We start from the raw sequence: 54,691 nt of genomic DNA on the forward strand, positions 1-54,691 counted from the left end.
CTCGGCTCCCAGCGCCATCAAGCGGGTCAGCATGGCCTTGGCCTGATCCAGTTTGAGATCGTGATCGAACGACGCTTCGCTCAGACCAATGTAATCAAAGCCGCAGGTATCGAGGATCTCGCGCACCCGCGGGTAGCCCAGCAGGGTCGGGTTCAGTTTGACGAAGGTGTTGAGCCCCTTCTCTTCCAGCATGTAGCGGCAGATGGCCTCGATTTCGTTGGGCGGGCAGCCGTGCATGGTAGAGAGGGTGACGCCGTGCACCAGATTGGCCGGAATGCGCTCCACCAGCTGTTGCAGGCGAGCGCGGCGCGCCGCCAGCCCCAGCTCGGCGATAAACTGCTCGTCGGCCACGAGGTCTCGCACCACCTGCTGGTACTCGGCAAATTTCGGATTGCTGCCGGCATCCATCAGGCTGTGGATGAACTGCTGCATCGGTGGCTGTTTGATGCCGTCTAGGTTGTAACCCACGCTCATGTTGAAGATGAAGGACTTGGCCTCCCCGTCGAGGCGCGGGTCGAACACCTCCTCCAGCAGGTAGAGGGCAAACCAGGCCTTAAGGTACTCGTCAAACGCCTTGGGCAGGGTGAACTCGGTGGACCACTCGGTGTTGAAACACTCGTCTTCGGCATCGATGCAGGGCTTTTCCAGTTCGAGACGGTCCAGGATCTGCACCGTCTTGAGCTCGATAAAGCGCCCGCCGGTCAACCAGGAGGTGACGATGTTCTGGGCCAGCTGGGTATGGGGGCCGGCTGCCGGGCCTATGGGAGTCTCGCAGGTTTCACCGAACACCTTGATCTTGCGCTCGTCCTGCTTGCGATAGAATTGCGCGGCGGGAATGCCGAAGATGGATTGACTCGCTTTATATTCCGAGAAGATACGGACCAGAAGGTTCTTGAAGGGAACGGGTCGCATAATATCGCCCATGTTGATCTCCTTGCAGCGGCACTGCTCATTGACAGGGTGAATAAATGGGGCCCATCCATAACCACGCATAAAAAGCCCCTTGAAACTGACAAGAGCAACAATCAGGCCAGCGCCGGATCTTTTTATTTTTCAGCCATAAAAACGTGAGGCACCTCCAATTAATAAAACATCGAAAGCCGATACCAGTTTCGACAATGAGAGTGGCTATCAACACCGAATTTAAATAATAGAAACGCCGCCCTCACCACTGAAAATGATCTCACTTTGGCGCGGCGCGCTATCAGTTTGATAAAGAGCGAGGCCAGCGCCATTATCAGGCCGGCCAGGATGATAACGGCCGCTGTCGGCCCCCGATAACGGGTTAGACAAGGGGATAAATATGCAAAGCAAGGCCGGGAAAGGTCCCTGCCAGCCGACCCGTTCAGCGTTCGAATGCTTCGTCTGCCAGCAGCGCCTGATAACGCTCCGGGGTGTCCACATCCTGCAGGATGGCGGCGCTCTGCACCTCGATAAAACGATGGCGGTGCGCCAGCAACCAGCGGCGCACCGAACCCTGTGCCGGCGCCGTCGTCAGTGCCCTGGCAAGGGCTCTGGGCAACAGCACGGGGTGGCCCGCCTCCCCCTGATAGCAGGGAAAGAGGGTCTCGTCCCCCCGCGCCTGCCAGAGCGTGCGGTACACCTCGGGGGGGATGCAGGGCAGATCGCCGTGGCTTATGAAGAGGTGATCACTGCTACAGGCGGCGAGCCCCGCGCGGATGGAGCTGCCAAGCCCCTGTGCATAATCATGGTTGCGTACCAGCCGGATACGGGGGTGATTGGCATAGCGACTGATCAGCTCATCGGCGCGGTGCCCCACCACCAGAATGACCCGCTCACACAGCACCAGGGCATTTTTGAGACTCTCATCAAGAATCGTGCTCTGGCGATACGGTAGCATCAATTTCCACGCGCCCATTCGTGATGAGAGCCCGGCCGCCGTAATTAGGCAGTCGCACCGCTCGCGCGAATGCCAGTGCTTCTCACTGACCGCGCCTCTATTTTCATCGGTCGTTGCCATGGCTATTTCATCACCCATTCTGCTCACCTCGCCAAATATTGAGAGTGTATTAAACCCGCTCACCGAAAATATTGATGGGCGTACCACTTTAATTAGTCTTTGCGGCGCCGGGGGGAAAACCAGTACCCTCTTCTGGCTGGCCGACTATTTCCATCAACAAGGCAAGAAGGTGCTGCTCACCACCAGCACCCGGATGTTTCTGCCCGCCCCCTCCTCTCGGCGCACCCTGCTGATTGAGGCCGACCCCATTCGTCAGCTGACCCGCTGCCAGGCGCTGCCCGATGAACCGATGCAGCTGGTGCTGTTCAGCCACCTCGATCGGGCCAGCGGCAAGGCGGTGGGGCCAAGCCCCCAGCAGATCGATCTGCTCAAGGGACAGCAACGCTTCGACATCATCCTGGTGGAGGCGGACGGCGCCCATCACAAGTTATTGAAAGCGCCCGCTTTGCACGAACCTTGCATTCCTCGGCACAGTGATTGGGTGATCGCCATGGTGGGCGGCGCCATGGTGGGCGCCAGCGCCGACCCGGCACAGATCCACCGCTGGCCCGAGTTCCAGGCCCTGTGCGGGATTGCGGTCGGTGAACAGCTCGACTGGGCCCTGTTTGATCGGCTGATCGCCCACCCCGAAGGGGCGTTCAAGGGCACCCCGCCCGGGGCGCGCCGAGTCTGGTTTATCAATGGCGATTATCAAAATGAGCAGCAGTGGCTGCCCGCCCTGATAAACCTGCTGCAGCGCCACCCCGAGCTCCACGCCATCTGGCAGGGGGCCGTGCGTGAACCCGGCGCCATTCACCATGTTTGCTGTCGGCCTGCCCCCGAAGCCGCGCAGTCGTTGACCCGTTAAGGATGATACGAGGTACCTTATGAATCTGTTTGTACACGCTGCCCGACTGGAGCAGGAGAACACCCCCTTTGCCATGGCCCAGATCATCGAAAGTCGGGGCTCCACCCCGCGCCATCAGGCCCAGATGCTGGTGATGGCCGATGGCCGGATCCTCGGCACCATCGGCGGCGGCATGATAGAGCGTCTGGTGATCGAAGAAGCCGTGGCCGCCATTGCCGAGCGCAAGCCGCGCATCTTCCACGGCCGGATGGCCCGCAACGGCGAACATGCGGTGGGCTCGGATTGCGGCGGCGCCATGTCGGTCTATATCGATGTCTACGGCCTGCGCCCCCGCCTGGTACTGATCGGTGCCGGTCACGTCAACCGGGCGCTGGCCCATGCCGCGGCACCGCTCGGTTTTGATATCCATGTAGGGGATTGCTTCGAGGGGAGCCTCAGCCTAGATCTCTTCCCGGCCGGTACCCATCTGCAGCAGGCCGACACCATCAGCGCGGTGATCGAGCAGCTTGCCATCGAGCCCGCCAACTTCGTCATCATCGCCACCAACCACCAGGACAAGGAGGCGCTGGATCGGCTCATCAACCGTCCCCTCGCCTATCTGGGGCTGCTCGCCAGCAAGCGCAAGGTGCAGACCTTCACCCAGGCCCTGCGCCAGCAAGGGGTGAGTCAGGAGCAACTGCAGCGGCTGCACGCCCCCATCGGCTACAACATAGGTGCCGAAACCCCCGAGGAGATCGCCATCAGCATCCTCGCCGAGCTGCTGCAGGTTAAAAACGGTAAATCGGGTGGCCTGATGCAGGATGACGTGCGCCTCAAGCGGGATCAGCTGGTGGTGATGCGCGGCTCCGGCGATATCGCCACCGGCGTGACGCTGCGCCTCTACCATGCCGGCTTCAAGGTGGTGATGCTGGATCTCGACAAACCCACGGTGATCCGCCGTACCGTCGCCTTCGCCCAGGGGATGTTCGACGGCGAAACCCGCGTCGAGGGGGTGCGAGCCAAGCGGGTCGAAAGCGTCGAGCAGGCGTTTGAGCAGCTGGATCTGGGTGTCATACCGCTGCTGGTTGACCCCGACTGCGCCACTCTTGCCGAACTCAAGCCCCGCTATCTGGTGGATGCCATCCTCGCCAAGCAGAATCTCGGTACCCACAGGGAGATGGCTCCCATCACGGTGGCCCTCGGCCCGGGGTTTGAGGCGGGGCGCGACTGCGATGCGGTGATCGAGACCAACCGTGGTCACCATCTGGGGCGGGTCATCTATCAGGGCCCTGCCCAGCCCAATACCGGCATTCCCGGGGTGATCGAGGGGCACTCCGCCCGCCGGGTGGTGCGCGCCCCCGTCGCCGGGGTGATGAAGAGCCTGATCAGGCTCGGCGATCTGGTGCAGGAGGGGGACGTGATCGCCCACGTGGGGGACGCCCCCATTATCGCGCCGCTCTCCGGCATGGTGCGAGGTCTGCTCAGCGATGGCATCGAGGTCACCGTCGGCTTCAAGATCGGTGACATCGACCCCAGAGGCGAGCGGGCCGATGCAACTACGGTATCGGACAAGGCTCGCGCCATCGGCGGCGCCGTGCTGGAGGCCATGATGCATCTGGCCCAGCGCCGATAAGCGCGAAATCGGCAAGGCCCTCGTCATCAACGGGCGGCGCCGTGCTGGAAGCAATGATGCATCTGGCCCAGCGCAGGTAAGCCAGCGCGCCAACAAAAAGGGCCCGCCATGATGGCGGGCCCTTTTCCATGCTCGTTCCTCTAATCGGCTTAGCCCTGCTTGACCCGGGTCTCCCCCGCTACCGACACCACAGAGCGTTTGCCCTTGCGGCTGATGACGACAAGCGCCAGCACGATCAGGGCGATGCCGCTCCCCTCCACCGGCCCCGGGTTTTCACCGAGCAACCACCAGGAGAGCAGCACGCCGCTCACCGGCACCGCCAGGGTGCTGAGCCCGGCGATCCCCGCCGGCAGCTTTTTCAGCACGAACAACCAGAGGCTCCAGGCCAGCGCCGTGGCGAAGATGGCGCTGTAGGCGAGCGCACCAAACACATAGGGCTGCCAGTCGATGGGGCGCTCCGGCACCAGCGCCGCGACCAGCGCCATCACCAGGGTGGCGTAGATCATCTGCCAGGTGGTGAGGGACATCAGATCCACCCCGGGGTGGCGGGCATACATCCGCTTGGCAATGATGGCGCTGATCCCCCAGCAGATGCCGGAGGCAATGCCCAGTAGCGCGCTCTTCATGGAATCCAGGTGCAGCTGCCAGGGCTCGATCACCAACAGCAGGCCGCAGGCGGCCACCCCGACCGCCAGATAGTGCAGCTTGCGCATCCGCTCCCCCAGAAAGAGCGCCGCGAAGATCACCACCCAGAACGGCATGGTGTAACTCAGAATGGCCACCTTGCCCGCCCCGCCGCTGATGAGCGCCCACTGGGCCAGCCCCACCATGCCGCAGGTCTGGAACAGGGCGATGGCGAGGGTATAGCGAAACGGGGTGGGTTTGAGATAACGGCGTCCGCGCAGGCACTGCACCAGCAGCAACACCAGGGATCCGCACAGGCAGCGCAGGGCAGTGAACTCGAAGGCCCCCGCGTAGAGCATCACCTGCTTCATCACGATCCAGCTGTAACTCCAGATGGCGGTGAGCAGGACCAATCCCCCCAGCGCCGCCATGTTCAACTTGCTATTCATTGTGCTGCCTTGTTGCTACTGCGGGCGGTACGTCCGCCATTCGGGGCGCCATCTTACTCCTCTGCCGTCCCCCTGCCCACCGCGGATAAGAGCTGGCCGGCCCATGCTTTCCCTCTGCCAATCCCTGACGCCGGCCAACAGAAAGGGGGCCTTGGGCCCCCTGTTTGCAACCATCAAAGACGAGGCTACAGGCTTATCAGGGTGCCGGTCTTGCCGGCAATGCCGTCGGCGGCCTTCTCCAGCAGGGTGATCAGGGATTTGCGCCCCGCCATGGAAGTGGCGAACGAGAGCGCCGCCTCCACCTTGGGCAACATGGAGCCCTTGGCAAACTGCCCCTGTGCAATAAAGCTGTTGGCATCGGCCACGCTCAGGGTATCGAGCCACTGCACATCGGGCTTGCCGAAGTTGATGGCGACCTTCTCCACCGCAGTGAGGATGATCAGCATGTCGGCATCGATGAGCTCCGCCAGCCTGGCACTGGCCCAATCCTTGTCGATCACCGCGCTGGCACCACGCAGGTGATTGCCCTCGCGCAGCACCGGAATACCACCGCCACCGACGGTGATCACCACCTGACCGGCGGCCAGCATGGCAGAGACGGTCTCCTTCTCGATGATGTCGATGGGTTTGGGAGATGCCACCACCCGGCGATAGCCGCGGCCGGCATCCTCTTTGAGCCACTCGCCCTTGGCCATCAGCGCCTCGGCCTCCTCCTTGCTGAAGAAGCCGCCGATGGGCTTGCTTGGGTCGAGGAAGGCGGGATCGTTTTTATCCACCTCCACCTGGGTCACCAGGGTGGCCACCGGCTTATGGATGCCGCGCTCCAGCAGGGCCTCGCGCAGGGCATTTTGCAGGTCATAACCGATATAACCCTGACTCAGGGCTACGCAGACCGACATGGGCAGATGGGGCGCCTTGGGGTCGTGGCGGGCCGCCACCTCGAACGCCTGCTGGATCATCCCCACCTGCGGGCCGTTGCCGTGGGTCACCACCACCTCGTGCCCCTGGGCAATCAGGTCGGCAATGGTGCCCGCCGTGCTCTGCACCGCCTTCATCTGCTCGGGCAGGTTGTTGCCCAGCGCATTGCCGCCAAGGGCCAGTACGATTCGCTGTTTCATCTTGTTATCTCCAGTGAGGGGACAGGCCGGCGCGATACCGGCCCACCTTTCGTTGTTCGCATAAGTTTGCGGGTCAGCCTGTTTCGAACGGATTGTCAGCCTGCCACTGTGGGACAAGGCGAGTGCAGCTCCGGTGCCAAGGCCGGGTCAAAGGGCGCTCTGGCCAGAAAGCGGCCATGGCCGCGTAGCCCCAGAAACTCGCCGTCGCGAGCGACGATCTCGCCGCGGCTCAGGGTCAACCTGATCCGGCCGGGGCAGCGCATCCCCTCGTAGGGGCTGTAGTCGCCGTTGTCATGCAGCGCGGCGTGGCGAATAACCGTCTCGCCACGGGGATCCATCACCACCAGATCGGCGTCAGACCCCGCTTGCAGGTTGCCCTTGCGCGGCCAGAGGCCAAACAGGCGCGCCGGGTTGGCGCTGGTGAGCGCCACGAAGCGGGACGGCGAGATGCGCCCCCCCAGCACTCCGTGGGTAAACAGCAGCAGCATCCGGTTTTCGACCCCGGGCAAACCGTTTGGGCAGCGGCTGAAATCGCCGCCAGAGAGGGTCATGCGCTGGGCGTGGGAGAAGTTGCAGTGATCGGTCGCCACCGTATCGATATCGCCGGCAGCGATGCCGACCCACAGCTTGTCCTGCTCGCTACGTCCACGCAGCGGCGGACTCAGCAGATAGTCGACCCCGTTCTCCTTGTAATAACACTGCTCATCGAGCAGCAGATATTGCGGGCAGGTCTCTACCCAGACCGGCTGGCCCTGACGGCGCGCCAGCTTGAGGTACTCCAGCCCCAAGCCGTTGGATAGGTGGACGATATAGAGCGGCGCATTGCCAGCGAGACCCGCCAGATTGATCATCCTGGCGATCGCCTCGGCTTCACACTGCAGCGGACGGCTTTGCGGGTGATACCAGGGCTCACAGTGGCCGGCGGCCAGCAGGGCGGCCCGGCGCGCCGCGATGGCGGCATCGTTCTCGGGGTGGACGGTGGCAAGCGCCCCCACCTCCTTGAGGCGGGCCAGGGCGCGCAGCACGTCATGGTCCCCCAGCTTGTACTGGTAGGTGAGATAGAGCTTGAAGCTGCTGATCCCCTCCTCCTGCACCATGGCGGCCATCTCGTGGAGGATGGCGTCATCCACATGCTGGACAACGCCGTGAAAGCTGTAATCGATCACCGCCTGATTGGCGGCGTAATCGTGATAGCGGGCCAGCTGGTGATGCAGGTTGCACCCCGCCGGGCCAAATCCCATGTGATCGACGATGGTGGTGGTGCCACCACAGGCGGCGGCACGGGTACCGCTGAAAAAATCATCGCAACTGCGGGCAATCCCGACATCTATGTTGAAGTGGGTGTGGACGTCGATGCCGCCCGGCATCACGTAGCAGCCGCTGGCATCGATCAGCTCGGTCTCGCCATCGGGCGAGATAGCGGCGGCGCGCGCGCGGATCACTCCGTCTTCGATCAGCAGATCCTGACGATATTCACCCTGCGCATCGACCAGCACACCGTGTTTGATCAGCCGTTTCATCCCCACCCCCTCGCACATCCGATCGCGTCAAACAGCAAGGCCCCGCCTGCTAAAGACGGGGCACTGGCCACACTTGCAACACCGGGCGGTGATGAGAGTCACCGCCCGGCAGCCCCCTTACTTGTCCAGCTCGGCCAGATAGAGCATGGGGATCACGGCGTACATGGCGGCGCACTTGACCAGATGCTCCTTCCAGGTCTTCTCGTTCGGCGCGTGGGCCTCCGGCTCCTTGCCCGGGCCAAAGCCGATGACCGGGATGCCGTGACGACCCATGATGGAGACCCCGTTGGTCGAGAAGGTCCACTTGTCCACCACCGGCGCCTTGTTGAACAGCTGGGTGTACGCCTTGGAGAGGGTCTTGACCGTGATGTGATCCTCTTCCACCTTCCAGGTCGGGAAGTAGCACTCGGTCGGGTAGACCAGACCTGTGTAGGCCGGACGGTCGTACTGGTACATGGAGACCTCGGCGCCGGCGGCTTGCACCGCAGGCAGGGCGCGGATCTCGTCGAGCGCCCCTTGCCAGGTCTCGCCCCAGGTGAGACGACGGTCGATGGAGACGGCGCAGCTGTCCGCCACGGCGCAGCGGCTTGGGGAAGTGAAGAAGATCTCGGAGACGGTCAGGGTGCCCTTGCCGAGGAAGTCGTCATTGCCGAGGTTGTGGCTGAGTTCCTGCAATTCACCGAGGATCGGGCCCATCTTGAAGATGGCGTTGTCACCGCGCTCCGGCGCGGAGCCGTGGCAGCTCACCCCCTGCACCTCCACGCGGATCTCCATGCGGCCACGCTGGCCACGGTAGATCTGGCAGTCGGTCGGCTCGGTACTGACCACGAATTCGGGGCGGATCTTGCTCTGCTCTATGATGTACTGCCAGCAGAGACCATCGCAATCCTCCTCCTGCACGGTGCCGGTCACCAGCAGGGTGTACTCGTCTTCCAGCCCCAGATCCTTGATGATCTTGCCGGCGTAGACCATGGAGGCCATGCCCCCTTCCTGATCGGAGGCACCGCGGCCACCGATGATCTCGTGATCTTCCATCCCCTCATAAGGGTCGAAGGTCCAGTTGGCGCGGTTGCCGACACCGACGGTATCGATGTGGGCATCCATGGCGATCAAGTGCGGGCCGTGGCCGATATAGCCCAGCACGTTGCCCATGGGGTCGATCACGACCTTGTCAAAACCAACCTTCTCCATCTCCTGCTTGATGCGCAGCACCACCCGCTCTTCATCACAGCTCTCGCTCGGGATGGCGATCATGTCGCGCAGGAACTGAGTCATCTCGGCCTTGTACTGGTAAGCCTTCTCCAACACCATTTCAAACGGAATTTGCTTGCTCATTGTGTCTCTCCATAACCAACCTGGGGGTACGGGAGTGCGCCTCCCGCCCGCTACTCGTCATGGCACCCGCCGGGCACCATCATTTTCAATTCGTACCTCTTTCATTTGCAGGCGGGATTACCCGCAGGCAGGGTGCTTGCCTTCCCACACCACTTCCCGGTAATGGGCCACGTCGGTGTCCCCTTCGGTGTTGATCACCAGCACCACCGACTGCTCATCGAGCCCTAGCCGGGCCATCAGCGCCGCGCGATCCGGGTGGTGGCGCACCGCCGCCAGCACGCCGGTGCCGACCGAGCCGGATTCGCCGGAGATGATGCGGGGATCATCGCCAAGGGGGTTGCCGAGCACGCGCATACCGAGCGCCGAGACCTTGTCGTGACAGGAGATGAACTGGGTGGTGCAGCCACGCAGCACCGGCCAGCCGAGGGGATTGGGTTCGCCGCAGGCGAGACCGGCCATGATGGTGCGCATGTCGCCCCCCACGTTGACCATCTCCCCCGCCACGCCGGAGCGGTAGATGCAGTCGGCCTGATCCGGCTCGACCACGATACTGTGCAGGTTCTTCGCCCCGAAGCAGTCCACCAGATAGCCGAGCACGCCGCCCGCCAGCGCCCCGACCCCGGCCTGCAGCAGCACGTGGGTGGGCTGTTTGATGCCCATGGCCTGCATCTGCTCGACCGCTTCGTCGGCCAGGGTGGCGTAACCCTGCATGATCCAGGTCGGGATCTTGGTGTACCCCTCCCAGGCGGTGTCCTGCACTATGTACCAGCCGCGCTCCTCGGCCATCTTCATGGTCAGGCGCACGGTGTCGTCGTAGTTCATGTCGGTGACGATGCACTCGGCCCCCAGCGCCAGAATGTGATCCACCCGCTCCTGGGCCGAGCCCTTGGGCATGTAGACCACCGCATGCTGACCCACCTGCTTGGCGGCCCAGGCGACGCCGCGACCGTGGTTGCCGTCGGTGGTGGTGGCGAAGGTCATCGGCTCCTTGATGGTGCGCTTGATGAGATCGAAGGTGAAATCCTCCACCGCCACCCCGTATTTTTCACAGAGCAGGTTGGCGATGGCGTAGACGCCACCCAGCATCTTGAAGGCATTGAGACCAAAGCGCTTGGACTCATCCTTGACCAGAATGTTCTTCACCCCGATATAGGCGGCGAGCGCTGTCAGATCGCACAGGGGGGTGGGCTCATAACCGGCCAGTTTTTTATGAAAGGCGCGGGCCTTTTGCGCCTCGATACGGGAAAACAGGGGCAGCGACTCACCGGTAAAGAAACGGTTATCGGCAATCTCCATCTTCAGGGAAAATTGGGACATGAATACCTCGCAAAGAGTCATCTCGCCGGGGATCATCGAGTGAAAAGCGCCCCGGGGAGAGAACCCGTGACAATCATTGCGTGATGACGACGGCCGGGCGGGACTTATTTCCCGCCCGGCCAGGCCATTATTTGACGCGTTTTTGCGCCTCTTTTATCAAGCCTTCGAGGGCGGCGCCCGGTGCCGAGAATTTACGGGCGACAATCATGGCGGCGATAATATAGGGCTTCCAGCTCGCCTCTTTATAAGTGGCGATCCGGTATTTCTCGAATACCCCTTCACTCACTTCCCCTTCCTTGCAGGAGACGCCGGAAATATCCGCCGGCAGGCAGTGCATATAGAGCGCTTCACCCCCCTTGGTAAGGGCCATCATCTCTTCGGTGCAGTGCCAATCCTTGTGCTTGGCGTTTTGCGCCAGGCAATGCTGCTCCAGCTCCTTGAGGCCAGCGTGATCGTTGGCCCGCAGCAACTCGGTGCGCTGCTCCATCACCTGATAGGGCGCCCAGGACTTGGGATAGACGATATCGGCATCCTTGAACGCCTCTGCCATGGAGGTAACCTGGCGGAAACTCCCGCCGGAGGCCTTGGCATTCTCCCTGGCCACCTCGATCACGTCCGGGATCAGGTCATACCCCTCCGGGTGGGCCAGGGTCACGTCCATGCCAAAGCGGGTCATCAGGCCGATGATGCCCTGCGGCACGGAGAGCGGCTTGCCGTAGCTCGGCGAGTAGGCCCAGGTCATGGCAATCTTCTTGCCCTTGAGGTTCTCGAGGCTGCCGAAGTGCTCCTGCAACCAGGCGAGATCAGCCATGGACTGGGTCGGGTGATCAATGTCGCACTGCAGGTTGACCAGCGCCGGGCGCTGGGGCAGTACCCCCTTCTCGAACCCTTCGTCGAGCGCGGCGCCCACTTCACGCATGTAGGCGTTGCCGGCCCCCAGGTACATGTCGTCGCGAATGCCGATGGCATCGGCGCAGAAGGAGATCATGTTGGCGGTTTCGCGGACGGTCTCGCCGTGGGCAATCTGGGACTTGCCCTCGTCCAGATCCTGCTGGGTCAGGCCAAGCAGGTTGAGGGCGGAGGCGTAGGAGAAGCGGGTACGGGTGGAGTTGTCACGAAACACCGAGATGCCAAGACCGGTATTGAACAGCTTGGTGGCGATGTTTTCGGCACGCAGTCCCTTGAGGGCCTCGGCCAGTTTGAGCACCAGCGCCAGCTCCTGAGGGGTCTGCTCCCAGGTCAGCAGGAAATCTTTTTCATGCAGGTTGGACTTGAGTTCATTGATCTCTTTGATTAACTGGTTCACTGCTTTCATCGTTAGCCCCAATCTGTTGATGAGAAATGCATTGCTCCCCTTCCACTCACAGGTCACCGAAACAAGGGCCATTGGGTGAGTTCATCGGTCAGCGTCAAATAAGGGCAATCAATAAGTGTGCCAACGCATAAATAAGCGGGAAATAACCAGAAAAGGCGTCTTGAATGTGAGCCGGCGCACAGCCTGAGGCTATATGGCGCCCCGCCAAGGCAGGTGAGTCGGCTTATTTTCAAGCTGATGGCTGCGCGCCACTGAAATAGCGCGAGAATAGTGTGAGAGGAGGCCAAGCCGGCCCTGATAATTATCAGTCCGGCTATCACCGGCACCTGCCAATTGATAGAGAACGGGGCCACATTCTCATAATGATAACGCCGCGATTGTCGGTCGCGGCACGGTGAAGCGGGGCCGCCAGGCGACCCGCTGCGGGATCAGGCCTGCACGGCTATCTCGTACTTCTTTATCTTGCGATAGAGGGTGGCGATGCCGATCCCGAGCGCCTGGGCGGCCAGCTTCTTGTTGCCAAGGCGCAGCAGGGTCTCCTCTATCATCTGTTTTTCCATGCTCTCCAGCCCGTTTTCGCCAAGTGGCAGCGCCAACCCGCGCTCGACCTGACCGGCGGCCGGCTCTGGCAGGCTTGCCTCTGGCGATGACCAGGGCGTCCCGGCAGCCGGTGCCGGGTTGCCAGCGGCAGGGCTGAGCGCAGGGTCGGCCAGCATGCCATGGGAATAAGGGTCTGGCGAGAGCGGCATGCGCGCGATCTGCGCCGTGCTCCGAGGCGGCTCGTCCGCCCCACTGCGCTGGTTGCGCAGGATGTTGGGGGGCAGCAGGATGCTCTCGATCACCTCCCCCGCCTGCACCACGTTCACCAGGTACTCGATGAGGTTGCTGAGCTCGCGCACGTTGCCGGGCCAGCGGTAGCCCTCCAGCAGTGCCATCACCTCCGGGCTCAGTCCCGGATACAGCAGGCCGATGCGGCTGGTGTGCAGGTTGAGGAAGTAGTGGGTCAGCAGCGCCACGTCCCCCTCCCGCTCGCGCAGGGGCGGCAGGTGGATGGGAATGACGTTCAAGCGATAGAAGAGATCCTCGCGAAACTTGCCCTCGGCGATGTACTGCTCCAGATGCTGGTGGGTCGCGGCTATGATACGGATGTCCACCGGCACCGGCCGGCTGGCGCCGATTGGGGTCACTTCCCTCAGCTCCAGCACCCGCAGCAGCTTGGCCTGCATGGTGAGCGGCATGTCCCCTATCTCGTCGAGAAACAAAGTCCCCTGCTGGGCGGCCTGGATCAGCCCCTGCTTGCCGGTGCTGGAGGCGCCGGTGAAGGCCCCCTTCACGTAACCGAACAGCTCGCTCTCGAGCAGCTGCTCGGGGATGGCGGCGCAGTTGATGGCGATGAAGGGCTTGTCGCGGCGCGGGCTGAGCCGGTGGATGGCGCGGGCCACCACCTCCTTGCCGGTGCCGCTCTCGCCGCACACCAGCACGCTGGAGGGGCTCAGGGCGATGCGATGGAGCAGCTTTTTCAGGGCCCGCATCGGCTTGCTCTCCCCGATCAGCATGCTGACCCCCTCGTCGGGCTCCAGCGGCGGGTTCGGCGTGCCGTGGGACTGGTGAAACGCCATCAGAAACAGCTGCTGGCCCTGTACGTGGTGCAGCTGGCCGATGATCAGCTCCTGACGATCCCCCAGGGTGACGATGTGCTGCAGGTGGCCGGTCAGCCCCTGCTGGGCAAAGGTGAGCGGGCGCAGCCCAATCTCGCAGCCCAGCAGCGCCTCCTGCTGGCAGTTGAGCTGCTTGAGCGCGACCTCGTTGGCGTAGAGCAGCTGGCTCTTCTCGTCGAGCAGCAGGCAGCCCTGATCCATGTGGTTCATCAGACTCAGGAAGACCTTGTTGACCCCGTCCGACAGCCCGCGCGAGTCGAGCAGCTTGGCCACGAAGATGCTGGAGATGTGCTGCACATAGTCGCACACCTCCTGCAGGTTGTTGTTGAGGCGGGCCTGCTGCTCCGGATTGAAGGCCACCAGGCTGATCACCCCGATGCAGTTCTCCTCCACCATGATGGGCACCCCGAGAAAGGCCCGCTCCCGGCAGCTCTCCTTGCAGCTGCACCCCTCGCAGACCGGATCCTCGCTGGTGTGGGTGACGATCTTCTCGCGCTGATGCTCGATGACGTAGCGCAACAGGCGGGAGTCCCCCTCCAGCTGGCGACCGAAGAACTTGCCGTAAGGGCCGGTTCCCGCCACCCGCACCATGTTGGCGTCCACGATTTCCACTTCCAGTTGCAGCACGCTGGCCAGCATCTTGGCAAAGCGCAAAATGGTGGGCTGGATCTGCATCAACAAACATTGGTTACTGACGGACATCATGTTGTAAATCCCCTGGCTCCCACCCCGGGTGGGATTCATGCTGGCCAGATACTATGCCAATTCGACGGCAGCGACTTCGCCGAGGATCACGAAAAGGGAACTTGCACCCACCCCGCTCCCGGGAGTGAGAGCTGGCGCAGAGTGGGGAAGAGAAAAGCCAAGGAGCAGGCCGCCCACATCATCCGGTGTGCGCTAAAACGACGAGAAGGGCCGGCTCAGCTGCCCAGATGCAGGGCCAGCCAGACTGCCAGCGGGATCACCAGGACCGAGAGCGCATTGCCACCGAGCACGATACTGGCCACCTTCTCGGGCTGGCACTGGTACTGCTCGCACAGCATGTAGTTGAGCACCGCCGGGGGCAACGCCACCGACAGCATCAGAAGCGGAACCCAGGCCGGTTGCAGCGGCAGCAGCCAGACCGCCAGCCCCAGGGAGATACCGCCCGCCAGCAGATAGAGCAGGTTGCACTTGAGGGCGAGCCCCAGGTGATCCAGCTCCCCTTCCATCAGCCGGATACCCAGGGCAAACAGCATCAAGGGCACCGAGATCTGGCCAAGCAACGAGGCGCTGGTCACCAGGTATTCGGGCAGCGGAATGTGCAGATTGGCCACCAGCAGGCCCGCCAGGGCGGCCCACAGCACAGGGCTGCGCAGCCAGAGCCAGCGGGAGGTGTTGGCCGAGAGGATGAACATGCCCACCGAGAAGTGGAGCAGGTTGGAGAGCACGAAGAGGATGATGATGGCGCCCAGCTGCTGCTCGCCGAAGGCCAGCACCATCAGCGGAATGCCGAGGTTGCCGGTGTTGCGAAACATGGCGGGCAGGATCAGGGCCGGTCGGCTGATGCTGCTAAGCCTGAGCAGGGAGAGCAGCAGCCCCGGCAGCAGGATCACCAGGGCCCCCGCCGCGATGAGCGAGAGGTGAGCCATCAGATCCAGCGGGTATTTGACCAGCGCCGAGAAGACCAGCGCCGGGGTGAACAGCTCGATATTGGCCCGGTTGACGTAACCCAGCGCGCCGCCCGGACGCAACCGGCCGTAGAGGGCGCCAAGCCCCACCACCGCAAACACCGGAATGACGATATTGAGCAGCGCGCTGAACATAGGCGAGTCCTTTACAGTTCGCGGGCGGGGGTTCCCATCAGCAGCACGGGATCCAGGGTCACTTCCTGGCGACCGTTGCTCACCCAGAGCTGGCCATCGGAGATGGTACAGGTGAGCTGCATGGTGCGCTCGACCATCTCGGTCAGCGGCAGGGTCTGGCTGTCGGAGAGCTCAATCACGGTGAGGTTGTCGTGCAGGCTGAGCTTGCCCTGGTTCTGCTTCCACCAGACGCTGGTGCCACGGCCGCCGTAGAGGTAGAGCACCACATGGCGGGAGCGGTTGCACGCCTTCTTGAGACGGCGCTCGTCGGGCTGACCGAGTTCGATCCAGAGTTCAATCTCGTCGGAATAGTTCTTGCGCCAGAGCTCGGGCTCATCATCGGCAGAGAGGCCCTTGGTGAACTCCAGTCGCTCGGCGGCGTGCCAGGCGAAGGCCGCCAGCCGGATCATCATCCGCTCGTCGGTCTCGGAGGGGTGACGGGCCAGGGTGAGAGAGAAGTCCTGATAGAGATTGCGATCCATGTCGGACAGGCTGAGCTGAGCCTTGAATACGGTTGCCTTGAGAGCCATAGAAAACCTTGAATACCTTGGGAAGCGGGCCGAAACGAAAAACTGCGCGCCAGTGTAATCAAAATCGGCGGCAGGTTCGACCTCAAGCAGCACAGATTTGGCCCGGCTCGCGCAGATAACAGCCTGCAGAGGCTCCAAAAACAAATGCCAGTCCGAAGACTGGCATTTGGCGGTATGAACGAAAGAAGCGGATCACTTCTCGGCGGACTTGACCCCGAAGGCATTGAGCAGCAAGCAGCAGGTCACTGCCACCGCTACAAACCCGCTCAGGAAGATAAAGGGCATGGCCCCGTATCCCAATACAGTCCAGATGGTTTGTTCAAGCAGACTCATTATGTGTCCTTCATCCAGTGAAATGGGTGTCCCTTTCGTGACGGGGTTATTCCCCGTTCCTGATGATGCTATTTGACCCCAACCAGCGCCTGAGTCCTATGCCACCAAAGTAATAAATAGGGGGCTACTTTGCGTTGGATCAACAATTTATCCCTTGCCGAGGAAAAATATGGACGCAATTCAACCCGTTGTCAGCCTGCGGCCCTCTCCTCTCCCATTGCTGCACCAAAAAGAAGGAGGCGACCCTGAGGTCGCCTCCTTGTCGGTTGGGCTGTTGCCGCGAGCGGCGCACCCTCAATAGAAGCGCTGCTGCTCGGCAGCCATCGCCTTGAGGCGATCGCAGGGGGCGAACCGGTCGCCATGGCGCTTCTGGTAGTGCTCAAGACGCGCCACCAGGTGCTCGATGCCAAGGCTGTCCATGTAGCGGAACGGGCCGCCCAGGAACGGCGGGAAGCCGATGCCGAAGATGGCGCCGATGTCGCCATCGCGGGCCGAGGCCACCACGCCGCTGTCGAGCGCCATGGCCGCTTCGTTGAGCATCATCAGCACGCAGCGCTCGGCGATCTCCGCCTTGGCCTGTTTGGCTTGGGGGCTGACGCCCAAGACGCCGTAGACGCTGTCGTCCACCTTCTTCTTGCCCTTGGCGGCCTTGCCGTAGAGGTAGAAGCCCTTGCCGTTCTTGCGCCCCTTGCGATCGTTTTGCAGCAGCTTGTCAAAGGCCGCCGGCGCCTGGAAGCGCTCGCCCCCCAGCTCTTTCTCGAGGATCGGGGAAATCTTGGCCCCCACGTCGATCCCCACCTCGTCCAGCAGGGTGATGGGGCCCACCGGGAAGCCGAAATCGAGCAGGGCACCGTCCAGCACCTCCACCGGCTCCCCTTCCAGCACCAGGCGCGCAGCCTCGTTCATGTAAGGAGCCAGGATGCGGTTGACGTAGAAGCCCGCCTCGTCCTTGACCACGATGGGGGTCTTGCCTTGGGCGCGGGCGAAGGCCAGGGTGGTGGCAACCGTCTCGGCACTGGTGCCGGCGTGGGGGATGATCTCCGCCAGCGGCATCTTGTCCACCGGGCTGAAGTAGTGCAGCCCCACCACCCGCTCCGGGTGTGCCGCCGCCGAGGCGATCTGGTGGATAGGCAGGGAGGAGGTGTTGGAGGCAAACACAGTGTGCTCGCCGCACTCGCGCTCCACGTCCTGCACCATCTGGTGCTTGAGGGCGAGATCTTCGAACACCGCCTCCACCACCATGTCGACCCGGTGGAAACCGGAGTAGTCGAGGGTGCCGGTGAGCAGGCTCATCTGCTTCTCAAGCTCGCTGCGCAGGATATGACGACGCTTGAGCTTCTTGGCCAGGATGTCGTAGCTGTAGCGCATGGCGTTGCCGATGCCGGCACTGGCCACGTCCTTGATCCGCACCGGTACCCCCGCCTTGGTGGCGGTGACGAAGGCGATGCCGCCCCCCATCAGACCGCCGCCCAGCACGGCGGCATGACCCACCTTGCGCGGCTCGGCCCCCTGATAGGTGACCTCCTTCTTCATCTCTGTGGTGGCAAAGAAGATGGAGCGCAGGGCGGCGGATTCGCTGGTCATCACCAGCTCGCCAAAGTGGCGGGATTCGGCGGCAAGGCCTGCCTGCATCCCCTCTTCCACCCCGATGCGCACCACCTCCAGGATCAGCTCAGGGGCCGGGTAGTTGCCGCGGGTCTTCGCCTTCACCCCCTTGCGGGCCTGATCGAACAATACCTTGCGGCCAAGCTTGTTGGTCTCCAGCAGTTTGCCCTGCAGATCCCGCTTCAGCTCGTGGCGGGGCTTGCCCTTCTTGGCCAGCTTGATGGCGGCCTCCAGCAGGATGGAGGGGGGCACCACATCGTCCACCAGCCCCAGTTTCCTGGCCTGCTTGGCCCGCACCTGCTTGCCGGTCAACATCAGATCGAGCGCCTTGGCCACCCCGATGAGGCGCGGCAGACGCTGGGTCCCGCCGGAACCCGGCAGCAAGCCCAGTTGCACCTCGGGCAGGCCGAGCACCGTCTTGCCGTGATCGGTGACCACCCGACCATGACAGGCCAGCGCCAGCTCCAGCCCGCCGCCGAGGCAGGGGCCGTGGATGGCGGCGATCACCGGAATGGGCAGCGACTCGATCTCTGCAAAGATCACCTGCCCTTCCCGCGACAGCGTCTCGGCATCCTTGGCGCTGGTGCAGGCCGCCAGCATGCTGATGTCGGCGCCGGCGATGAAGGAGTCCTTCTTGCCGGAGACCACCACCAGGCCGATCAGCTCTTTATTGGCTTTCACCTCGGCCAGCACCGCGCGGATCTCGTCCACGAAGGCGGCTTTGAGGGTATTCATGCTCTCGCCCGGCACATCCATGGTGAGAATGCCGATGCCATCCTGGCGCACCGCCAGGGAAAAAGTCTTCTCGCTCATCACTCTACCTCCAACACCATGGCCACGCCGAGACCGCCCGCCGCACAGGCGGTGTTCAGCCCCAATCCTCCCCCCCGACGCCGCAGCTCGTGCAGGGTCTGGGTGATCATGCGCGCACCGGTCGCGGCAAAGGGGTGACCATAGGCCAGCGAGCCACCGAGGACGTTGAATTTGTCCATGTCCACCTCGCCGATGGCCTGATCACGACCCAGCTTGCTCTGGGCAAACTCGTGGCTGGCAAACATCTTGAGGTTGGCCAGGGTCTGGGCGGCAAAGGCTTCGTGCATGTCGATCAGAGTGAGATCGCTGAGCGTGATGCCGGCGCGGTCCAGCGCCAGCGGGGTGGCGTAGGAGGGGCCCATCAGCATGTCCTGCCACACATCGATGGCAGAAAACGCGAAGCTGCGGATATAGCCGAGCGGCTCGAGACCTAGCTCGCGGGCCCGCCCTTCGCGCATCAGCAGCACGGCGGCAGCGCCGTCGGTGAGCGGGGTGGCGTTGGCGGCGGTGACGGAGCCGTGCAGTCGGTCAAACACCGGCTTGAGCTTGGCGTAGCTCGCCAGATCCGAACTTTCGCGGATGTTGTTGTCTCGCTCCAGCGGCGCCTTGTAGGGAGGCACGTGAGCGGTGAACACCTCGCCATTGAGCTTGCCATCGGCCCAGGCCTGAGCGGCCAGGGTATGGGAGCGGTGCGCCAGCGCGTCTTGCGCCTCGCGGCTGATCTGGTGGCTCTTGGCCATCTGCTCGGCGGTCTGGCCCATGGAGAGACCGGTGGAGTACTCGGCCACGGCGGGCGGCACCGGCAGCAGATCCTTGACCCGCAGCTGGCGCAGGATATTGAAGCGCTGCTGCAGATTGCGCGCCTTGTTGAGATCCACCAGGGCGCGGGCCAGCTTCTTGCTCACCCCGATGGGCAGCACGGAGGAGGAGTCGGCACCGCCGGCGATGGCGATGTCCACCGTGCCGGCCATGATGGATTCGGTGACGTTGGCGACGGCCTGGAAACTGGTGGCGCAGGCGCGCGACACGCTATAGGCATCGGTGCTGACGCTCATGCCGGTGCCGAGCACGATCTCGCGAGCGATGTTGGGGGCTTCCGGCATCTGTACCACCTGGCCGAACACCAGCTGGTCGATGAGCTTGGGATCGAGATCGGTGCGAGCGAGCATCTCGCTCACCACCAGTTTGCCCAGATCCACCGCAGGCACGCCGTGAAAGGCGGTGGCCTGCTTGGCAAAGGGGGTGCGCAAACCCGCCACGACGGCAATCCGTTCGCCCTGGCGAGTCGTCAGTTTCAATGGCTCTTTCATCCTGGCTCCTTGGTTAAACGAGAAGACTAAAGGGAGAGGTCTGACCTCATTGCGCCACATCTTAACAATCCACTCACAAATTTCATACGGCTGATTGAAACTAAATTGCCGCCATCTTGGCCCCCTCCCTCGCCCTTGTGCGCCAACTGGAGTATAAAAAGATCAACTTCTATGAAAACAACGGGTTTATTGCATGGCAGCGGCCGAGTTCAGACAGCTTGGGGACTATCTTGGTAGTCAGATTCTGGGACAGGGCCCCCTCATTGAGGGGCTGCTGATCGCCCTGTTATGTGAAGGACATGTGTTGATCGAGGGCGCCCCCGGTCTTGCCAAGACCCGGGCCGTCAAGGCGCTGGCCGGCGCGGTGGAGGGGCGCTTCGCCCGCATCCAATTCACCCCCGACCTGCTGCCCGCCGATCTCACCGGCAGCGAGGTGTTTCATCCCCAGGATGCCAGCTTCGTGTTTCAGCCCGGCCCCCTCTTCAACCACCTGGTGCTGGCGGACGAGATCAACCGGGCGCCGGCCAAGGTGCAATCCGCCCTCTTGGAGGCGATGGCCGAGCATCAGATCACCGTGGGCAAGAAGAGCTGGCGCCTGCCGCCCCTCTTTATGGTGGCCGCCACGCAAAACCCGATAGAACAGGAGGGGACCTATCCCCTGCCGGAGGCCCAGCTCGATCGCTTCTTGCTCAAGCTGCTGGTGGACTACCCGAGCCCCGCCATGGAGCTGGCCATCCTCCAGCTCAACGCCCAGGGCGACACCCTGCCAACGCCGCCACTCACCCTGAGCCAGGCCGATCTGCTGGCGGCCCGCAGCGCGGTGCAGGCGGTGCAGATGCAGGGGCGCCTCGAACACTATCTGGTGCAGCTGGTCTGTGCCACCCGCCCTGGCAGCGGCCTGTGTCCGGAACTCGAGCCCCTGGTCGCGGTGGGCGCCAGCCCCAGGGCCAGCATAGGTCTGGCCAGGGCGGCTCGCGCCAGGGCCTGGCTGGCCGGGCGGGATTTCGTGCTGCCCGAAGACATTCAGCAACTGGCACCGGCCGTGCTGCGCCATCGCCTCATCCCCAGTTATCAGGCGCTGGCGGACAACCTCGACAACGAGGCGCTCATCACCCTGCTGCTGGATGCGATCCCATGCCCCTGAGCCCGCTCGTACCCTCTGCGCAGGCCCTGCTACCATGACGAGCGCCGCCGCTCCCCTCGCCCATCCCGATATCGCCCTGCCGCTTGCCAGGTTGCTGGCAATCAGGCTGTGGGCCCGGCAGGGGCCGCGCTCGCGTATTCAACCGGTGGCGCAGGGGCGGCTTGGCCGCACGCCGGGGCTCACCTTTCGCGAGCTGCGCGCCTATCAGGCCGGCGACGAGGTGCGCCACATCGACTGGCGGGTGACCGCCCGCCTCGGTCGCCCCTATACCCGCCTCTACAGCGAAGAGCAGGATCAAGCCCACTGGTTGCTGCTCGATCTCTCCCCGGCCATGTACTTCGGCTCACGCCACCAGCTCAAGGCACGCCTGGGCTGCGAGCTGGCCGCCGCCCTGCTCTGGCAAGGGGAAAAGCAGGCCAACACCCTGATCTGCCACGGCGTGGAGACACACCTGCAACATCAGCGCGGCCCGCTGGTGCCGCTGCTGGAGGCCCTCTGCCACCACTACCGGCTGGGGCTGGCGCGCACGCCGCCCCTCCACGCCCTGGCCCATACCCTGGCCCGCCTCAATCTGCCCCACGGCGCCAGATTGACCCTGATCACCGATCACAGCCCCTTCGATGAGGCGCTCTGCCGCCAGTTGCAGCTGCTCGGTCGGCGCCATGACATTCATTGCTGGCAGATCCGCGATCCGCTGGAGGCAGCCCTGCCCGCCCAGGGCCTCCTGGCGGTGCGCGCCGGCCAGCAAAGCGGCTGGCTCGAGGCCGGCGAAGCGGGGTTCGCCTGGCGCTATCAAGCAGCCGCCGAGCAGCTGGCCCGCCAGAGCCATCAGCAGCTGCTGCCGCTGGTGCAGCGCCTCTACCGGCTCGACAACGGCCAGCCGCTGCAACGCCAGTGGCAGGAGGGGGCATGCCGCCAATTCTGAACTGGCTTGCCAGCGCCGTGCCGGGCAGCAATGTGCCCACCTCCCCGCTGGCGGCCCAGCTGCGCGACATTCATCCCGGCCCACCGCTGCAGCTCGCCGCTGATCCCCGCCTGCTGGGCTGGTGGTGGCTGCTGATCGCCCTGCTGGTCGGCACCATGATCATCCTCGGCGTGCAGAGCCTGCTGCGTTATCGCCGCTGGCGGCGGCAGCTCGACTGGCAGGCCCCCGATCTGGTACCCAGGTTGCAGGCCGTGATGCGCGAGGCCGTGCTGCCGCGCTGGCCCGAAGCGGCCTCCCTGCAGGGCGAGCCCTGGCTCGTCTTTCTTGATTCTTTGGGGCTCGATTCTCTGGGGTTCAATTCTTTGGGGGGCAGCCGCTTTCGCGAGCTGGCCCCGCACTGGTCTGCCTGGCTCTACGGCGGTCAAAGCCCGGATGCGCAGCAGCGCCAGGCACTGCGCCGGGCCTACCTCGCCTGGGGACGTCACTGCATCTGCCCACCAGCCTGGTTGCTGGCACTACGCACTCGCTGGCGGCGCGGGCGAAGCCGTACAAAAGATGCGCACATCCGGAGGCAGCCATGATCCTCGCCTGGCCCTGGTTTGCCCTGGCGCTGGTGCTGCCGCTGCTGGTGCGCTTCGGCCTGCCGCCCCGCCCCAGCGGCGCAAACGACCCCGGTGTGCTGAACCATGCCGGCTTTCCTCTGCTGCGCCCCCATGCCGGCCAACCCCTGTGGCGAATGGCGCTGTGCTGGTGCGCCCTGGTGCTGGCGCTCTGCCGCCCCCAGTGGCAGGAGCCGCCTCAGGTTAGCTACCAGAGCAGCCGGGATCTCATCCTGGCGGTGGATCTCTCCGACAGCATGCGCACCCAGGACATGCTGGACGACGGGGAGCAAAAAGACCGGCTCAGCGCGGTGCGCCAGCAGATAGACAGGCTCATCGCCGCCCGCCCCGGCGATCGTATCGCCCTCATCGTGTTCGCCGACCACGCCTACCTGCTTTCGCCCCTGACCCAGGAGACCAACGCCCTGCTCGGCCTCACCCGCGAGCTCGATTTCGAGTTGGTGGGACGCACCACCGCGCTGGGCGAGGCCATCTTGCTTGCTCGCCAGCACAAGGCTCCCAACCGCTCCACCGCCCTCTTGCTGGTCACCGACGGGCGCAACACCGCCGGCAGCGCCGATCCCCTCAGCGAGGCCAAGCGGGCAGCCGCTGCAGGCATTCGCCTCTATACCCTGGGGGTGGGCGCCGATCCGGATACCTTTGCCGAGGCGATGACCCCCGCGCAGGCCCCGGCCCAGAGCGACCCCAGCGCCGAGCTGGACGAAGTCCTCTTGCAGCAGCTGGCCGAGGTGGGCCATGGCCGCTACTTCCGCGCGCGCACCCAGGGGGATCTCGAGGCCATCAATCAGGCGCTGGATACCCTGGAGCCCGTCGCCACCGCGCAGACCCGCTATCGCCCCAACGTGGAGCTCTACCCCTGGCCGCTGGCGCTGGCCTGGCTGCTGCTGAGCTGGCCAGCCCGGTTGCGCTGGCCGGCGCGGCTGACTCGCAAGGCCCTGCCTGACAACCCGTCCCGAGGCGCCCCATGATGGAGCTCATCCTGCTGCGCCCACTCTGGTTGCTGGCCCTGCTGCCCTGGTTGTGGCAGGGATGGCGCCGTCGCCACCAGGCCCCGCTGCTGGCCCCCGCCATGCAGGCCTATCTGCTGCCGGGACCGCGGCGCCAGCGCCCCTGGCTCTGGCTGGCCTGCCTGCCGGTGATCCTGGCCTTGAGCGGCCCAGCCCTGCGCCAGCAGAGCCTGAGCGTGCCAAGCCCCGCCCTCGACATCTGGCTGCTGGACCTCTCCCGCTCCATGCTGGCCGTCGACCTGCTGCCGGATCGGGCCACCCGGGTGCGGGTGCTGCTACAGGATCTGCTGGCCGACAGCGAGCGGCAGGAAGCAGCCCATCCCATCGCCCTCATTCTGTTTGCCGGGGATGCCTACCTCGCCATGCCGCCCACCCGGGATCAGCAGGCCATCGCCCTGCTGCTGCCCGACCTGCGCCCGGCCATAATGCCAAGACAGGGCAGTGCGCCCGAGCGCGCCGTGGCACTGGCGCTCAAGCAGATCCCCGCCGGCCGGCAGGCCCGCCTGCTGCTGATCACCGATGACCTGACCGCCCGTCAGGCCGAGCGGATCAAGGCGAGCTGGCCCTGCCAGGGCAACCTCTTTTGCCACCCCGAAGTGCAAGCCCGTCTCGATATCCTGCTGGTCAACGCAGGCCAGCCCAGTCAACTGCCCGTCACTCTGGGCGGCGGCCTTGGCCGCGAGCTGCCCGCCCCGGATGTGGCAACGCTGCAGCAGCTGGCCGGCGATCTCGGCGGTCAGCTGCAGTGGCTGCAGCAAGGATTGCCGCGCTTTGCCCCCCTGCCCATGAGTCAGACCACAGGCGCGCACCAGGCGCAGGATCTCGGCCCCTGGCTGCTGCTGCCCCTGCTGCCGCTGGCACTGCTGGCCCGCATCGGCAGCCTATGGCTGGTGGTAATGGGGACACTCTTGCTGACGCCCCCCTCCCTGCAGGCCAATCCGGCGCTTGCCAGCATGCCTCCCGGCGGGGACAACCTGGCCTGGCAGGCCTTCTTGCAGGGGCGCTATCACGAGGCGGCCCGCACCTTTGCCGATCCCGTCTGGCAGGGCAATGCTTGGTATCGGGCCGGCGACTACGCCCGGGCCGTTGCCGCCTACGGCCGGGCCAACAGCGCCACAGCCCACTACAACCGGGGCAACGCCCTGGTACAGCTGGGCCAGTTGGCCGCCGCCGAGCAGGCCTATCTGGCGGCGCTGGCACTGGTCCCCAACCATGAAGATGCACTTTACAACCTGGCGCTGCTGCGCGCCCAGCCGCCCGCGGCAGCACCAGAGGCGCAGGATCCCAAGCCTGTCGATCCCCCCGAACAGGCCGCGACCCCGGATGTCCCGCTGCCTCCATCTCCCCCCGTACTGCTGCTGGAGCAACGGCTGCGCAAGGAGGATCAACGCAGACGCGAGCAGGAGGCCGACAAGGGCCTTCTCCCCACAAGAGGGGAGGATCCTTGGTGACGCGCCTCTTTGCCCCTTGCCATGCGCTCTGCCTTCTGCTGCTCTGGCTGCTGCCGGCGCAGCTCTTTGCCGCCCCGCCCCGAGCCGAGTTGCTGCCGGGGGCCGATCGCCGCGACTGGCTGCTGATCATCGAAGCGGACGGCGAGCGCCAGAGCGATGAACTCGCCATCACCCCCCTGCTGCGCCGCTTTGCGGTGGGCAAGGTGACCATGAGCCGGGTCACGGCCCCGCAGCAAAACCTGACCCGCTGGCAGATCCCCCTGCTCCTGCTGGACGACGCAGAGCAGCAGGTGCCGGCTCTGTCGCTGGGGAAAGAGCAGACCCCGTCCATCCCCTTTCCGCCGCGATCCGAGAGCGGCAGCCTGGTGCCTGCACCAGCCATCTCCCCCATCGAGTTGCAGGCCCGGGTGCTGCAACAGGGGCCGCTCTACCCCGGTCAGCCCTTTGTCTATCAGCTCAGCCTCTGGCTGCCCGCCAACATGGAGGCCCCCAACCTCACCGAGCCGGCCAGCGATGCCTTCACCGTCCGCCGTCTCGGCAACGATCAGTGGCAACCCCCGGCGAGCCCCGGCCTGCCTGGCCGGCTGACCCGCAGCTGGCTGCTGCAGGCCAGGGAAGCCGGGCGCCATCCGCTGGAGTCCCCCCGCTTTCAGGGGCGTCTGCCGCAGGATGACGGCGGCAGCGACCCCCTCTCGGCCCGGGCCGCCACCCTGTTCGTGCAGATCGACGAGCCCCCGCTGCAACCGGTGGCGAGCCGGCTTACCCTGAGCCAGCGGCTGGATCCCCCCACCGGCGCCAGAGCGGGCGAACCGGTAATCCGCACCCTGACCCTCACCCTGGAGGGGGGGGATGGCAACCGCCTCACCCTCTCCAGAGTGCTCGGGAGCACAACCCTGCCCGCCGGCGTGCAGGCCAGACCGGACGGGGAACAGCAGCAGGAGCGCTATCTCGCCGAGGGGACGCTGCGCTTCGAGCGCGAGTGGCGTCAGGCCCTGACCGTCGACGAGCCCGGCGACTACCTGCTGCCCGCCATCGAGCTGGCCTGGTTCAACACCCAACACAAGCGCATCGAATACGCGCGCCTGCCCGCCACGCCCCTGCACATCACCGCGGGCGTGCAGGGGCAACCGACCCGGGATGGGCCGAACGACGAGAGCCTGCTATGGGTCATCTGGGCTCTGCTGCTACGCGCCTGCTGGCGCCACGGGCCGCGCTGGCACGCCTTTTACCGCCTGCAACAGGCGCTGTATCGGGCCGATGCCGAACAGATCCGGGCCCGCTTGCTGGCGTGGGCCTGCCTGCGCTGGCCACTGCCCCATCTTCGTCTCGACACCCTGCCCTGTCGCCGCGATCCCGCTCTTGCGCCCCACTTCGCCGCCCTGGAGCGAGCCTGTTTTGCCGCCGTCTCCCCCGCTGGCCATGATGGGCACGACTGGCGTGGCTTTGCCGTGGCCCTATGCGGCCATGAAACTTTTGCGATAGCCTATGGCCTCAGGCAACTGGCCCGGATCGGTGGTTCCGGGCCTTCATTCAAATAAGGAAGCCCAGCGATGGCTTTAGGATTTTTCAGAAAAAAAGGCGCCACGGTCGGAAAGGATCCCACGACCTCCCCGGTCTATGGAGGTATGGCCGACAAACAAACCAAATACGAAGCCCTGGTGCATGCCCTGCACGGGGACATCTACCGCTACGCCTACTGGCTGTGCCGGGATCCGCAAGTGGCGGAAGACCTGGTGCAGGAGACCTTCCTGCGCGCCTGGAAGGGGATAGACACCCTGGTGGATGACAAGGCCGCCAAGGCCTGGCTCATCACCATACTGCGGCGGGAGAACGCCCGGCGCTTCGAGCGCAAGCAGTTCGATCTCGTCGATCTCGACGAGCACCCCCAGAGCGATCAGGAGGCGCTGCACAGCGAGCAGGAGATGGAGAACGAGTGGCTCAGACGCCACATCGCCCGCCTGCCGGCAGAATACCAGGAGCCCCTGCTGCTGCAGGTGCTGGGAGGCTTTAGCGGCGACGAGATCGCGGCGCAACTGGGGCTGAACAAGAACACCGTCATGACCCGACTGTTTCGGGCCCGCAATCAGATCAAAGAGGCCATGGAGTCAACGACCCAACAGAGAGGACACACCAATGGATGAGCTGGAATTTCGCCGTCGGGCCATAGCCCATCCACATGAGCAGGATCCCGCATTTCTCGAGCAGGCTCAGCGCTCCCCCGCCAACCGCAAGCATCTGGAAGAGATGAAGCAGCTCGATCGCAGCCTGCAGCGGGCGATGGAGGTCGAGGTGCCGGCCGGCCTGGCCGAGCGCATCCTGCTCAGGCAGGCACTGGAAGCAGATCAGGAGCAGGTGGTGCCCCTGCCGGTGCGCCCGCATAGCAACTGGCGTGCGCTGGCGATGGCCGCCTCGGTCGCCTTCCTGCTCGGCATGAGCACCCGCTGGCTGAGCTGGCCGCAGGCCACCCCGAACGAGCTCTCGCTGGCCCAGGTCGCCATGGCCCACGTCTATGGCGAGGAGCCCTTCATCAAGGATGTGGACGAGCAGGTGAGCTTGCGCACCATCAACGCCAAGATGGAGAAATATGGCGCCACCCTGATGGGCATGCAGGGGCTGAAGATCACCTATGTCAACCACTGCTCCTTCTATCAGGGGCCGGCGCTGCACATGGTGCTGCAGGGCAAGATGGGCCCGGTCACCCTGTTCCTGGTGCCCAAGCATGTGCCGCTCACCCTGCAGCCCACCTTCGAGGATGGTCAGCTCAAGGGGGAGATCCTGCAACTCAAGGGGGCCAACATGGTACTGATCGGTGACATGGAGGAGCCGCTGGCACCGGTGGCGCAGCAGCTGGAATCCCGGCTGCACTGGTCGATTTAACAGGTGTTAACGCAATCCTGACCCGAACGACCTCGGGTCAACCCAACGGGCAGACCAGACAACTTGGCTGCCCGTTTCCGCCCTTATCCCCCACGATTTGCCGCCATTTCCGGCTCATTCACGGCAAGTGCCGAAAAATATTTTTGTGATGCAGATCGCCCTATGTGCGTGTTTTTTATCCAATAAATGGTAAAAGAGACTATTTATGCGGCACATTCAAACAAATGATTAACACTCCAGAAACTTTTATGTATTCTGCTGTCACTGGTCTGATTTCTTACCTCCTACCAGATCCATAGAATCACGCCAGAATTGAATGGGAAGAAGCTGAAATAACAACAGATCTTGTCACATACGGAGGCAAAAAAGCCCCGATGCTGACAGAAAATCTGCCTACAAGAGAGAACACTATGACAACTGCCTTTTTCAAAAAGAGCCTGATCGCTGCCGCCGTCACTCTGGCCAGTACCCAAACCTTCGCCGCCGCGTTTCAGCTGAACGAACACTCAGCCTCCGGTCTGGGCCGTGCGTACGCCGGGGAAGCCGCCGTGGCAGACAACGCCTCCGTGTTGTCCCGCAACCCGGCAGCCATGACCCAGTTTGACAAGATGGCGTTCTCCGTATCCGGCACCTACATCAAGCCGGACGTGGATGTAAATGGTGACATCTATGCGGGTACAGTAAATAAAGGAAGCGCGAGTGAGAGCGGCATCGCACCGAGCGCCTTCGTGCCCGCCACCTACTTCATCCAGCCGCTGAACGATCAGTGGGCCTGGGGTATCGGCCTGTTCTCCAACTACGGTCTGTCAACCGAGTATACCGAGAACTTCAACGGTGGCTCCATTGCCGGCAACACCGAACTGCTGACCTTCAACATCAACCCGAACATCGCCTACCGCGTCAACCAGCACTTCACTTTCGGTGCCGGTGTGAACCTGGTCTATGCCAAGGCTGAACTGAACCGCCGTGCCGGTGTGCTGGCCGCCGTTCCACCGCTCAAAGATGTACCGGGTATCGGCAGGGACACCATCGTCAGCCACCTGAAGGGTGACGACTGGGGTTACGGCTGGAACGTGGGCACCATGTTCGAAGTCAACGAAAACAACCGCTTCGCCCTGACCTACCGCTCCCAGGTGGATCTGAAGTTCAAGGGTGACTACCAGGGTACCTCCTCCGGCTTCAAGACCGTCGGTGGCGAACTGCCGCTGGATCTGCCGGCCCAGGCCGAGTTCGCCGGTTACCACCGTCTGAACCAGCAGTTTGCGGTGCACTACTCCGTCAACTGGACCGACTGGAGCGCCTTCCAGGAGCTCAAGGCCACCAGCGGTCAGTGCAACAGCACCGACGGTGCCGGTGTCTGCCTCTACAAGCCGGAGAAGTTCAAGGACTCCACCCGCTACTCCCTGGGTGGTACCTGGTACGTCAACCCGTCCTGGGAAGCGCGTATCGGCTTTGCCTACGACAACACCCCGATCGAGCCGGAATACCGCAGCCTGAGCATCCCGGATTCCGACCGCGTATGGTATAGCGCCGGTGCCACCTACCACATCGACAAGGACATGAGCGTCGATTTCGGCATGGCCTATCTGGATGGCAAGAAAGTGGACGTCAACGAGAAGCTGGTTGAAAGCAACGAAGCCCTGCGCTGGAAAGGCACCTCCCACGGCAACGCCTTCCTCGCTTCCGCTCAGTTCAACATGAAATTCTGATCATCAGCGAATTGACCAGAGCGCCTGCGGGCGCTCTTTTTTTATGCTCAATGCCTGTTTCAGCGTACATCTGTAGTAAACAACTGTACGCTTTTCTTTTTTTATCAAGCTATTAGCAGCACACCCTCCAGCATTTAATCCCGTTTTGAACCGCCTGCCTCCGCGCCAGTTGCCTTACTGGTCGTACCATATAAAATCCTGCATCCAATCAGAAAAACGTTCGAACCCAAGGTTCACTTTCAAGGACAATGCAATGTACTCCATCATGAAGCCGTCTCTCATCGCCCTGCTGGTGCTGTCGAGCCAGGCCCAGGCGGCAGGTTTCCAGCTGGCCGAGCAATCCGCCACCGGCATGGGCCGCGCCTTCGCGGGCGAAGCCGCCATCGCCGACAATGCCAGCGTGCTCTCTCGCAATGCCGCCGCCATGACCCGTTTCGATACCATGGCCTTCTCCGGTGGCTTCATCTATGTGCACCCCGATGTCAACATCGAGGGCACCACCCGGGTGCCGACCGCCAGAGGGCCGGTCGACCTGGATGCGGCGGCCCACGACATCGCCGATGATGCCTGGGTGCCCAACACCTACCTGATAGTGCCGCTCAACGATCAGTGGCGCCTGGGGCTGGCCGCCACCTCCTATTACGGGCTCGGCGTCAAGATGCCGGACAACTACAATGCCGGCCACTTCGGCAACGTCTCCGACATCAAGACCGTGGATCTGGGCGCTTCGCTGGCCTATCGCGTCAACCGCGTCTGGTCCGTCGGGGCCGGCCTCTCCGCCATTCAGGGCGAAGGGGAAGTGGGTGGCACCTTCCCCTCCAACAACCAGATCGCCAAGCATCTGAAAGGGGATGGATGGGCCATGGGCTGGAACCTGGGCACCCTGCTGGAGCTGTCGGACGCGACCCGCATCGGCCTCTCCTACCGTCATGACGTGACCCTGAAGCTCTCGGGCGACGCCATCGGCATCGATCAGAACGGTCAGCCCTTCACCGATACCGGCAGCCTGGATCTGCCGCTGCCCGCCACCGCCGAGCTGGCCCTGTTCCATCAGCTGACGCCGGCGCTGGCACTGCACTCGAGTATCAACTGGACCAACTGGAGCAAGTTCGTGCAGCTGGAGTCCGAGCTCGACCACCACGGCGTCATGCACATCAAGGACGAGCACTGGAATGACAGCTGGCGCTATGCGCTGGGTCTGACCTACCAGCTGGCGCAGCAATGGACACTGCGCTCGGGCCTTGCCTACGACCGCAGCCCGGTGCCGGCAGATCGCCGCACCATCTCCATCCCCGACTCGGATCGGGTCTGGTACAGCGCCGGGGTGGGTTATCAGTTCGATCGCAACCTCTCGCTGGATCTGGGGGTCACCCTGATCGACGGCAAGAAGGTGGACGTGAGCGAAACCATGCAGCTCAAACCCGGCATCCCGCAGACCACCTCCACCTTCCAGGGCACCTCGGAAGGGGACGCCTGGTTGGCCGGCCTGCAGCTCAACTACCTGTTCTGATCCGGCGGGCCTCCTGAGCCCGTCTATTCAAGCACTATGCCAGTTATTGACCGTTTCTGGCCTTCACGCGCTGGCATAGTGCTCTGCTTCACAATAAAATCAATCCAGTACACCCGCTGGAGAGATGCATGTATTCCTACGTAGCAAGGCAGCCCATCCTGGATCGGGAGTTGAAGACCCACGCCTATGAGCTGCTCTTTCGCGACAGTCTGGATAACGTGTTTCCTCCCATCTCCTCCCAGCAGGCCACGGCCAGGCTGGTAGCCGAACAGTTCCTGCAACAGAACATCGATCAGCTGCTCGGCGGTCGCCCCTGCTTCATCAACTTCCCCCACTCCCTGCTGCTGGAAGGACTGGCCGAATGCCTGCCGCCGGAGAAGGTGGTGATCGAGATCCTGGAAGACGCAACGCCTGACGACGCCCTGCTGGCCAAGGTGAAGCAGTTGCACGAGCTGGGCTATCAGCTGGCACTCGATGACTTCACCCTGTCGCCGGACTGGGAGCGCTTTCTCCCCTACATCCACATCATCAAGTTCGATTTGCGCACCACCTCCCTGTTGCGGATCAAGGTGTTCATCCAGCAGCATCAACAGCTCAAACTCACCTATCTGGCCGAGAAGGTCGAAGACAAGGCGGAGTTCGAACGGGCCAAACGGCTCGGCATCGACCTGTTCCAGGGCTTCTTCTTCAGCCGCCCCGAAATGGTCAAGCAGGCCACCATGGAGCCGGCCCAGGTGGTGGTGATGCAGTTGCTCAACGTGGTCAACCAGGCCGAGCCGGATCTCAACCGCATCGAGCAGTTGCTGAGTCAGGACATCTCCCTGTCACTCAAGCTGCTGCGTTACGTCAACCACCTCAAGAGCCACGCCAACCCCATATCCTCCTTTCGCCAGGCGGCGGTCTATCTCGGCCACACCCAGCTCAAGCGCTTCGTGACCCTGGTGGCCGCCACCAGCGCCGGCCAGGGCAAGAGCGCCGAGCTCTATCAGATGTCGATGATCCGGGCCCGTTTCTGCGAGCTGCTGGCCCATACCCATGCGCCGACCCAGGAGGCTCAGCAGGCCTTCATCACCGGCCTCTTCTCCCTGCTCGACGTCTTGATGGAGCAGCCGATGGACAAGCTGCTCGGCACCATTCCGCTGATCGAGGAGATCCGGGTCGCCCTGCTCGAGCGCAAGGGCAACCTGGGGTTCTACCTGTCGTTTTGCGAAGATTACGAGAATGCGAACTGGCAGCGGATCACCGCCAGAACGGCCCGGCTCGGGCTCAATGAAGAGAAGGTCAGCCAGCTATATCTGACCGCCACCGCCTGGGTCAACCAGCAACTCCAGGCGATGGCGGAGACAGATTAACCCAGCTCGATGGCGACTGCGGTCGCCTCCCCGCCCCCGATGCACAGACTGGCGATCCCGCGCTTGAGGCAACGTTCGCGCAAGGCGTGGATCAGGGTCACCAGGATCCGGGCACCACTTGCTCCCAGCGGATGACCGAGGGCACAGGCGCCGCCGTTCACGTTCACCTTGTCATGGGGCAGCTTGCAGCCCGCCATGGCCAGCATGCTCACCATGGCGAATGCCTCGTTGACCTCGAACAGATCCACTTCGTCCACCTGCCAGCCCACCTTGGCCAACAAGCCCTCGATGGCCCCGATGGGCGCGCTGGTGAACTCAGCAGGCAAGGCCGCGTGGCTCTGATAACCCACCAGTCGTGCCAGCACGGGCACGCCGAGCTGCGCGGCGGTGTCGGCCCGCATCAGGATCAGCGCCGCCGCCCCGTCCGAGATGGAGCTGGCATTGGCCGCCGTGATGGTGCCCGTCTTGCTGAAAGCCGGCTTGAGCTGGGGGATCTTCTCGGGGCGTGCCTTGCCAGGCTGCTCATCCTCGGCCAACAGCAGAGTCTCTCCGGCCTTCACCGGCGCCAGCTCCGCCGCAAAGGCGCCGCTGCGCTGGGCCGCCAGTGCCCGCTCCAGCGAGGTGATGGCAAAGGCATCCATGTCGGAGCGGGTCAGCCCGGCGCGATCGGCGCTCAACTGGGCATAATGGCCCATCAGCTGACCTTCGTAGGCATCCTGCAGCCCGTCGAGGAACATGTGATCGAGCACGCTCTGGTGCCCCATCCGAAAACCGCTGCGCGCCTTGTCGAGCAGATAAGGGGCACGGCTCATGCTCTCCATCCCGCCGGCGATCACCACGTTCGTGTCACCGAGTCGCAACCCATCGGCCGCCAACATCACCGCCTTCATGCCGGAACCACACACCTTGTTGACCGTGGTGCAGGGGATGCTGTCCGGCAGGCCCGCCTTCAACACCGCCTGACGGGCGGGCGCCTGGCCGACCCCGGCACTCAGCACGTTGCCAAGATAAGCCTCATCGATCTGCTCCCCCTTGAGCCCGGCCTGCGCCATGGCTGCGGCGATGGCACAGGCACCCAGTTCGGGTGCGCTCAGGTTGGCCAGGGCCCCTTGAAAGGCCCCCATGGGGGTACGTTTGGCCGCAACAATCACGATATCCATCAATTGCACTCTCCTTGTTACATTGAGCTAACATATGCCGCCGCCGTCGCGGGAACAAGACTTGCGGGGCAGTTGACGTTTGGGTAAGGTGCCAGCCAGGATTGACAGTCAAGATAGCGCCATGAACCGAACCAAGGATGACAAACGGACCTACAGCATCAGCGAACTGGCCCGTGAATTTGATGTTACGACCCGAAGTATTCGTTTTTATGAAGATCAGGGACTTTTGAATCCTGCTCGTCAGGGGCAGACCCGGATCTACAGCCGTCAGGACAGAGTGCGGCTCAAGCTCACCCTGCGCGGCAAGCGACTGGGGTTCAGCCTGGCGGACATCCGCGATCTGTTCGATCTCTACGATGCGGACAAGAGCAGCCGTACCCAGCTGCAGACCATGCTGGGACTGGTGGCCGACAAGCGGGATACCCTGCAGCAGCAGCTGGAAGACATCAAGATGGTGCTGCTGGAGCTGGACGCCGCCGAGCAGCGCTGCCAGCAGGCGCTGGAGCAGCTTGGCTGAGGCAAACAGACAAGCATAAAAAAGGGGCCCACGGGCCCCTTTTCATTGCAACTGGATTATTTGTTCCAGCGGTCCGGATCGTAATCCGGGCTGTAGCGGTCGACGATGACGGCGCAGGCCGCATCACCGGTGATGTTGAGGGCGGTACGGATCATGTCGAACAGACGATCCAGCGCAAACAACAGCGGCAGTCCCTCGATGGGGATCCCGGCAGCCAGCAGCACGGCGACCACCAGGAAGCTCGGGCCAGGTACGCCGGCCTGACCGATGGCCCCCAGGGTGGCGGTCACAATGATGGCAGCCCAAGCACCCATGGAGAGATCGATCTGATAGACCTGGGCGAAGAAGATGGCGACCAGACCGTAATAGATGGCGTTACCGCTCATGTTGATGGTGGCACCCAGCGGCAGCACGAAGGAGGCCGTGGCGTTGCTCACCTTCAGCTCTTTCTCGCAGGTCTCCATGTTGACCGGCAGGGTCGCCATGGAAGAGGCGGTGGAGAAGGCGACGATCTGCGGCTTCTTCATGGCCGACAGGTACTTGCGCACCGGGGTGTTGGAGAAGATCATGACCAGCAGCGGATAGACCACGAAGCCGAAGATCAGGATGGCGGCCAGATAGACCACGAACAGCTTGATCACCAGGGTCAGCACGTCGAAGCCGTAGGTGCCGATGGCGTCGGCCATCAGGCCAAACACGCCGAGCGGCGCAATCAGCATCACCTTGTTGATCATCCAGACGAAGGCATCCACCAGGGTGTTCAAACCATCGACCAGCGGCTTGGCCCGCTCGCGGGGCTGCTTGGCCAGCGCGATGCCGAGGAACATGCAGAACACCAGGATCTGCAGGATGTTGGCTTCGTTGAGCGACTGGAAGACGTTGGTCGGGATCATCCCGAGCAGGGTGGCGACCGCATCGGGCAGAGCGCCCTTGTCGGAATAGTCACCGGAGAACATGGAGGCCATGGAGCCGAACTCGACCCCGATCCCGGGTTTGAAGATCTGCCCCATCACCAGTGCCAGCAGCACCGCCAGCGCCGAGGTGCCGAGGAAGAAGGCCAGCGTGGTGACGCCAATCTTGCCTGCCGCCGGGCTGGCCCCCAGATTGGCTGCCCCCGACAGGATGGCCACCGCCACCAGCGGGATCACCAGCATCTTGATGAGCTGGATAAAGAGCGTACCGAGCGGTGCGAACACGGTGGCTTGTTCACCCATGAACGCCCCCACCAGTGCCCCCAGCACCATGGCGACCACGACCTGGAAGCCAACGTTCTTAATGAGTCCTTTTGTTAACACAGAATGTTCCTTTATGTAGCAATTATTTACACTTTCCCAGTGCAATCAACCAAACAGGGGAAGAACAGCTGTCCATTCTCCTGAGCGCGCGCTTTATCTCATATTTATTGGCTGTTTGAAATCGCCAAATCGTTAACGAGACTTATTGATAAGTTTGCAATAAAGTTAAGATTCAAAAGGAACACGTCGATTTTTCCCGCTTTCATCATGACAACTGACAAAACATTGTGCTATTTTGGCTTGGCAAACGTGCATACAGGGATGAAAACATGCTGAAAGTTAACGAATATTTTGACGGAAATGTAAAATCCATCGGTTTCGAGCAAAAAGGGGACAAAGCAACCGTCGGCGTGATGGAAGCGGGGCACTACCAGTTCAATACCGCCGCCCCCGAGCGGATGACGGTGGTCAAGGGTGCCCTTACCATCCAGCTGGCCGATGAAGATGAGTGGCACACCTATGAGCAAGGCCAATCCTTCGACGTGGCCGGTCACTCCTCCTTCAAGCTGGAAGTGAAGACCCCCACCGCCTATCTGTGCGAGTTCCTCGACTAAGCGGCAGACAAGCTGCAGCCCAAGTGGATAAGAGAGCGGACCCGAGTCCGCTCTTTTTCATCTGGTACTCTTCCCCGTCTCGGCTGCCCTTCGCCGTAACCACCCCCATTTGCGTGCCGCCATCACACCCCTCGGTTTTCCCGCTTTCCATCGACTACAAAAAATTTACAATATTTAGACGAAACCCATAATCGGAGTGGTGTCATGATCAGTGTCTTCGACCTGTTTTCCATCGGGATCGGTCCCTCTTCTTCTCATACCGTGGGGCCGATGCGCGCCTCTTACGCCTTTGTCATCGCACTCAAGCAACAGGGGCTGCTGCCCCGGACCGAACGGGTAGAAGTGGAGTGCTACGGCTCCCTCGGCCAGACCGGCAAGGGCCATGGCACCGGCAAGGCCATCATCCTGGGGCTGGCCGGTTTTGAACCCGAGTCGGTGGACATCGAGGCCATTCCCGCCTTCCTGGCCGAGGTGGAGCGCAGCCAGTCGCTGCGGCTGGCGGGGGAGCAGCCCAGCCAGTTCGCCCGCAGCGGCGCCATCATCTTCAACCGGCGCAAGACCCTGCCCGCCCACTCCAACGGCATGACCCTGCGCGCCTTCGCCGGTGAACAGCTGCTGTTCGAGCAGACCTACTACTCCATCGGTGGCGGCTTCATCATCGAGGAGAGCCACTTCGCCAACGCCAAGGAGGAGGCCGCCCGCTTCGATGCGGCCCACCCCGTTCCCTACCCGTTCGAGAGCGGCGCCCAGCTGCTGGCCCACTGCCAGGAGAGCGGCCTCTCCATCTCAGGCCTGATGTTGGCCAACGAGAAGGTGTTTCGCACGGAGGCCGAGATCAAGGCGGGCCTGCGCAAGATCTGGCAGGCGATGCAGGGCTGCGTCGAGCGTGGCTGTCGCAGCGAGGGGGTGCTGCCCGGCGGGCTCAAGGTGAAACGGCGGGCGCCGGCCCTCTATCGCCAGCTCAGCTGCGAGACCAATTTCAACAAGGATCCGCTGATGGTGATGGAGTGGGTGGATCTGTTCGCGCTGGCCGTCAACGAGGAGAATGCCGCCGGCGGCCGGGTGGTGACCGCCCCCACCAACGGTGCCGCCGGCATCATTCCCGCCGTGCTGCACTATTACGATCGCTTCGTGCGCAAGGTGGATGACGAACTGCTGCTGAGCTACTTCCTCACCGCCGCCGCCATCGGCATCCTCTACAAGAAGAACGCCTCCCTCTCGGGTGCGGAAGTGGGCTGCCAGGGGGAAGTGGGGGTGGCCTGCTCCATGGCGGCGGGGGCACTGACCGAGATCCTGGGCGGCAGCCCGGCGATTGTCGAAAACGCCGCCGAAATAGGCATGGAGCACAACCTGGGGCTCACCTGCGATCCGGTGGGCGGCCAGGTGCAGGTGCCCTGCATCGAGCGCAATGCCATGGGGGCGGTCAAGGCGATCAACGCCGCCCGCCTTGCCCTGCGCGGCACCGGCGAGCACAAGGTGTCGCTGGACAAGGTGATCAAAACCATGTGGGAAACCGGCAACGACATGAAGACCAAATACAAGGAAACGGCCCGCGGTGGCCTGGCGGTTAACATTACTGAGTGTTAAAAATCGGTAATTTGCTCCATTTGGTTCCTAAATACCCGGCATTGTCGGGTATTTTTATGGGCAAACGCTTAACAAAATGGATAAGCATCAAAATAAATTTTATACTCGCCGCTCTGATTCAACAAAAATAGATCTATTTCAACTTTTTTTGGGCTTTGAGCCGTTACACTGTGGTTATCTGGTTCATTGACCTCGGCGACGACGCCCTCGTCCCATGGATCACCCCGTTTCTGCGAGTGGGCATGGCGCCCCCTTCTATCCTGAGGTAATTGTTACATGATCAGCGTTTTTGATATCTTCAAAATCGGTGTTGGCCCCTCCTCTTCCCACACTGTCGGCCCGATGAAGGCAGCCAAACAGTTCGTGGATGAACTGCGTGCAGGCGGCAAGATCCGTGACATCACCCGGATCCAGGTCGATGTCTACGGCTCACTCTCCTGGACCGGTAAAGGTCACCACACCGATACCGCTATCATCATGGGTCTGGCGGGCAACCTGCCGGAAAATGTCGATATCGACGGCATCCCCGAGTTCATCTCCCGCGTCGAACAGACCGGTCGTCTGCCCATCGGCCTGCACTGCCATACCGTCAGCTTCCCGCGCGACGCCATGGTGTTCCATGACGAAGCCCTGCCGCTGCACGAAAACGGCATGAAACTGACCGCCTTCATCGAAGATGAAGCCGTCTACAGCAAGACCTACTACTCCATCGGCGGTGGTTTCATCGTTGACGAAGAGAACTTCGGCAAGGGCGACAGCGGCGACATGTCCGTCAGCTACCCGTTCAAGAGCGCGGCCGAGCTCATCGCCCACTGCAGCCAGACCGGCCTCTCCATCTCCGCCCTGATGATGGAGAACGAGAAGTGCTTCAACACCCCGGAAGAGATCTACAAGAAGCTCGGCAAGATCTGGACCACCATGCGTGAAGGGATCGAGCGCGGCTGCCGCACCGAGGGCGTTCTCTCCGGCCCGCTGCGCGTACCGCGTCGTGCTGCGCCGCTCTATCGCCAGCTGACCACCAACGAGAACCTCTCCAACGATCCGATGAACATCGTCGACTGGGTCAACATGTTTGCCCTGGCGGTGAGTGAAGAGAACGCGGCCGGTGGCCGTGTGGTCACCGCGCCGACCAACGGCGCCGCCGGCATCATCCCGGCCGTGCTAGCCTACTACGACAAGTTCATCCAGCCGGTTGGCCGTGACGACTACACCCGCTTCTATCTGGCTGCGGCTGCCGTCGGCATGCTCTACAAGATGAACGCCTCCATCTCCGGCGCCGAAGTGGGCTGCCAGGGTGAGGTGGGTGTCTCCTGCTCCATGGCCGCCGCCGGCCTGACCGAGCTGATGGGCGGCAGCCCCGAGCACGTCTGTGAAGCTGCCGAGATCGGCATGGAGCACAACCTGGGTCTGACCTGTGACCCGGTCGCCGGTCAGGTGCAGGTGCCCTGCATCGAGCGAAACGCCATCGCCGCCATGAAGGCGGTCAACGCCTCCCGCATGGCGCTGCGTCGCACCTCCAAGCCGCGCGTCTCCCTGGACAAGGTGATCGAGACCATGTACATCACCGGCAAGGACATGGACTCCAAGTACCGTGAAACCTCCCGCGGTGGCCTGGCCATCAAGGTGATGCAGGTTGCCTGCGACTAAGCAGATAACGGCAAATGCAAAAGGCGGGAATTCCCGCCTTTTTTATTGCCCATTATTTCCCGCTCATCACCTTCTTCATGGCGCCATTTCCCTGGGGCTGGCTCGCTAATTTCCGGGACCATCCTGCTGCCCGGCCGCGATGGCTCGCCAGAGCGCCTCGGCTTTATTCCACCAGGCGATCGGCCAGGGTCCCTACCGCCACCACGAAATAGTGGGAGCGATTCCAGTCGCGCAGCACCCGATAATTGGGATAGGCGAGATAGGCAGCGCCCCCTGCCCCGTCGGGCTGCACCAGCGAGGCCTGCATCTTCACCGCGGGCAAGGCGCCGCCATCCGCTTTGCGTACCCCGAGGGCCTGCCAGGCCGACAGCGTTCGGGTATCTTCAAGCCCGACCAGCGCAGGATCCAGACCGGCGGGCACCCTCACCCGGCGCCCCCAGGTTTCATCCCCGTGCCAGCCGTTCTGGCGCAGATAATTGGCTGCCGAACCAAACACATCCGCCGGCGTCCCCCACAGATCCTTCTTGCCGTCACCGTCCTGGTCGACCGCGTATTGACGGTAGGAAGAGGGCATGAACTGCACCTGTCCCATGGCGCCGGCCCAGGAGCCCTTGAGCTCGGCCGGGGTGATCGGCTCCTCTTCCAGCATGCGCAGGGTATCGAACAGCTGCCCCTTGAAGAAGGCCTCACGGCGCCCCTCCCAGGCCAGGGGCGCCAGCGACGAGACCAGCGGATATTTGCCGGTCAATTTGCCGAAATTGGTTTCAATGCCCCACAGGGCGACAATAAAGCGGGGTTGCACATCATATTCCGCCCCTATTTTTGTGAGCAGCGGCAAATACTGACGATATAGGCGTTTGGCTTGATTGACTTTCCACTGCGGCACTGCGTTGGAAATATAAGTGGCGAGGGTCTGTTTAAATTCCGGCTGATTTTTATCGTGCCGAATGGCGACCTCGATCAGATGAATATCGGCGAAGGCGGCAGCAATGGTCGCGGGCTGGATCCCGGCGGCCAGGGCCTCCTGTTTGAGGCCCGTCACATAATGGTCAAAATCGGGGCTGGCCTGCAGCGGGTGGCTCGACAATCCCCCCATCAGCAGCAGTGCCAGCCGCCTCTTCATTTACGTTCGGCCTTCAATTGAGCCTTGTGCTGCTCCAGCAGGTTTTCCGGCGGCGGGGGCATCTGCAGATAGAAGCCCTGACTCTGCAGCGCCTCCATCACCCGGCTGGTGGAGGCGATCCCCAAGGGCTTGGCTGGGTCCAGTTTGGTCATCAATACCAGTTCGGGACGGCCGAATGTACTCATCAGCACCTCGGGTACGCGGGAAAAGTCCTCTCTTCTTTCAACAAAAAGATAGGTCTCGGCTTTTTTGCGACTTTTATAGACTGCACACAACATGGAAATTGATATAATCCAACCGGTTTATTGCCTCTGAGGATGGCAAACTATAACATCAGGAATTGAATAACAATAACGGATTACCGTCTCTGTCTCGGGGAAGATTCATGGTTGAGCGCGATAACGAATTGAAAGGGACCACCTTCACTATTTCTGTGTTGCATATCAGCGATGGCAAGCCTGAGCGGATCCGCCAGTTGCTGGCGGCCAAAGTGGCCCAGGCGCCCCAGTTCTTTAATTGTGCCCCCCTCGTCATCAATGTGGAACGGCTCACCGAGATCCCCGACTTCGAACAGCTCAAGGAGCTGGTGGAATCGGAAGACTTCGTGCTGGTCGGGATCACGGGGGCCCAGAACGAGGCGATGAAGACGGCCGCCAAGGCGGCAGGGCTGGCGGTGATGGCCTCCGGCAAGAGCCGCAAGGCCGAACCCCAGCCAGAACCGGCGCCGGCCCCCATCGTAGAAGCGAAACCCGTGCCGGCACCGGTGATAGCGAGCAAGGTGCATGTGGGCCCGGTTCGCTCCGGCCAGCAGCTCTATGCCGCCGGCACCTCGCTGGTGGTGCTGGGCTCGGTCAGCCCGGGCGCCGAAGTCATCGCCGACGACAGTATTCATATTTATGGCACTCTGCGCGGCAGGGCCATTGCCGGCGCCAAGGGCAACTCCCAGGCACGGATTTATTGCCAGCAACTGCAGGCCGAGCTGCTCTCCATCGCTGGCACCTTCCAGCTCAGCGATGCATTGCCGGCCGGCCTCATCCAGCAGCCGGTTCATGTCCGGCTGGATAACGAACAACTCCGTATAGACCGTATCAAATAGAGTTACAAGGAAGCGAGAATGGCGCGAATCATAGTCGTTACATCGGGTAAAGGTGGCGTTGGCAAGACCACAACCAGCGCGGCCCTGAGTACCGGTTTAGCCCAGCGTGGCCACAAGACAGTGGTCATCGATTTTGACATTGGCCTGCGAAACCTGGACCTCATCATGGGCTGCGAGCGGCGCGTGGTGTATGACTTCGTCAACGTCATCAATGGCGAGGCCAACCTCAACCAGGCCCTCATCAAGGACAAGCGCTGCGAGAACCTGTTCATCCTGCCCGCCTCCCAGACCCGGGACAAGGATGCCCTCACCCGCGAAGGGGTCGAGAAGATCCTGGACCAGCTGAGCGAGATGCAGTTCGACTACATCGTCTGCGACTCCCCGGCGGGGATCGAGGCGGGCGCCCTGATGGCGCTCTACTTCGCCGATGAAGCTATTGTCACCACCAACCCGGAAGTCTCCTCCGTGCGTGACTCGGATCGCATCCTCGGCATCCTGGCCTCCAAGTCCCGTCGCGCCGAGCGTGGCGAAGACCCCATCAAGGAGCACCTGCTGCTGACCCGCTACTGCCCGACCCGCGTCAACCGCGGCGACATGCTGAGCGTACAGGACGTACAGGAGATCCTGGCCATCAAACTGCTCGGGGTTATCCCGGAGTCCCAGGCGGTGCTGCGCGCCTCCAACTCCGGCGAGCCTGTCATCCTGGACAAGGAGTCCGATGCCGGTCAGGCCTATGAGGACGCCGTTGCCCGCCTGTTGGGTGACACCAAGGATTTTCGTTTTCTGGAAGAAGAGAAGAAGGGCTTCTTTAGCCGACTGTTCGGGAGTTAAGCATGTCATTATTGGATTATTTTCGTTCCAACAAGAAACAGAGCACCGCACAACTGGCCAAAGAGCGGTTGCAGATCATCGTGGCTCACGAGCGTTCATCCAGAGGGGGGCCGGATTACCTGCCCCAGCTCAAGCAGGATATCCTCGACGTGATCCGCAAATATGTGGAGATAGACCCTGACAAGATCACGGTCCAGCTCGACAAGAAGAGTGATGAGCTGTCGGTACTCGAGCTCAACATCACCTTCGCCGACGACAAGAAGGGATGAGCCTGACGCCCTATGCGTGACCCTTTCCCCCAATGAAGACCGGATCCTGCTGCCAGGATCCGGTTTTTTATTGCCGCAACCGGGTCAAGGGCGCTGCTGCACTCGCCAAGCCCGTGGGGGACGGCTAGAATACGGCGCGCCACCGTGCGGCCGGGCCGTCGGTGTTTTTCTTTATTTATCAGCTGGAACAGACCGCTTATGTCTTTGAATGACGAAATGCACAGCGTCGAGGAACTGCTCGACACCGCCCTCGAACTCTTCATGGAGCTGGCCTCCGACAACCTGCCGGAGCAGGAGATCGCCCGCTTCAATCAGGAGTTCAACGACCGCGGCCTGCTGGCGGAAACCGATCCGGCCGATGACTGGGAAGCGGACGTTGGCTTCGAGGTCAGCGACGCCGAGTACGCCGAGATCTGGATCGGCCTTGGCAACGAGCAGGAAGAGTACGAGCACCTGTTCGCCCGCATGCTGCTCTCCCGCCGTGTTGACGAGAAGTTCTGCCACATCGAATGGCTGCCCCAATAATTCCGGATCCCGATGATCCGAGTCACTACGTCTGGGAGTCGGAGCCAGAGCCCGTGCGGCCCAATCCGGCACGGCGCCTGCTGAACTGGCTCGGCAAGCTGCTGCTGGCGGCGCTGCTCAGCACCATCGTCTCGGTGGCGCTGCTGCGTTTCATCGATCCGCCCATGTGGACCTGGCGCATCGAGCGGGCGCTGTTTCCCCCTGCCAAGGTGGCCGAGGTGAAGCACGACTGGGTGCCGCTCGAGCAGATCTCCCGCGAGCTGCAGCTGGCGGTGATCGCCGCCGAAGATCAGCGCTTTGCCGAGCACAACGGCTTCGACATGGATGCCATCAGCTCGGCGCTCAAGCACAATCAGCACAGTGAGCGGGTGCGCGGCGCCAGCACCCTCAGCCAGCAGACCGCCAAGAACCTCTTCATGTGGAGCGATCGCAGCTTCCTGCGCAAGGGGATCGAGGCCTGGTTCACCCTGCTGATGGAGCTGGGCTGGGACAAGTCCCGCATCCTCGAGGTGTACCTGAATATCGTGGAGTTCGGGCCCGGCATCTACGGCGCCGAGGCCGCTGCCAGACACTACTTTGGCAAGCCGGCGATACGTCTCACCCGCTACGAGGCGTCACTGCTGGCGGCAGCCCTGCCCAACCCCTGGCGCTACCGGGTCAAGCCCCCCTCGCCCTACGTTCAGCAGCGCTCGGCCTGGATCCGCCGTCAGATGGGCCAGCTGGGGCAGGTGACCCTCAACAAGGTGCATCAGGCAGACTGATGCCTGATGGGTGTCGGGTTTGTTCACGGTGCGAGCCCGGCCTCGTCGGTGGAGGGTCCCAGGTGCCCGCCCACCGTGCCCCGATGCAGCGGCAGGTAGTGCCACCACCAGGTCTCCCGCCGCCGCTTGATCTGCTGCCGTCTCGTCCGCCGTTTCATGCCCGTTCTCCCTTGCCCTGCCCCTCTTCAACCATACCCAACTCCGGCCTGCCCTGCCCGGCGCTGGCGCACCCTTCCCACTGGTCTGGCCGCCACCGCCAATAATTGTTACAGTAGCGAACCTCGATGTATCTGGAGTGATTTCATGGAACAGCGTACCCCGGATCAGCTGGTCGAATGGGCCTATGATCAGTTTCTTGAGCAGGCCGCAGACATGCTGGCCCCCGAACAAATCGTCGACATCACCCTGGAGTTCGAACAGCGTGGCGCCGTCGAGGCGACCCTGCCCAATGCCGACTGGTCAACCGAACTCGGTGTGCCGGTGGACATGGAGCGCTGGGTCGAAGTGTGGGTGGGTCTGCTGGACCATCAGGAGGAGTTTGAGGTGATCTTTGCCACCTTCCTGCTGCCCCGTCATAGCAATGAGCACGATGTCCACGTGCGCTGGCACCGTCAGCAACAGGCATGAAAAAGGCGCCCTCGGCGCCTTTTTCTTTTGCGGTGATCATTGCTCAAGGCCGGGCCGCGATGGCCTTCGCCAGACAGCGCCGGCACCAGCAGGCATCGGCCTCCCCCATGGGCAGGGCCGGCAGCTGGCTGCACCAGCACTGGTCGATGGTCGCTCCGGCCGACACGGCGCAAAAGGCCGGTTCACCGCAGCCGGGGCAGTGATGGGTGCTGGTGGTACCATCCAGCTGCGCCATCACCGCCAGCTGGGCCTCGCTCTCCATGGCGGACCAGCGACCAATCTCGGTCAGGGTACGGCCACAGCCAAGGCAGAGACCGTCTTTCGCCCGGCACGCACCGACGCAGGGGCTCGGCACTTATTCGCCGCCTTCGCGCTGATCGTCGCCCGTCAATGTGATGCTGTAGTCATCGATGACCAGCTTGCCCTGCTTGTAGAGGCCGCCGATGGCCTTCTTGAAGGTGCCCTTGCTCATGCCGAGCAGCTTGTAGATGAGCTCGGGTTCGCTCTTGTCACCCACCGCCAGGCTGCCGCCCTGCTTCTTGAGGCGGGCCAGGATCTGCTCGCCGGCATCGTCCAGCCGCGCCACGCCCGGCTTTTGCAGGGTCAGATCCAGCTTGCCGTCATCACGCACCTGCTTGACCCAGGCGGTCAGCGGACGGCCCGTGGTCACCCGGCCGAACACCTCGTTCTTGAACAGCATGCCGGAGTACTCGCCATTGACGATGGCCTTGATGCCGAGCGGCGTGCGCTCGCCAGGCAGGGCAGTCACTTCGTCACCGGCCTTGAAGGGAGGTTTGTCGGTGCGCAGGAACCGCTCGAGGCGGCTGGTGCCCACCATGCGCCCCTCGTGATCGAGCATCAGCCGCACCAGATAGACATGGCCCACCTGCATCGGCTTGTTCTGCTCACGGCTTGGTACGAACAGATCCTTCTTCATGCCCCAGTCGAGGAAGGCACCAATCTTGTTGGCATTGACCACCTTGAGGCCGACGATGTCGTCCACCATGGCAAACGGCTTGTCGGTGGTGATCACAGGCTCGCAGTCGGCATCCAGATAGAGGAAGACCTTGACGCCGTCCCCTTCCGCCACCCCTTCCGGCAGTTGACGCTTGGGCAGCAGCAGCTCGCCGTACTCTTCGCCAGCCGCCAGCCAGGCGCCCCGATCTTCGAGCTCGACTACGGTAAGGGTGTTCATCTTGCCAATCTGTAGCATGGTGTTCTCTTCTTTCATTGTCCGGATGGCCAATTTTTCATTGCCTGTATGGGCGCGCATGTTACCCCAAGAGCGGTAACAGGGCCTAGTCCCTTGCCCTGTTCGCGGGTGATTTTCAGGGCCTTTTGGCCGGGGCGTGTCCATATAATCGCCAGTCAGCCGCCCTTTTGCTGCAAATAACCCCACTTTTGGGTAGACTTCGCCGCTGTCAAAATCCAGAGGAACTGTCGATGAATCCATCCACTCGTACCCGTCATCTCAATCAATGGGTCCAGACCCACAGTGGGCAGGACATGACCTACCCGGCGCTGCACGGCTTTTTGTGTGCCCGCCTGGTCGGGCCGGATGCCCCTGACTGGCAGGCCCCGCTGGCCGGTCTGTTGCCCCATGACGCCGAGCTGGATGAAAAAAGCGCCGAGGCGCTGCGCCACCTGATCGCCGAGCTGGAAGCCCAGGCCGATGAGGCCCAGCTCGCCCTGCCGAGCCAGTGCCGCCTCTCCACCGAGAGCCCGGAGCAGGTGTTCGAGCAGAGCCACCCCCTCGGTCAATGGTGCTACGGCTTCAGCCAGGGCTTTGCCACCTGGCCCAAGCCCAGGGATCTGAACGATCCGACCACCCAGTACCGTTTCAGCCTGGCCGCCGAGCTGAGCCTGTTTCGCGACAAGCCGATGGCGCAGATGCTGCACGCGGCCGCTGGCAGTGACCTCCCCTTCATGGAGTTCTGCAAGCGTCAGCGCCAGAACATGAAGACCGCCCTCAACCAGCTGCTGCAATTAGATGAGTATCAGGCCGTGCCGAGCACGGAGCAGGCGCTGGACAGCGAGCAGGCCGAGCAGTGGCAGCAGTGGTTCGAACTGGCCGATGCCAGCCGCGATCCGCACAGCCGCCTCGGCTGGTTTGACAAGGTGATCGCCGACGCCGAGCCGCTGTTCGACGCCGCCTTCTGGCAGCAGATTGCCGGCCATGGCTGGAGTGCCCACGAAGCGCGCCCGCTGCTGGCCGCCCGCGCCGGGCGGGCCGACTGCCTGTTGCGTCTCGGCCAGCTGGAACAGGCGCGCAGCGAGTATCTGGCCCTGCTCGAGCTGTGCGTGGCCGACGAGCTGGGTTGCCGTTATCCCCTCTCCAGCCTCTATACCCTGCAAGGGGACTGGTCGGCCCTGCAGGCTCTGCTGGTGCGCTTTGATGAGGCCTCCAGCTGGCTGCTCTACAACAAGGCGCTGATGACGTTCGTCTGCGCTGGCGCCGAGGCCGCGCAGCCGCTGCTGGCCGCCGCCATCAAGGCCAACGCCCATGTACCGGCCTGTCTGCTGGGCCAGCGCAAGCTGCCCAAACAGGAGCCCCACAGCTGGCAGGCTGGCAGCCGTGACGAAGCGGCGCTCTACACCCTGCAAAGCCGCGAGGCCTGGCTCAAGCACAACGCCCTGCTCTGGCTGCGCAAAGGCTGAGCCGGCGACAGTAAAACCAGCTTCGAATAGACCCGGTTGCGGCGGATGACGTGCGCAACCGCACATTTCTCTGGTACTTGTTCAGACAAACGGCCCTGTGTTACGTATCATCAAGGTCAAAGTATCAAGAGAAACTGCACCCGATGCAGCCGTCACAGCAGGATGTCATATGTCAAAGATCATAGAGCTGCTTGCCCACTATCCCCCCTATCAGCTGGTACACGCCGCCGAGATGGTGCGCGATACCTTCGAACAGTTTTACCAGCAACGCTATCAGCTGACGGTGCCTCAATGGCGCCTGATGATGGTGCTCGGCCCCCACTACCCCATCAGCCAGAAAGAGCTGGTGGAGGCGAGCGGGATGGACAAGGTGCGGATCTCCCGCGAAATTCACCGGCTGGTGGAAAAAGGGATCCTGTTCACCGAGAGCAGCGAGCACGACAAGCGGGTCAGCCTGGTCTCCTTCACCCAGGCGGGGCTCACCCTGTTCCAGCAGCTCAAGAGCGAAGCGGGCAGCTGGCAGCACACCCTCACCGACTACCTGCCGGCCGAGGCGCGCCAATCCATCCGTCTGCACCTGCAAAGCGTCAGCGATGCCATCGAACAACTTCACCTGCTGGATAACGAGCGACCCTCATGAACCTCAACAACTTTGCCACCATGGACGTCAACATGCTGCTGAGCCTGGTCAACATGCAGCTACGTGATTGCTACGATGATCTCGATGATCTCTGCAAGGCGCAGGATCTCGACAAGGCGGCGCTGGTCGCCCGGCTCGCCAGCGGCGATTTCCACTATCAGGAAGATCAGAAGCAGTTCAGATAGGGATCCGGATCACAACCCGGCCCATGCCGCTGGCTCCGGCGGCAAAAGCTGCTATGGTGATGGCTACCCCGGTCAACTGACCATCGGCAAGAGGTATGGATACATCTTGCTGTCACAGACCGCGGTTAGCCTTCTCTTCACCAGCCGTAGCCAAGGATGACCCATGATGTTTCTGACCCGTCCCGCCAGCCTGATCACCCTCTGTGCCTTGCTGATGATCAGCCTCCTCTCGCCCCGCCTGCCAGACAGCGCCGAACAGTGGCTCACCACCCTGCTGCTGGGCTCCCTGGTGGTGGTCTGCCTGATGGTCGGCAGCGGCTGTCGCCGCTTTCTGCGGGATTGACCTGACGGACCGCTTCATCAGGTCAGGCACCAAAAAAACAACGCAGCCCTAGGGCTGCGTTGTTGCTTTCTGGCGTATGGCTGGTTGCTCTCTTGATCAGAGCGCCAGGGTCTCCAGCTGGCCCTTGGCCTGCTCGATGCCCTTGGCCTGGGCATCCGGACCCATGCCCATGCCTTCGGCGTAGATGAAGTCCACCTCCTTGATGCCGATGAAGCCCAGCACGGTACGCATGTAGGGGGTCACCAGATCGGTGGCGCTGCCGACGTGCATGCCGCCGCGGGGGCTGATCACCAGGGCGCGGGTGTTTTCCACCAGGCCGACCGGACCGGTTTCGGTGTAACGGAAGGTCACGCCGGCACGGGCCACCAGATCGATCCAGTTTTTCAGCTGGGTCGGGATGTTGAAGTTGTACATGGGGGCGGCAATCACCACCAGATCGCTCGCCTTGAGCTCTGCGATCAGCTCGTCGGACTGGGCCAGCACGGCCAGTTGACGCTCATTGAGGTTTCCACCACCGCGCAGGCCTGACGCCAGCTCGCCATCCAGTACCGGCAGGTTCAGGGCCGCCAAATCACGCACGGTGACGGTGTCGGACTGATGGTCGGCCAGGAAGCCGTCGATCAGGGCGTTGGATTGGGAATATTGGCCCAGGATGCTGGACTTGAGTACGAGGATATTGGCCATGGTGAAACTCCATTAGGTTGTCGGTTGAACAGCGGTGCTGTCGATGGAGGTCACTCTAAACATTGGGCTTCTATACAGATAGCGAAAATAGATGCTCAACTTGTTCAAAAATTTTGATGGTAGTGCATTCTCTCGCCAGCCGCCTCTCTCACGCTCCGCCAAGGCTTGGCAGAACAAACGATTGCCGTTATGATCCGCCGCACTTTTTTCAGCGACCCGGATCCCATGACACCCTCGCGCAGGCACTCCCCCTTTGCCGGTGCAGTCTGGATGATGGTAGCGGGCCTCTGCTTCGCCGCCGTCAACAGCCTGAGCCAGTATGTCAGCTTCAAGCTCGGCCTCCCCTCGACCCAGGTCGCCTTCCATCAATATCTGATTGCCCTGGTCTGTCTGCTGCCCTGGCTCATTCGCCACGGCCTGCGCCAGTCGCTGATGACCAACCAGCTGCGGCTGCACCTGCTGCGGGTTGCCCTCGCGGTGGTCGGCATCCAGTTCTGGCTGTGGGCGTTGGCGGTCCCCGTTCCCATCTGGCAGGGGATAGCGCTGCTGATGACTTCTCCGCTGTTTGCCACTCTGGGGTCGGCCCTCTTTCTCAAGGAGCAGGTAAGCCGGGCCCGCATTCTGGCAACCCTGGCCGGCTTTGTCGGCGCCATGCTGATCCTGGCCCCCTGGACCGACGATTTCAGCTGGGCCTCGTTGCTGCCGGTGGCGGCGGCCCTGTTCTGGGCCGGCTATTCCTTGCTGGTGCGCTATCAGGCGGCGAGCGAGTCGTCCCACACCATCGTCGTCTATCTGCTCATCTTCAGCACCCCGTTCAACGCCATGCTGGCGCTGCCGGAGTGGCAGTGGCCGAGCGAAACCCAGTGGCTGCTGGTGGCCGCCTCCGGCGTGCTGTCGGCGCTGGCCCAGATGTCCATCGCCCGCGCCTACAGCGTGGCCGAGGCCTCGTTCGTGCAACCTTTTGATTTTGCCAAGCTGCCCATGAACGTGCTGGCCGGCTGGCTGGTGTTTGGCTGGGCGCCGCCCGGCCGATTGTGGCTCGGGGCCGCCATCATCATCGGCGCCATCACCCTGCTCACCCATCTGGAGCAGCGCGCCCACAAATCCGTTTCCTGAGGTACGCCATGCGTGCCTCTTTTTTTGCCCGCTATTCGTGCAATAGCATTCATCAACCGTCACCCACGACATCAGGAGAGATCACATGTTTGGAACCGCTACCCGCCCCGGCGCCACCCGCGCCCTGCTGCTGGGCTCCGGCGAACTTGGCAAGGAGGTCGCCATCGAGCTGCAACGCTTCGGCATCGAGGTGATCGCCGCCGACCGCTATGCCGATGCCCCCGCCATGCAGGTGGCGCACAGAGCCCATGTGCTGGACATGCTGGACGGCGCCGCCCTGCGCGCCCTGGTCAACGAGGTCAAACCGGATCTGATCATCCCCGAGCTTGAAGCCATCGCCACCGATACCCTGGCCGCCCTGGAGCAGGAAGGGGTCAAGGTGGTGCCGAACGCCCGCGCCACCCAGCTCACCATGAACCGGGAGGGGATCCGCCGTCTCGCCGCCGAGACGCTGGGCTTGCCCACCTCCCCCTACCGCTTTGCCCAGAGCAAGGAGGAGTTTGTCGCCGCCGTTGACTCCATCGGCCTGCCCTGCGTGGTGAAGCCGGTAATGAGCTCGTCCGGCAAGGGGCAGAGCGTGCTGCGCGATCTCGCCAAACTCGACGAGAGCTGGACCTATGCCCAGGAGGGCGGTCGCGCCGGTCGCGGCAAGGTGATCGTCGAGGGCTTCGTCCCCTTCGAGTACGAGATCACCCTGCTCACGGTACGCGCGGTGGACGGCATCCACTTCTGCGAGCCCATCGGCCATCGCCAGGAAGATGGCGACTACCGTGAATCCTGGCAGCCGCAAGCCATGAGCGAGCTGGCACTGGCCCGCTCCAAAGAGGTCGCAGCCAAGGTGGTCGAGGCGCTGGGCGGCTACGGCCTGTTCGGGGTCGAGCTCTTCATCAAGGGTGACGAGGTGTGGTTCAGCGAGGTCTCGCCGCGCCCCCACGACACCGGGATGGTGACCCTCATCTCTCAGGATCTCTCCGAGTTCGCCCTGCACGTGCGCGCCATTCTGGGGCTGCCCATCGGCACCATAACCCAGTACGGGCCTAGCGCCTCCGCCGTGGTGCTGCGCGAAGGCCACAGCCAGGACATCCGCTATCAGGGGATTGGCGAGGCGCTGGCCCTGGTGCCGGGTGCTCAGTTGCGACTGTTTGGCAAGCCGGAGATCGCCGGTCGCCGCCGGCTCGGCGTGGCACTGACGCGAGCCAAGCAGTGCGACGAGGCGGTAGAAAAAGCCAAAGCGGTTGCGGCCGGGGTAAAGGTGCTGTTCTAAGCCCACTTTTTGGCACACGAAATCAAACGTTTGCCAGCATGATCCAGCGCAAGGGGCATGGCAATGCCCCTTTTGCATTGAGGCACCTTGTTTATAATCCCCCCTTCACCTATGTCAGGAGTACAAGATGTTAACTGCCGTGATCTTCGATATGGATGGTGTTCTGATCGACTCGGAACCCTTTTGGCAACGGGCCCAGATGGCTGTCTTCTCCGAGCTGGGCCATCCCCACACGGTGGAAGATTGCGAATCGACCATAGGCGTGCGCATCGATCAGCTGGTCGCCCACTGGTATCGGTTACGCCCCTGGAGCGGCCCCAGCCAGGAAGAGGTGGTGCAGCGCATCCTGGATCGGGTCAACGCCCTGATCCTCTCCGAAGGTCAGGCCAAGGCTGGCGTGCTGGAGGCACTCGACCTCATCGAGGCGCAAGGCCTTAAAATCGGTCTGGCCACCTCCTCCCCCTTTGCCATGGTGGAGGCCGTGCTCGGCAAGCTCGGCATTCGCGATCGCTTCCTGGCGGTGCACTCTGCCGAGGTGGAGCGCTTTGGCAAGCCGCACCCGGATGTCTATATCCACGCCGCCGAGAAGCTGGGAGTCGAGCCGGTGCATTGTCTCGCCATCGAGGACAGCTTTACCGGTCTGCTGGCGGCCAAGGCGGCCTCCATGACCGCGCTGATAGTGCCGGATCCAGCGCTGGTGGGTGACCCGCGTCTGGCCATTGCCAACCATCAGCTGCGCTCGCTCACCGAGCTGGATGCCCAGATGCTGACCAGCTGGGTCAAATAGACCACGCTCTGGCGGACTGACCTCCTGCCTCCCTTGATCCCGGTCATAATCGTGCGCTTGCTCGCGGTCAGGCAGGTGCGATCCAGCTAGAATCTGGGGAGAGAGGCGGCCCACGGGCCCGAGGAGGTCATCATGATCGAGTACACCAGCAAGCGCATCGTCTGCCCCCACTGTGGCCATCATACCCGGGTCGAGCTGGATGCCAGCCAGGGGGATCAGGAGTTCTATGAGGATTGCATGGCCTGCTGCAACCCCATCCACCTGCGACTGCACCGGGATGAGGTGCGCGACTGCCTGCAACTCTTCGTGGATGCTGACGACGAACAGATGTTCTGAGTCGCCCTGACAGGGGATAGCGCAAAACAAAGCGGGGCCCACTGGGCCCCGCTTTCCTTTTCGCCTAAGCGGCCGCCCCTGCGCCTTATTGGCGCGCCGCCAGCACCCGCTCCACCGTGTCGACGATGGCCTGGGTCTGGGGGTCAATCTCGATGTTGGTCTGCCAGCCGGCCTTGACCCAGCCGAGGTTGGTACGGGCCAGGGTCTCGGGGATCAGGTTGACGCAAAATTCGCAGCCGCGCACCTCGCCCACGGTAAGGCTGATGCCATCGATGCCGATGTAGCCCTTGGTCAGCACGTATTTCATCAGCGTTGGGGCCAGGCGATACCACACCTGCCGGTTATTGGGGGTGTCGATGACCGAGATCACCTGCGCGGTGCCCATGATGTGGCCGGACATGGCGTGGCCGCCAATTTCGTCGCCAAAGCGGGCGGCCCGCTCCACGTTGACCTTGTCCCCCGGCTGCAACTGGCCGAGATTGGTGAGGCGCAGGGTCTCCTGCATCAGATCGAAGCTGACCAGCTCTCCTTCGACCCGGGTGACGGTCAGGCAGCAGCCGTTGTGGGCCACGGAGGCGCCCAGCGCCAGCCCCTCGCCCCAGGTCGGGCTCGGCATGCGGATCACGTGGGTTCGAAAGTTGGGCAGCTCTTCGATGGCCACCAGTTCGGCGGTCCCCTGCACTATGCCGGTGAACATGTCTCGTCTCCTGCTACGAAAAAAGGCAGGGTAACCTCGCCGCACGACCCAGACAAGCGCAACCGCTGACAAGCAGGCGGCCGATCGCTATAGTGACGGCATTCAACCAAGTGCTGACAAGGAAACAAAAATGCAGGTATATCAATGCTGTGAGGCCATTCGCATCGCCTACAACCAGATTGGCTCCGGCGAGCAGGGCTATGTGCCGCAGGCCATCGCCGCCACCATCAGGGCGCTCAACGCCGTGGCATCGGACGAGCGGGTGCCGGCGGATCTGCGCGAGCAGGCCGCCTACGCCGCCGCCAACCTGCTGATCAGCGATCACGAAGACGCCTGATCCCGGGCTTGCACCAATCGTTTCGTCCCGGATGAATTTCAGGCTAGAATGACCCCCCCGCACTTTGCACTCCCGCTTCCGGAGTGCAAAGGCTCTTCCCGATACCCGCTCTTTTACGCTTTATCTGATCCACTCGGAGGTGTCAGTGCAACGTTATTGGTCCGAGGCGAGGCAACTCGTTCGTCTAGCCAGCCCCATTCTGGTCGCCCAGGTGGCCCAGATCGCCATGAACTTTGTCGATACCGTGATGGCGGGACAGGTCAGCGCCGTCGATCTGGCCGCCGTGTCGGTGGCCTCCAGCTTCTGGTTGCCGGTGATCCTGCTGGTGCAGGGCATCATCATGGCGCTCACCCCCATCGTCTCCCAGCTCAATGGCGCCCGCAAACGGGACGAGGTGCGCCCGGCGGTGCATCAGGGCTTCTGGCTGGCACTGATGGTTACCCCCATCGCCATGGTGGCGCTCTATTTCAGCCCGCTGGCGCTGCAGTTCATGGAGGTGGATCCCGTGATGGCCGCCAAGACCACCGGCTACCTGCACGCCATTCTGTGGGGGCTGCCCGCCTTCGTGCTGTTCCAGGTGCTGCGCAACTTCAGCGAGGGGCTCTCTCACACCATGCCGACCATGGTGATCGGCTTCGTGGGGCTGGCGGTCAACATCCCGGCCAACACCATCTTCATCCACGGCCTGTTCGGCATGCCGAAACTGGGCGGGGTCGGCTGCGGCGTGGCCACCGCCATCGTGCTGTGGGCCATGCTGCTGGCGATGATCGTCTATGTGAAGCTCTCCCGCCACTTCAAGGAGATCAACCTGTTCGCCCAGCTCGCGCGCCCCAATGGCAGCCGGAT

At 62.9% G+C, this 54,691-nt stretch carries 56 protein-coding genes (2 of these 56 cut by a window edge); 33 read left to right on the forward strand and 23 right to left on the reverse strand.

What is annotated here, in order from left to right:
- Both ygfK and mocA read right to left on the reverse strand, forming a co-directional pair.
- Window positions 1-924, reverse strand: partial view of a putative selenate reductase subunit YgfK gene (gene ygfK, locus AB5Y95_RS03370; protein ID WP_368159509.1) — the beginning only. 2,199 nt of this gene lie to the left of the window's left edge; 924 of the gene's 3,123 nt are visible here — the first part of the coding sequence; the start codon lies at window positions 922-924; the stop codon falls past the left edge of the window.
- 421 nt (window positions 925-1,345) lie between these two features.
- On the reverse strand, window positions 1,346-1,999 hold the full coding sequence (gene mocA / locus AB5Y95_RS03375; protein ID WP_368159510.1) for a molybdenum cofactor cytidylyltransferase: 654 nt from the start codon (window positions 1,997-1,999) through the stop codon (window positions 1,346-1,348).
- Here mocA and yqeC point away from each other — a divergent pair.
- Window positions 1,980-2,828, forward strand: coding sequence for a selenium cofactor biosynthesis protein YqeC (gene yqeC / locus AB5Y95_RS03380; RefSeq protein ID WP_139752406.1), 849 nt, complete (start codon window positions 1,980-1,982; stop codon window positions 2,826-2,828). The two genes, mocA and yqeC, sit on opposite strands and share 20 nt — an antisense overlap.
- A 19-nt stretch (window positions 2,829-2,847) precedes the next feature.
- Window positions 2,848-4,440 carry a selenium-dependent molybdenum cofactor biosynthesis protein YqeB gene (gene yqeB / locus AB5Y95_RS03385; RefSeq protein ID WP_368159511.1) on the forward strand — a complete coding sequence of 531 codons (1,593 nt, stop codon included), beginning with the start codon at window positions 2,848-2,850 and terminating at the stop codon, window positions 4,438-4,440.
- 149 nt (window positions 4,441-4,589) lie between these two features.
- Here yqeB and AB5Y95_RS03390 read toward each other — a convergent pair whose 3' ends face one another.
- The 12 genes from AB5Y95_RS03390 to fadI all read right to left on the reverse strand — a co-directional run bounded on the left by AB5Y95_RS03390 (window position 4,590) and on the right by fadI (window position 20,211).
- Window positions 4,590-5,513, reverse strand: coding sequence for a DMT family transporter (locus AB5Y95_RS03390; RefSeq protein ID WP_117403584.1), 924 nt, complete (start codon window positions 5,511-5,513; stop codon window positions 4,590-4,592).
- 185 nt (window positions 5,514-5,698) lie between these two features.
- Complete coding sequence (gene arcC / locus AB5Y95_RS03395; RefSeq protein ID WP_368159512.1) at window positions 5,699-6,631, reverse strand: carbamate kinase; 933 nt, start codon at window positions 6,629-6,631, stop codon at window positions 5,699-5,701.
- Between the two features lie 95 nt (window positions 6,632-6,726).
- On the reverse strand, window positions 6,727-8,151 hold the full coding sequence (gene hydA / locus AB5Y95_RS03400; RefSeq protein WP_368159513.1) for a dihydropyrimidinase: 1,425 nt from the start codon (window positions 8,149-8,151) through the stop codon (window positions 6,727-6,729).
- Window positions 8,152-8,268: 117 nt separating this feature from the next.
- The gene (locus AB5Y95_RS03405; RefSeq protein ID WP_279450684.1) at window positions 8,269-9,486 is read right to left on the reverse strand and encodes a YgeY family selenium metabolism-linked hydrolase; all 1,218 of its coding nucleotides are present in this window, start codon (window positions 9,484-9,486) and stop codon (window positions 8,269-8,271) included.
- Between the two features lie 117 nt (window positions 9,487-9,603).
- Complete coding sequence (gene dpaL, locus AB5Y95_RS03410) at window positions 9,604-10,803, reverse strand: diaminopropionate ammonia-lyase (RefSeq protein ID WP_368159514.1); 1,200 nt, start codon at window positions 10,801-10,803, stop codon at window positions 9,604-9,606.
- Between the two features lie 127 nt (window positions 10,804-10,930).
- Entirely contained in the window at window positions 10,931-12,118 is a 1,188-nt protein-coding gene (gene ygeW, locus AB5Y95_RS03415; RefSeq protein WP_043171403.1) for a knotted carbamoyltransferase YgeW, read from the reverse strand.
- Between the two features lie 428 nt (window positions 12,119-12,546).
- The gene (locus AB5Y95_RS03420) at window positions 12,547-14,481 is read right to left on the reverse strand and encodes a sigma 54-interacting transcriptional regulator (RefSeq protein ID WP_368159515.1); all 1,935 of its coding nucleotides are present in this window, start codon (window positions 14,479-14,481) and stop codon (window positions 12,547-12,549) included.
- Between the two features lie 215 nt (window positions 14,482-14,696).
- Window positions 14,697-15,581 (reverse strand): AEC family transporter, encoded by an 885-nt coding sequence (locus AB5Y95_RS03425; RefSeq protein WP_168754754.1) that lies wholly within the window; start codon window positions 15,579-15,581, stop codon window positions 14,697-14,699.
- A gap of 11 nt (window positions 15,582-15,592) precedes the next feature.
- On the reverse strand, window positions 15,593-16,150 hold the full coding sequence (locus AB5Y95_RS03430; RefSeq protein WP_010633897.1) for a YaeQ family protein: 558 nt from the start codon (window positions 16,148-16,150) through the stop codon (window positions 15,593-15,595).
- Between the two features lie 192 nt (window positions 16,151-16,342).
- Window positions 16,343-16,483 (reverse strand): TIGR02808 family protein, encoded by a 141-nt coding sequence (locus AB5Y95_RS03435; RefSeq protein WP_005301193.1) that lies wholly within the window; start codon window positions 16,481-16,483, stop codon window positions 16,343-16,345.
- A 294-nt stretch (window positions 16,484-16,777) separates the two neighbouring features.
- Window positions 16,778-18,901 (reverse strand): fatty acid oxidation complex subunit alpha FadJ, encoded by a 2,124-nt coding sequence (gene fadJ / locus AB5Y95_RS03440; RefSeq protein WP_208199408.1) that lies wholly within the window; start codon window positions 18,899-18,901, stop codon window positions 16,778-16,780.
- Window positions 18,901-20,211 (reverse strand): acetyl-CoA C-acyltransferase FadI, encoded by a 1,311-nt coding sequence (gene fadI / locus AB5Y95_RS03445; protein WP_005301198.1) that lies wholly within the window; start codon window positions 20,209-20,211, stop codon window positions 18,901-18,903. Before fadI ends, fadJ begins: the two co-directional genes overlap by 1 nt.
- 193 nt (window positions 20,212-20,404) lie before the next feature.
- On the opposite strand from fadI, the gene AB5Y95_RS03450 reads away from it, so the two are divergent.
- From AB5Y95_RS03450 to AB5Y95_RS03500, 11 genes are all read left to right on the forward strand, one after another.
- On the forward strand, window positions 20,405-21,355 hold the full coding sequence (locus tag AB5Y95_RS03450; protein ID WP_005301202.1) for a MoxR family ATPase: 951 nt from the start codon (window positions 20,405-20,407) through the stop codon (window positions 21,353-21,355).
- A 34-nt stretch (window positions 21,356-21,389) separates the two neighbouring features.
- The gene (locus AB5Y95_RS03455; protein WP_368159516.1) at window positions 21,390-22,280 is read left to right on the forward strand and encodes a DUF58 domain-containing protein; all 891 of its coding nucleotides are present in this window, start codon (window positions 21,390-21,392) and stop codon (window positions 22,278-22,280) included.
- Window positions 22,265-22,861, forward strand: coding sequence for a DUF4381 domain-containing protein (locus AB5Y95_RS03460; protein WP_368159517.1), 597 nt, complete (start codon window positions 22,265-22,267; stop codon window positions 22,859-22,861). Before AB5Y95_RS03455 ends, AB5Y95_RS03460 begins: the two co-directional genes overlap by 16 nt.
- Complete coding sequence (locus AB5Y95_RS03465) at window positions 22,858-23,868, forward strand: VWA domain-containing protein (RefSeq protein ID WP_368159518.1); 1,011 nt, start codon at window positions 22,858-22,860, stop codon at window positions 23,866-23,868. Before AB5Y95_RS03460 ends, AB5Y95_RS03465 begins: the two co-directional genes overlap by 4 nt.
- Complete coding sequence (locus AB5Y95_RS03470; protein ID WP_368159559.1) at window positions 23,868-25,358, forward strand: VWA domain-containing protein; 1,491 nt, start codon at window positions 23,868-23,870, stop codon at window positions 25,356-25,358. Before AB5Y95_RS03465 ends, AB5Y95_RS03470 begins: the two co-directional genes overlap by 1 nt.
- On the forward strand, window positions 25,355-26,896 hold the full coding sequence (locus tag AB5Y95_RS03475) for a hypothetical protein (RefSeq protein WP_368159519.1): 1,542 nt from the start codon (window positions 25,355-25,357) through the stop codon (window positions 26,894-26,896). The genes AB5Y95_RS03470 and AB5Y95_RS03475 overlap by 4 nt, the downstream gene beginning before the upstream one ends.
- A gap of 12 nt (window positions 26,897-26,908) precedes the next feature.
- The gene (locus AB5Y95_RS03480) at window positions 26,909-27,499 is read left to right on the forward strand and encodes a sigma-70 family RNA polymerase sigma factor (RefSeq protein ID WP_005301215.1); all 591 of its coding nucleotides are present in this window, start codon (window positions 26,909-26,911) and stop codon (window positions 27,497-27,499) included.
- Complete coding sequence (locus AB5Y95_RS03485) at window positions 27,492-28,235, forward strand: DUF3379 domain-containing protein (protein ID WP_368159520.1); 744 nt, start codon at window positions 27,492-27,494, stop codon at window positions 28,233-28,235. Before AB5Y95_RS03480 ends, AB5Y95_RS03485 begins: the two co-directional genes overlap by 8 nt.
- A 410-nt stretch (window positions 28,236-28,645) precedes the next feature.
- Window positions 28,646-29,944, forward strand: a complete 1,299-nt coding sequence (locus AB5Y95_RS03490; RefSeq protein WP_017786984.1) for an outer membrane protein transport protein — start codon at window positions 28,646-28,648, stop codon at window positions 29,942-29,944.
- Window positions 29,945-30,197: 253 nt separating this feature from the next.
- Window positions 30,198-31,454: an OmpP1/FadL family transporter gene (locus AB5Y95_RS03495; protein ID WP_368159521.1), complete on the forward strand. Its 1,257-nt coding sequence runs from the start codon at window positions 30,198-30,200 to the stop codon at window positions 31,452-31,454.
- 128 nt (window positions 31,455-31,582) lie between these two features.
- Window positions 31,583-32,806 carry an EAL and HDOD domain-containing protein gene (locus AB5Y95_RS03500; RefSeq protein ID WP_005301226.1) on the forward strand — a complete coding sequence of 408 codons (1,224 nt, stop codon included), beginning with the start codon at window positions 31,583-31,585 and terminating at the stop codon, window positions 32,804-32,806.
- Here AB5Y95_RS03500 and AB5Y95_RS03505 read toward each other — a convergent pair.
- A complete protein-coding gene (locus AB5Y95_RS03505; RefSeq protein ID WP_368159522.1) occupies window positions 32,803-33,966 on the reverse strand; it encodes an acetyl-CoA C-acyltransferase in 1,164 nt (387 codons plus the stop codon). The genes AB5Y95_RS03500 and AB5Y95_RS03505 overlap by 4 nt on opposite strands.
- A 121-nt stretch (window positions 33,967-34,087) precedes the next feature.
- Here AB5Y95_RS03505 and AB5Y95_RS03510 point away from each other — a divergent pair, with 121 nt between their 5' ends.
- Window positions 34,088-34,483 carry a MerR family DNA-binding transcriptional regulator gene (locus AB5Y95_RS03510; RefSeq protein ID WP_005301228.1) on the forward strand — a complete coding sequence of 132 codons (396 nt, stop codon included), beginning with the start codon at window positions 34,088-34,090 and terminating at the stop codon, window positions 34,481-34,483.
- A gap of 56 nt (window positions 34,484-34,539) precedes the next feature.
- Here AB5Y95_RS03510 and AB5Y95_RS03515 read toward each other — a convergent pair whose 3' ends face one another.
- Window positions 34,540-35,778, reverse strand: a complete 1,239-nt coding sequence (locus AB5Y95_RS03515) for a dicarboxylate/amino acid:cation symporter (protein WP_005301229.1) — start codon at window positions 35,776-35,778, stop codon at window positions 34,540-34,542.
- A 269-nt stretch (window positions 35,779-36,047) separates the two neighbouring features.
- Here AB5Y95_RS03515 and AB5Y95_RS03520 point away from each other — a divergent pair, with 269 nt between their 5' ends.
- The 3 genes from AB5Y95_RS03520 (at window position 36,048) to AB5Y95_RS03530 (ending at window position 39,566) form a co-directional block, all read left to right on the forward strand.
- A complete protein-coding gene (locus AB5Y95_RS03520; protein WP_010633884.1) occupies window positions 36,048-36,332 on the forward strand; it encodes a pyrimidine/purine nucleoside phosphorylase in 285 nt (94 codons plus the stop codon).
- A 204-nt stretch (window positions 36,333-36,536) separates the two neighbouring features.
- On the forward strand, window positions 36,537-37,919 hold the full coding sequence (locus AB5Y95_RS03525) for an L-serine ammonia-lyase (protein WP_005301231.1): 1,383 nt from the start codon (window positions 36,537-36,539) through the stop codon (window positions 37,917-37,919).
- 276 nt (window positions 37,920-38,195) lie between these two features.
- A complete protein-coding gene (locus AB5Y95_RS03530) occupies window positions 38,196-39,566 on the forward strand; it encodes an L-serine ammonia-lyase (RefSeq protein WP_005301233.1) in 1,371 nt (456 codons plus the stop codon).
- Between the two features lie 163 nt (window positions 39,567-39,729).
- Here the strand turns inward: AB5Y95_RS03530 and AB5Y95_RS03535 are convergent, their stop codons facing one another.
- Together AB5Y95_RS03535 and AB5Y95_RS03540 are read right to left on the reverse strand one after the other, a co-directional pair.
- A complete protein-coding gene (locus tag AB5Y95_RS03535; RefSeq protein ID WP_368159523.1) occupies window positions 39,730-40,689 on the reverse strand; it encodes a lytic transglycosylase domain-containing protein in 960 nt (319 codons plus the stop codon).
- Window positions 40,686-40,967: a YcgL domain-containing protein gene (locus AB5Y95_RS03540; protein WP_017764394.1), complete on the reverse strand. Its 282-nt coding sequence runs from the start codon at window positions 40,965-40,967 to the stop codon at window positions 40,686-40,688. The genes AB5Y95_RS03535 and AB5Y95_RS03540 overlap by 4 nt, the downstream gene beginning before the upstream one ends.
- 107 nt (window positions 40,968-41,074) lie before the next feature.
- Here AB5Y95_RS03540 and minC point away from each other — a divergent pair, with 107 nt between their 5' ends.
- The 5 genes from minC to mtgA all read left to right on the forward strand — a co-directional run bounded on the left by minC (window position 41,075) and on the right by mtgA (window position 44,171).
- Window positions 41,075-41,785: a septum site-determining protein MinC gene (minC, locus tag AB5Y95_RS03545; RefSeq protein ID WP_042051711.1), complete on the forward strand. Its 711-nt coding sequence runs from the start codon at window positions 41,075-41,077 to the stop codon at window positions 41,783-41,785.
- Between the two features lie 18 nt (window positions 41,786-41,803).
- On the forward strand, window positions 41,804-42,616 hold the full coding sequence (gene minD / locus AB5Y95_RS03550; RefSeq protein ID WP_005301248.1) for a septum site-determining protein MinD: 813 nt from the start codon (window positions 41,804-41,806) through the stop codon (window positions 42,614-42,616).
- A gap of 2 nt (window positions 42,617-42,618) precedes the next feature.
- Window positions 42,619-42,885, forward strand: a complete 267-nt coding sequence (gene minE / locus AB5Y95_RS03555; protein ID WP_005301252.1) for a cell division topological specificity factor MinE — start codon at window positions 42,619-42,621, stop codon at window positions 42,883-42,885.
- A gap of 198 nt (window positions 42,886-43,083) precedes the next feature.
- Window positions 43,084-43,410: an HI1450 family dsDNA-mimic protein gene (locus AB5Y95_RS03560; RefSeq protein ID WP_005301255.1), complete on the forward strand. Its 327-nt coding sequence runs from the start codon at window positions 43,084-43,086 to the stop codon at window positions 43,408-43,410.
- A 53-nt stretch (window positions 43,411-43,463) separates the two neighbouring features.
- Window positions 43,464-44,171, forward strand: coding sequence for a monofunctional biosynthetic peptidoglycan transglycosylase (gene mtgA, locus AB5Y95_RS03565; RefSeq protein ID WP_017784788.1), 708 nt, complete (start codon window positions 43,464-43,466; stop codon window positions 44,169-44,171).
- Window positions 44,172-44,194: 23 nt separating this feature from the next.
- Here the strand turns inward: mtgA and AB5Y95_RS03570 are convergent, their stop codons facing one another.
- Window positions 44,195-44,329 carry a hypothetical protein gene (locus AB5Y95_RS03570; protein WP_017764392.1) on the reverse strand — a complete coding sequence of 45 codons (135 nt, stop codon included), beginning with the start codon at window positions 44,327-44,329 and terminating at the stop codon, window positions 44,195-44,197.
- Window positions 44,330-44,474: 145 nt separating this feature from the next.
- On the opposite strand from AB5Y95_RS03570, the gene AB5Y95_RS03575 reads away from it, so the two are divergent.
- Window positions 44,475-44,798 carry an HI1450 family dsDNA-mimic protein gene (locus tag AB5Y95_RS03575; RefSeq protein WP_005301259.1) on the forward strand — a complete coding sequence of 108 codons (324 nt, stop codon included), beginning with the start codon at window positions 44,475-44,477 and terminating at the stop codon, window positions 44,796-44,798.
- Window positions 44,799-44,841: 43 nt separating this feature from the next.
- Here AB5Y95_RS03575 and AB5Y95_RS03580 read toward each other — a convergent pair whose 3' ends face one another.
- A complete protein-coding gene (locus tag AB5Y95_RS03580; protein WP_019840418.1) occupies window positions 44,842-45,153 on the reverse strand; it encodes a DUF1289 domain-containing protein in 312 nt (103 codons plus the stop codon).
- The gene (locus AB5Y95_RS03585) at window positions 45,154-46,251 is read right to left on the reverse strand and encodes a S1 RNA-binding domain-containing protein (protein ID WP_017764390.1); all 1,098 of its coding nucleotides are present in this window, start codon (window positions 46,249-46,251) and stop codon (window positions 45,154-45,156) included.
- Here AB5Y95_RS03585 and AB5Y95_RS03590 point away from each other — a divergent pair.
- The 4 genes from AB5Y95_RS03590 to AB5Y95_RS03605 all read left to right on the forward strand — a co-directional run bounded on the left by AB5Y95_RS03590 (window position 46,242) and on the right by AB5Y95_RS03605 (window position 48,624).
- Window positions 46,242-47,456 carry a UPF0149 family protein gene (locus AB5Y95_RS03590; protein ID WP_244364373.1) on the forward strand — a complete coding sequence of 405 codons (1,215 nt, stop codon included), beginning with the start codon at window positions 46,242-46,244 and terminating at the stop codon, window positions 47,454-47,456. The genes AB5Y95_RS03585 and AB5Y95_RS03590 overlap by 10 nt on opposite strands.
- A gap of 169 nt (window positions 47,457-47,625) precedes the next feature.
- Window positions 47,626-48,096: a MarR family winged helix-turn-helix transcriptional regulator gene (locus tag AB5Y95_RS03595; RefSeq protein WP_005301279.1), complete on the forward strand. Its 471-nt coding sequence runs from the start codon at window positions 47,626-47,628 to the stop codon at window positions 48,094-48,096.
- Window positions 48,093-48,281, forward strand: coding sequence for a DUF4250 domain-containing protein (locus AB5Y95_RS03600; protein WP_010633874.1), 189 nt, complete (start codon window positions 48,093-48,095; stop codon window positions 48,279-48,281). The genes AB5Y95_RS03595 and AB5Y95_RS03600 overlap by 4 nt, the downstream gene beginning before the upstream one ends.
- Window positions 48,282-48,444: 163 nt before the next feature.
- The gene (locus AB5Y95_RS03605; RefSeq protein WP_017779728.1) at window positions 48,445-48,624 is read left to right on the forward strand and encodes a hypothetical protein; all 180 of its coding nucleotides are present in this window, start codon (window positions 48,445-48,447) and stop codon (window positions 48,622-48,624) included.
- A gap of 96 nt (window positions 48,625-48,720) precedes the next feature.
- On the opposite strand, the gene AB5Y95_RS03610 is transcribed toward AB5Y95_RS03605, so the two are convergent.
- Window positions 48,721-49,308 (reverse strand): FMN-dependent NADH-azoreductase, encoded by a 588-nt coding sequence (locus AB5Y95_RS03610; RefSeq protein WP_368159524.1) that lies wholly within the window; start codon window positions 49,306-49,308, stop codon window positions 48,721-48,723.
- A gap of 225 nt (window positions 49,309-49,533) precedes the next feature.
- Between AB5Y95_RS03610 and AB5Y95_RS03615 the strand changes: the two genes are divergently transcribed.
- The 4 genes from AB5Y95_RS03615 to AB5Y95_RS03630 all read left to right on the forward strand — a co-directional run bounded on the left by AB5Y95_RS03615 (window position 49,534) and on the right by AB5Y95_RS03630 (window position 52,811).
- Window positions 49,534-50,424 (forward strand): DMT family transporter, encoded by an 891-nt coding sequence (locus tag AB5Y95_RS03615; RefSeq protein WP_042006472.1) that lies wholly within the window; start codon window positions 49,534-49,536, stop codon window positions 50,422-50,424.
- Window positions 50,425-50,509: 85 nt separating this feature from the next.
- Complete coding sequence (purT, locus tag AB5Y95_RS03620; RefSeq protein WP_017784781.1) at window positions 50,510-51,688, forward strand: formate-dependent phosphoribosylglycinamide formyltransferase; 1,179 nt, start codon at window positions 50,510-50,512, stop codon at window positions 51,686-51,688.
- A 127-nt stretch (window positions 51,689-51,815) separates the two neighbouring features.
- On the forward strand, window positions 51,816-52,475 hold the full coding sequence (hxpB, locus tag AB5Y95_RS03625; protein WP_017764382.1) for a hexitol phosphatase HxpB: 660 nt from the start codon (window positions 51,816-51,818) through the stop codon (window positions 52,473-52,475).
- Window positions 52,476-52,607: 132 nt separating this feature from the next.
- Window positions 52,608-52,811, forward strand: a complete 204-nt coding sequence (locus AB5Y95_RS03630) for a CPXCG motif-containing cysteine-rich protein (protein ID WP_049049438.1) — start codon at window positions 52,608-52,610, stop codon at window positions 52,809-52,811.
- 85 nt (window positions 52,812-52,896) lie between these two features.
- Here AB5Y95_RS03630 and AB5Y95_RS03635 read toward each other — a convergent pair whose 3' ends face one another.
- A complete protein-coding gene (locus AB5Y95_RS03635; protein ID WP_368159525.1) occupies window positions 52,897-53,508 on the reverse strand; it encodes a riboflavin synthase subunit alpha in 612 nt (203 codons plus the stop codon).
- A gap of 130 nt (window positions 53,509-53,638) precedes the next feature.
- Here AB5Y95_RS03635 and AB5Y95_RS03640 point away from each other — a divergent pair, with 130 nt between their 5' ends.
- Complete coding sequence (locus tag AB5Y95_RS03640; RefSeq protein ID WP_005301307.1) at window positions 53,639-53,845, forward strand: YaeP family protein; 207 nt, start codon at window positions 53,639-53,641, stop codon at window positions 53,843-53,845.
- A 145-nt stretch (window positions 53,846-53,990) separates the two neighbouring features.
- On the forward strand, window positions 53,991-54,691 hold the 5' portion of the coding sequence (locus AB5Y95_RS03645; protein ID WP_017764378.1) for an MATE family efflux transporter. Its footprint extends 679 nt past the window's final position; 701 of the gene's 1,380 nt are visible here — the first part of the coding sequence; its start codon is at window positions 53,991-53,993; its stop codon lies off the right edge, out of view.

This window comes from Aeromonas sp. R5-3, from assembly GCF_040908225.1.
GTDB lineage: Bacteria > Pseudomonadota > Gammaproteobacteria > Enterobacterales > Aeromonadaceae > Aeromonas > Aeromonas dhakensis.

Excerpts from the sequence above, each read along its gene's own strand:
- yqeC (WP_139752406.1), top strand. The coding sequence starts at position 1,980 with ATGGCTATTTCATCACCCATTCTGCTCACCTCGCCAAATATTGAGAGT.
- mocA (WP_368159510.1), bottom strand. The coding sequence starts at position 1,999 with ATGGGTGATGAAATAGCCATGGCAACGACCGATGAAAATAGAGGCGCG.
- yqeB (WP_368159511.1), top strand. The coding sequence starts at position 2,848 with ATGAATCTGTTTGTACACGCTGCCCGACTGGAGCAGGAGAACACCCCC.
- AB5Y95_RS03390 (WP_117403584.1), bottom strand. The coding sequence starts at position 5,513 with ATGAATAGCAAGTTGAACATGGCGGCGCTGGGGGGATTGGTCCTGCTC.
- arcC (WP_368159512.1), bottom strand. The coding sequence starts at position 6,631 with ATGAAACAGCGAATCGTACTGGCCCTTGGCGGCAATGCGCTGGGCAAC.
- hydA (WP_368159513.1), bottom strand. The coding sequence starts at position 8,151 with ATGAAACGGCTGATCAAACACGGTGTGCTGGTCGATGCGCAGGGTGAA.
- AB5Y95_RS03405 (WP_279450684.1), bottom strand. The coding sequence starts at position 9,486 with ATGAGCAAGCAAATTCCGTTTGAAATGGTGTTGGAGAAGGCTTACCAG.
- dpaL (WP_368159514.1), bottom strand. The coding sequence starts at position 10,803 with ATGTCCCAATTTTCCCTGAAGATGGAGATTGCCGATAACCGTTTCTTT.
- ygeW (WP_043171403.1), bottom strand. The coding sequence starts at position 12,118 with ATGAAAGCAGTGAACCAGTTAATCAAAGAGATCAATGAACTCAAGTCC.
- AB5Y95_RS03420 (WP_368159515.1), bottom strand. The coding sequence starts at position 14,481 with ATGATGTCCGTCAGTAACCAATGTTTGTTGATGCAGATCCAGCCCACC.
- AB5Y95_RS03425 (WP_168754754.1), bottom strand. The coding sequence starts at position 15,581 with ATGTTCAGCGCGCTGCTCAATATCGTCATTCCGGTGTTTGCGGTGGTG.
- AB5Y95_RS03430 (WP_010633897.1), bottom strand. The coding sequence starts at position 16,150 with ATGGCTCTCAAGGCAACCGTATTCAAGGCTCAGCTCAGCCTGTCCGAC.
- AB5Y95_RS03435 (WP_005301193.1), bottom strand. The coding sequence starts at position 16,483 with ATGAGTCTGCTTGAACAAACCATCTGGACTGTATTGGGATACGGGGCC.
- fadJ (WP_208199408.1), bottom strand. The coding sequence starts at position 18,901 with ATGAGCGAGAAGACTTTTTCCCTGGCGGTGCGCCAGGATGGCATCGGC.
- fadI (WP_005301198.1), bottom strand. The coding sequence starts at position 20,211 with ATGAAAGAGCCATTGAAACTGACGACTCGCCAGGGCGAACGGATTGCC.
- AB5Y95_RS03450 (WP_005301202.1), top strand. The coding sequence starts at position 20,405 with ATGGCAGCGGCCGAGTTCAGACAGCTTGGGGACTATCTTGGTAGTCAG.
- AB5Y95_RS03455 (WP_368159516.1), top strand. The coding sequence starts at position 21,390 with ATGACGAGCGCCGCCGCTCCCCTCGCCCATCCCGATATCGCCCTGCCG.
- AB5Y95_RS03460 (WP_368159517.1), top strand. The coding sequence starts at position 22,265 with ATGCCGCCAATTCTGAACTGGCTTGCCAGCGCCGTGCCGGGCAGCAAT.
- AB5Y95_RS03465 (WP_368159518.1), top strand. The coding sequence starts at position 22,858 with ATGATCCTCGCCTGGCCCTGGTTTGCCCTGGCGCTGGTGCTGCCGCTG.
- AB5Y95_RS03470 (WP_368159559.1), top strand. The coding sequence starts at position 23,868 with ATGGAGCTCATCCTGCTGCGCCCACTCTGGTTGCTGGCCCTGCTGCCC.
- AB5Y95_RS03480 (WP_005301215.1), top strand. The coding sequence starts at position 26,909 with ATGGCTTTAGGATTTTTCAGAAAAAAAGGCGCCACGGTCGGAAAGGAT.
- AB5Y95_RS03485 (WP_368159520.1), top strand. The coding sequence starts at position 27,492 with ATGGATGAGCTGGAATTTCGCCGTCGGGCCATAGCCCATCCACATGAG.
- AB5Y95_RS03490 (WP_017786984.1), top strand. The coding sequence starts at position 28,646 with ATGACAACTGCCTTTTTCAAAAAGAGCCTGATCGCTGCCGCCGTCACT.
- AB5Y95_RS03495 (WP_368159521.1), top strand. The coding sequence starts at position 30,198 with ATGTACTCCATCATGAAGCCGTCTCTCATCGCCCTGCTGGTGCTGTCG.
- AB5Y95_RS03500 (WP_005301226.1), top strand. The coding sequence starts at position 31,583 with ATGTATTCCTACGTAGCAAGGCAGCCCATCCTGGATCGGGAGTTGAAG.
- AB5Y95_RS03505 (WP_368159522.1), bottom strand. The coding sequence starts at position 33,966 with ATGGATATCGTGATTGTTGCGGCCAAACGTACCCCCATGGGGGCCTTT.
- AB5Y95_RS03510 (WP_005301228.1), top strand. The coding sequence starts at position 34,088 with ATGAACCGAACCAAGGATGACAAACGGACCTACAGCATCAGCGAACTG.
- AB5Y95_RS03520 (WP_010633884.1), top strand. The coding sequence starts at position 36,048 with ATGCTGAAAGTTAACGAATATTTTGACGGAAATGTAAAATCCATCGGT.
- AB5Y95_RS03525 (WP_005301231.1), top strand. The coding sequence starts at position 36,537 with ATGATCAGTGTCTTCGACCTGTTTTCCATCGGGATCGGTCCCTCTTCT.
- AB5Y95_RS03530 (WP_005301233.1), top strand. The coding sequence starts at position 38,196 with ATGATCAGCGTTTTTGATATCTTCAAAATCGGTGTTGGCCCCTCCTCT.
- AB5Y95_RS03535 (WP_368159523.1), bottom strand. The coding sequence starts at position 40,689 with ATGAAGAGGCGGCTGGCACTGCTGCTGATGGGGGGATTGTCGAGCCAC.
- AB5Y95_RS03540 (WP_017764394.1), bottom strand. The coding sequence starts at position 40,967 with ATGTTGTGTGCAGTCTATAAAAGTCGCAAAAAAGCCGAGACCTATCTT.
- minC (WP_042051711.1), top strand. The coding sequence starts at position 41,075 with ATGGTTGAGCGCGATAACGAATTGAAAGGGACCACCTTCACTATTTCT.
- minD (WP_005301248.1), top strand. The coding sequence starts at position 41,804 with ATGGCGCGAATCATAGTCGTTACATCGGGTAAAGGTGGCGTTGGCAAG.
- minE (WP_005301252.1), top strand. The coding sequence starts at position 42,619 with ATGTCATTATTGGATTATTTTCGTTCCAACAAGAAACAGAGCACCGCA.
- AB5Y95_RS03560 (WP_005301255.1), top strand. The coding sequence starts at position 43,084 with ATGTCTTTGAATGACGAAATGCACAGCGTCGAGGAACTGCTCGACACC.
- AB5Y95_RS03570 (WP_017764392.1), bottom strand. The coding sequence starts at position 44,329 with ATGAAACGGCGGACGAGACGGCAGCAGATCAAGCGGCGGCGGGAGACC.
- AB5Y95_RS03575 (WP_005301259.1), top strand. The coding sequence starts at position 44,475 with ATGGAACAGCGTACCCCGGATCAGCTGGTCGAATGGGCCTATGATCAG.
- AB5Y95_RS03590 (WP_244364373.1), top strand. The coding sequence starts at position 46,242 with ATGAATCCATCCACTCGTACCCGTCATCTCAATCAATGGGTCCAGACC.
- AB5Y95_RS03585 (WP_017764390.1), bottom strand. The coding sequence starts at position 46,251 with ATGGATTCATCGACAGTTCCTCTGGATTTTGACAGCGGCGAAGTCTAC.
- AB5Y95_RS03595 (WP_005301279.1), top strand. The coding sequence starts at position 47,626 with ATGTCAAAGATCATAGAGCTGCTTGCCCACTATCCCCCCTATCAGCTG.
- AB5Y95_RS03600 (WP_010633874.1), top strand. The coding sequence starts at position 48,093 with ATGAACCTCAACAACTTTGCCACCATGGACGTCAACATGCTGCTGAGC.
- AB5Y95_RS03605 (WP_017779728.1), top strand. The coding sequence starts at position 48,445 with ATGATGTTTCTGACCCGTCCCGCCAGCCTGATCACCCTCTGTGCCTTG.
- AB5Y95_RS03610 (WP_368159524.1), bottom strand. The coding sequence starts at position 49,308 with ATGGCCAATATCCTCGTACTCAAGTCCAGCATCCTGGGCCAATATTCC.
- AB5Y95_RS03615 (WP_042006472.1), top strand. The coding sequence starts at position 49,534 with ATGACACCCTCGCGCAGGCACTCCCCCTTTGCCGGTGCAGTCTGGATG.
- purT (WP_017784781.1), top strand. The coding sequence starts at position 50,510 with ATGTTTGGAACCGCTACCCGCCCCGGCGCCACCCGCGCCCTGCTGCTG.
- hxpB (WP_017764382.1), top strand. The coding sequence starts at position 51,816 with ATGTTAACTGCCGTGATCTTCGATATGGATGGTGTTCTGATCGACTCG.
- AB5Y95_RS03630 (WP_049049438.1), top strand. The coding sequence starts at position 52,608 with ATGATCGAGTACACCAGCAAGCGCATCGTCTGCCCCCACTGTGGCCAT.
- AB5Y95_RS03635 (WP_368159525.1), bottom strand. The coding sequence starts at position 53,508 with ATGTTCACCGGCATAGTGCAGGGGACCGCCGAACTGGTGGCCATCGAA.
- AB5Y95_RS03640 (WP_005301307.1), top strand. The coding sequence starts at position 53,639 with ATGCAGGTATATCAATGCTGTGAGGCCATTCGCATCGCCTACAACCAG.